General features: G+C 70.9%; 45 protein-coding genes (2 of these 45 cut by a window edge). 32 read left to right on the top strand and 13 right to left on the bottom strand.

Features of this window, described 5'->3' with window-relative positions:
- The 8 genes from dxs to ngcE all read right to left on the bottom strand — a co-directional run.
- Positions 1–1,786: the 5' portion of a 1-deoxy-D-xylulose-5-phosphate synthase gene (gene dxs / locus AB0J57_RS21615; RefSeq protein ID WP_366129871.1), read on the bottom strand. 128 nt of this gene lie to the left of the window's left edge; 1,786 of the gene's 1,914 nt are visible here — the first part of the coding sequence; the start codon lies at positions 1,784–1,786; the stop codon falls past the left edge of the window.
- 174 nt (positions 1,787–1,960) lie between these two features.
- A complete protein-coding gene (locus AB0J57_RS21610; RefSeq protein ID WP_366129870.1) occupies positions 1,961–3,241 on the bottom strand; it encodes a sugar ABC transporter permease in 1,281 nt (426 codons plus the stop codon).
- Entirely contained in the window at positions 3,238–4,032 is a 795-nt protein-coding gene (locus tag AB0J57_RS21605) for an ATP-binding cassette domain-containing protein (RefSeq protein ID WP_366129869.1), read from the bottom strand. The genes AB0J57_RS21610 and AB0J57_RS21605 overlap by 4 nt, the downstream gene beginning before the upstream one ends.
- 633 nt (positions 4,033–4,665) lie before the next feature.
- Positions 4,666–5,757 (bottom strand): substrate-binding domain-containing protein, encoded by a 1,092-nt coding sequence (locus AB0J57_RS21600; protein WP_366129919.1) that lies wholly within the window; start codon positions 5,755–5,757, stop codon positions 4,666–4,668.
- A 131-nt stretch (positions 5,758–5,888) separates the two neighbouring features.
- Positions 5,889–7,088 (bottom strand): ROK family transcriptional regulator, encoded by a 1,200-nt coding sequence (locus AB0J57_RS21595; RefSeq protein ID WP_366129868.1) that lies wholly within the window; start codon positions 7,086–7,088, stop codon positions 5,889–5,891.
- Between the two features lie 231 nt (positions 7,089–7,319).
- Entirely contained in the window at positions 7,320–8,258 is a 939-nt protein-coding gene (locus tag AB0J57_RS21590; protein ID WP_366129867.1) for a carbohydrate ABC transporter permease, read from the bottom strand.
- A gap of 10 nt (positions 8,259–8,268) precedes the next feature.
- Positions 8,269–9,192, bottom strand: a complete 924-nt coding sequence (locus AB0J57_RS21585) for a sugar ABC transporter permease (RefSeq protein ID WP_366129866.1) — start codon at positions 9,190–9,192, stop codon at positions 8,269–8,271.
- A gap of 76 nt (positions 9,193–9,268) precedes the next feature.
- On the bottom strand, positions 9,269–10,720 hold the full coding sequence (gene ngcE, locus AB0J57_RS21580; protein ID WP_366129865.1) for an N-acetylglucosamine/diacetylchitobiose ABC transporter substrate-binding protein: 1,452 nt from the start codon (positions 10,718–10,720) through the stop codon (positions 9,269–9,271).
- A 489-nt stretch (positions 10,721–11,209) separates the two neighbouring features.
- On the opposite strand from ngcE, the gene AB0J57_RS21575 reads away from it, so the two are divergent.
- Positions 11,210–14,983 (top strand): GH92 family glycosyl hydrolase, encoded by a 3,774-nt coding sequence (locus AB0J57_RS21575; protein WP_366129864.1) that lies wholly within the window; start codon positions 11,210–11,212, stop codon positions 14,981–14,983.
- Positions 14,984–15,137: 154 nt separating this feature from the next.
- Complete coding sequence (locus tag AB0J57_RS21570; RefSeq protein ID WP_366129863.1) at positions 15,138–16,142, top strand: hypothetical protein; 1,005 nt, start codon at positions 15,138–15,140, stop codon at positions 16,140–16,142.
- A 64-nt stretch (positions 16,143–16,206) separates the two neighbouring features.
- On the opposite strand, the gene acnA is transcribed toward AB0J57_RS21570, so the two are convergent.
- A complete protein-coding gene (acnA, locus tag AB0J57_RS21565; protein WP_366129918.1) occupies positions 16,207–18,924 on the bottom strand; it encodes an aconitate hydratase AcnA in 2,718 nt (905 codons plus the stop codon).
- A 211-nt stretch (positions 18,925–19,135) separates the two neighbouring features.
- Here acnA and AB0J57_RS21560 point away from each other — a divergent pair, with 211 nt between their 5' ends.
- The 3 genes from AB0J57_RS21560 (at position 19,136) to AB0J57_RS21550 (ending at position 22,561) form a co-directional block, all read left to right on the top strand.
- On the top strand, positions 19,136–19,591 hold the full coding sequence (locus AB0J57_RS21560) for a helix-turn-helix transcriptional regulator (RefSeq protein ID WP_366129862.1): 456 nt from the start codon (positions 19,136–19,138) through the stop codon (positions 19,589–19,591).
- A gap of 10 nt (positions 19,592–19,601) precedes the next feature.
- Positions 19,602–20,018, top strand: a complete 417-nt coding sequence (locus tag AB0J57_RS21555; protein WP_366129861.1) for a VOC family protein — start codon at positions 19,602–19,604, stop codon at positions 20,016–20,018.
- 149 nt (positions 20,019–20,167) lie between these two features.
- Complete coding sequence (locus AB0J57_RS21550) at positions 20,168–22,561, top strand: excinuclease ABC subunit UvrA (RefSeq protein ID WP_366129860.1); 2,394 nt, start codon at positions 20,168–20,170, stop codon at positions 22,559–22,561.
- Positions 22,562–22,570: 9 nt separating this feature from the next.
- Here AB0J57_RS21550 and AB0J57_RS21545 read toward each other — a convergent pair whose 3' ends face one another.
- Positions 22,571–23,002: a protein-tyrosine phosphatase family protein gene (locus AB0J57_RS21545; RefSeq protein WP_366129859.1), complete on the bottom strand. Its 432-nt coding sequence runs from the start codon at positions 23,000–23,002 to the stop codon at positions 22,571–22,573.
- Between the two features lie 160 nt (positions 23,003–23,162).
- Between AB0J57_RS21545 and AB0J57_RS21540 the strand changes: the two genes are divergently transcribed.
- From AB0J57_RS21540 to AB0J57_RS21530, 3 genes are all read left to right on the top strand, one after another.
- On the top strand, positions 23,163–23,519 hold the full coding sequence (locus AB0J57_RS21540; RefSeq protein ID WP_366129858.1) for a VOC family protein: 357 nt from the start codon (positions 23,163–23,165) through the stop codon (positions 23,517–23,519).
- Between the two features lie 50 nt (positions 23,520–23,569).
- Positions 23,570–25,099, top strand: coding sequence for a UDP-N-acetylglucosamine 1-carboxyvinyltransferase (locus AB0J57_RS21535; RefSeq protein WP_366129857.1), 1,530 nt, complete (start codon positions 23,570–23,572; stop codon positions 25,097–25,099).
- 74 nt (positions 25,100–25,173) lie between these two features.
- Positions 25,174–26,139 (top strand): DMT family transporter, encoded by a 966-nt coding sequence (locus tag AB0J57_RS21530; RefSeq protein WP_366129856.1) that lies wholly within the window; start codon positions 25,174–25,176, stop codon positions 26,137–26,139.
- 71 nt (positions 26,140–26,210) lie between these two features.
- On the opposite strand, the gene AB0J57_RS21525 is transcribed toward AB0J57_RS21530, so the two are convergent.
- Complete coding sequence (locus tag AB0J57_RS21525; protein ID WP_366129855.1) at positions 26,211–27,050, bottom strand: LuxR C-terminal-related transcriptional regulator; 840 nt, start codon at positions 27,048–27,050, stop codon at positions 26,211–26,213.
- A 275-nt stretch (positions 27,051–27,325) separates the two neighbouring features.
- On the opposite strand from AB0J57_RS21525, the gene AB0J57_RS21520 reads away from it, so the two are divergent.
- From AB0J57_RS21520 to AB0J57_RS21405, 24 genes are all read left to right on the top strand, one after another.
- Complete coding sequence (locus AB0J57_RS21520) at positions 27,326–27,514, top strand: hypothetical protein (RefSeq protein WP_366129854.1); 189 nt, start codon at positions 27,326–27,328, stop codon at positions 27,512–27,514.
- A 53-nt stretch (positions 27,515–27,567) separates the two neighbouring features.
- Positions 27,568–28,473, top strand: coding sequence for an alpha/beta fold hydrolase (locus AB0J57_RS21515; protein WP_366129853.1), 906 nt, complete (start codon positions 27,568–27,570; stop codon positions 28,471–28,473).
- Positions 28,474–28,513: 40 nt separating this feature from the next.
- Positions 28,514–29,350, top strand: a complete 837-nt coding sequence (locus AB0J57_RS21510; RefSeq protein WP_366129852.1) for an isocitrate lyase/phosphoenolpyruvate mutase family protein — start codon at positions 28,514–28,516, stop codon at positions 29,348–29,350.
- Positions 29,351–29,359: 9 nt separating this feature from the next.
- Positions 29,360–30,346 (top strand): 3-oxoacyl-ACP synthase, encoded by a 987-nt coding sequence (locus AB0J57_RS21505; protein ID WP_366129851.1) that lies wholly within the window; start codon positions 29,360–29,362, stop codon positions 30,344–30,346.
- Positions 30,343–32,616 carry an iron-containing redox enzyme family protein gene (locus AB0J57_RS21500; protein ID WP_366129850.1) on the top strand — a complete coding sequence of 758 codons (2,274 nt, stop codon included), beginning with the start codon at positions 30,343–30,345 and terminating at the stop codon, positions 32,614–32,616. Before AB0J57_RS21505 ends, AB0J57_RS21500 begins: the two co-directional genes overlap by 4 nt.
- Positions 32,617–32,654: 38 nt before the next feature.
- On the top strand, positions 32,655–33,857 hold the full coding sequence (locus AB0J57_RS21495) for an acyl-CoA dehydrogenase family protein (RefSeq protein WP_366129849.1): 1,203 nt from the start codon (positions 32,655–32,657) through the stop codon (positions 33,855–33,857).
- 27 nt (positions 33,858–33,884) lie between these two features.
- The gene (locus AB0J57_RS21490; RefSeq protein WP_366129848.1) at positions 33,885–35,027 is read left to right on the top strand and encodes a cytochrome P450; all 1,143 of its coding nucleotides are present in this window, start codon (positions 33,885–33,887) and stop codon (positions 35,025–35,027) included.
- A gap of 86 nt (positions 35,028–35,113) precedes the next feature.
- Positions 35,114–36,211 (top strand): saccharopine dehydrogenase, encoded by a 1,098-nt coding sequence (locus tag AB0J57_RS21485; protein ID WP_366129917.1) that lies wholly within the window; start codon positions 35,114–35,116, stop codon positions 36,209–36,211.
- Positions 36,208–37,389, top strand: a complete 1,182-nt coding sequence (locus AB0J57_RS21480) for a saccharopine dehydrogenase family protein (RefSeq protein WP_366129847.1) — start codon at positions 36,208–36,210, stop codon at positions 37,387–37,389. The genes AB0J57_RS21485 and AB0J57_RS21480 overlap by 4 nt, the downstream gene beginning before the upstream one ends.
- Positions 37,386–38,774 carry an ATP-grasp domain-containing protein gene (locus tag AB0J57_RS21475; protein ID WP_366129846.1) on the top strand — a complete coding sequence of 463 codons (1,389 nt, stop codon included), beginning with the start codon at positions 37,386–37,388 and terminating at the stop codon, positions 38,772–38,774. Before AB0J57_RS21480 ends, AB0J57_RS21475 begins: the two co-directional genes overlap by 4 nt.
- Complete coding sequence (locus AB0J57_RS21470; RefSeq protein WP_366129845.1) at positions 38,764–40,110, top strand: MFS transporter; 1,347 nt, start codon at positions 38,764–38,766, stop codon at positions 40,108–40,110. The genes AB0J57_RS21475 and AB0J57_RS21470 overlap by 11 nt, the downstream gene beginning before the upstream one ends.
- 191 nt (positions 40,111–40,301) lie before the next feature.
- Positions 40,302–41,633 (top strand): SidA/IucD/PvdA family monooxygenase, encoded by a 1,332-nt coding sequence (locus AB0J57_RS21465; RefSeq protein WP_366129844.1) that lies wholly within the window; start codon positions 40,302–40,304, stop codon positions 41,631–41,633.
- Positions 41,633–42,724, top strand: a complete 1,092-nt coding sequence (locus tag AB0J57_RS21460; RefSeq protein ID WP_366129843.1) for an FAD-dependent oxidoreductase — start codon at positions 41,633–41,635, stop codon at positions 42,722–42,724. The genes AB0J57_RS21465 and AB0J57_RS21460 overlap by 1 nt, the downstream gene beginning before the upstream one ends.
- Position 42,725: 1 nt before the next feature.
- Positions 42,726–44,999: a class I tRNA ligase family protein gene (locus AB0J57_RS21455; protein ID WP_366129842.1), complete on the top strand. Its 2,274-nt coding sequence runs from the start codon at positions 42,726–42,728 to the stop codon at positions 44,997–44,999.
- Entirely contained in the window at positions 44,996–48,325 is a 3,330-nt protein-coding gene (locus tag AB0J57_RS21450) for an amino acid adenylation domain-containing protein (RefSeq protein ID WP_366129841.1), read from the top strand. The genes AB0J57_RS21455 and AB0J57_RS21450 overlap by 4 nt, the downstream gene beginning before the upstream one ends.
- Positions 48,325–49,875, top strand: a complete 1,551-nt coding sequence (locus AB0J57_RS21445) for an AMP-binding protein (RefSeq protein ID WP_366129840.1) — start codon at positions 48,325–48,327, stop codon at positions 49,873–49,875. Before AB0J57_RS21450 ends, AB0J57_RS21445 begins: the two co-directional genes overlap by 1 nt.
- Positions 49,865–50,200 (top strand): acyl carrier protein, encoded by a 336-nt coding sequence (locus AB0J57_RS21440; protein WP_366129839.1) that lies wholly within the window; start codon positions 49,865–49,867, stop codon positions 50,198–50,200. Before AB0J57_RS21445 ends, AB0J57_RS21440 begins: the two co-directional genes overlap by 11 nt.
- A gap of 5 nt (positions 50,201–50,205) precedes the next feature.
- Positions 50,206–50,832, top strand: a complete 627-nt coding sequence (locus AB0J57_RS21435; RefSeq protein ID WP_366129838.1) for a GNAT family N-acetyltransferase — start codon at positions 50,206–50,208, stop codon at positions 50,830–50,832.
- Positions 50,829–51,881 (top strand): C45 family peptidase, encoded by a 1,053-nt coding sequence (locus AB0J57_RS21430; RefSeq protein ID WP_366129837.1) that lies wholly within the window; start codon positions 50,829–50,831, stop codon positions 51,879–51,881. The genes AB0J57_RS21435 and AB0J57_RS21430 overlap by 4 nt, the downstream gene beginning before the upstream one ends.
- Entirely contained in the window at positions 51,878–52,594 is a 717-nt protein-coding gene (locus tag AB0J57_RS21425) for a 4'-phosphopantetheinyl transferase superfamily protein (protein ID WP_366129836.1), read from the top strand. Before AB0J57_RS21430 ends, AB0J57_RS21425 begins: the two co-directional genes overlap by 4 nt.
- Before the next feature lie 72 nt (positions 52,595–52,666).
- Complete coding sequence (locus AB0J57_RS21420; RefSeq protein ID WP_366129835.1) at positions 52,667–53,107, top strand: protein kilB; 441 nt, start codon at positions 52,667–52,669, stop codon at positions 53,105–53,107.
- A 109-nt stretch (positions 53,108–53,216) separates the two neighbouring features.
- Complete coding sequence (locus tag AB0J57_RS21415) at positions 53,217–53,624, top strand: hypothetical protein (RefSeq protein ID WP_366129834.1); 408 nt, start codon at positions 53,217–53,219, stop codon at positions 53,622–53,624.
- 201 nt (positions 53,625–53,825) lie between these two features.
- On the top strand, positions 53,826–54,146 hold the full coding sequence (locus AB0J57_RS21410) for an alpha-amylase (protein ID WP_366129833.1): 321 nt from the start codon (positions 53,826–53,828) through the stop codon (positions 54,144–54,146).
- Between the two features lie 5 nt (positions 54,147–54,151).
- A complete protein-coding gene (locus tag AB0J57_RS21405) occupies positions 54,152–54,685 on the top strand; it encodes a quercetin 2,3-dioxygenase (RefSeq protein ID WP_366129832.1) in 534 nt (177 codons plus the stop codon).
- 15 nt (positions 54,686–54,700) lie between these two features.
- Here the strand turns inward: AB0J57_RS21405 and AB0J57_RS21400 are convergent, their stop codons facing one another.
- Both AB0J57_RS21400 and AB0J57_RS21395 read right to left on the bottom strand, forming a co-directional pair.
- A complete protein-coding gene (locus AB0J57_RS21400) occupies positions 54,701–56,107 on the bottom strand; it encodes an FAD-binding oxidoreductase (RefSeq protein WP_366129831.1) in 1,407 nt (468 codons plus the stop codon).
- A 920-nt stretch (positions 56,108–57,027) separates the two neighbouring features.
- Positions 57,028–57,671 carry the 3' portion of a GntR family transcriptional regulator gene (locus AB0J57_RS21395; protein ID WP_366129830.1) on the bottom strand. It continues 25 nt past the right edge of the window, so only the last 644 of its 669 coding nucleotides appear in the window; its start codon lies beyond the right edge, outside the window; the stop codon is at positions 57,028–57,030.

Below are 57,671 nucleotides of genomic sequence, written 5' to 3'. Positions count from 1 at the left end.
CGTGGTCCAGGAAGCGCGGCGGGATGCCGAAGTCGCGCAGCGGTACGTCGACGCCGGCGTCGCGCAGCGCCTGGGCGACCGCGCAGCCGACACCGCCGACGCGGCCGTTGTCCTCGACGGTGACGACGACGCGGTGGCGGTCGGCGAGCGGCGCCATGGCCTCGTCGACCGGCTTGACCCAGCGCGGGTCGACGACGGTGGTGGAGATGCCCTGCTTGTCGAGGAGGTCGGCGATCTCCAGGCACATGGGCGCGAGCGCGCCGACGGAGACCAGCAGCACGTCCGGCCGGTCCGTGCCGGCCTCGCGCAGCACGTCCATGCCGCCGACGCGGCCCACGGCCTCGACGGCCGGGCCGACCGCGCCCTTGGAGTAGCGCACGACGGTCGGCGCGTCGTCGACCTCGACGGCCTCGCGGAGCTGGGCGCGGACCTGGTCGGCGTCGCGCGGGGCGGCGATCCGCAGGCCGGGGACGACCTGGAGGATCGACATGTCCCACATGCCGTTGTGGGAGGCACCGTCGGTGCCGGTGATGCCGGCCCGGTCGAGGACGAACGTCACGCCGCAGTTGTGCAGGGCGACGTCCATCAGGACCTGGTCGAAGGCGCGGTTGAGGAAGGTGGCGTACACCGCGAAGACCGGGTGGAGACCGCCGGTGGCGAGGCCGGCCGCGGAGACGGCGCCGTGCTGCTCGGCGATGCCGACGTCGTACACGCGGTCCGGGAAGGCCTTGGCGAACTTGTCGAGGCCGACCGGCTGGAGCATGGCGGCGGTGATCGCGACGATGTCCTCGCGCTCGTGGCCGAGCTTGACCATCTCGTCGGCGAAGACGCCGGTCCAGTCGGCGCCGGAGGAGGAGATCGGCAGGCCGGTGTCCGGGTGGATCTTGCCGACGGCGTGGAAGCGGTCGGCCTCGTCCGCGAGGGCGGGCTGGTAGCCGCGGCCCTTCTCGGTGAGGCAGTGCACGATGACCGGGCCGCCGAACCGCTTGGCGCGGGCCAGCGCGGACTCCAGCGCCTCGATGTCGTGGCCGTCGATGGGGCCGACGTACTTCAGGCCGAGGTCCTCGAACATGCCCTGCGGGGCGATGAAGTCCTTCAGGCCCTTCTTGGCTCCGTGCAGCGTCTCGTACAGCGGCTTTCCGACGACCGGGGTGCGGTCGAGGATCTCCTTCGTACGGGCGAGGAAGCGCTCGTAGCCGTCGGTGGTGCGGAGCGTGGCGAGGTGGTTGGCGAGGCCGCCGATGGTGGGGGCGTAGGAGCGCTCGTTGTCGTTCACGACGATGACGAGCGGACGGTCCTTGGCCTCGGCGATGTTGTTGAGCGCCTCCCAGGCCATACCGCCGGTGAGGGCCCCGTCGCCGATGACGGCGACGACGTGGTCGTCGCGCTCCAGGACCTCGTTGGCCTTGGCGAGGCCGTCGGCCCAGCCGAGGACGGTGGAGGCGTGGCTGTTCTCGATGATGTCGTGCTCGGACTCGGCCCGCGCGGGGTAGCCGGACAGGCCGCCCTTCATCTTCAGCTTGGAGAAGTCCTGGCGCCCGGTGAGCAGCTTGTGGACGTAGGACTGGTGGCCGGTGTCCCAGAGGATCTTGTCCTTGGGGGACTCGAAGACGCGGTGCAGGGCGATGGTCAGCTCGACCACGCCGAGGTTGGGGCCGAGGTGGCCGCCGGTCTTCGAGACGGCGTCCACCAGGAAGGACCGGATCTCCGCCGCCAACTGTTCCAGCTCCTCCGGGGAGAGCCGGTCGAGATCGCGCGGGCCCGTGATACGGGTCAGCAGAGCCACCCGTGCCTCCTTGCGTGTTGAGCTGGTCGAGCTGCCGATTTTGTCGAGTCTAATGTTCCGCCTCCGACGATGGTCATCGGGCGGTGCGTAACGCGTCAGCCATTGGCTCAGACGCAGCAATGCCCGGCGCCGGTTGTCGGCGCCGGGCATTGCGGTCGTCACATGGGGTTCACCCTATGCGCGACCTGCGGTCTTCTGCGTGCGGCGGGAGACCGAGTCGATCACGACGGCGGCGAGGAGCACCGCGCCGGTGATCATGTACTGGATCTCGGACGCCATGCCGAGCATGTTGAGGCCCTGCTGGATCGACTGGATCACGATCATGCCGAGCAGCGCGGACCAGACCTTGCCGCGGCCGCCGAAGAGGCTGGTGCCGCCGATGACGGCCGCCGCGATGACGAGCATCAGCGTGTTGCCGCCGCCGAGGCTCTTGGTGGCGCCGCCGGAGAGGCTGGCCACGAAGAGGCCGCCGAAGGCGGCGAGCAGGCCGGAGAGGCCGAAGACCAGGATGCGGACCCGGTCGACGTTGATGCCGGCGCGGCGGGCCGCCTCGGCGTTGCCGCCGACCGCGAAGACCTGGCGGCCGAAGGTGGTGCGGCGGGCGACGAAGTCGGCGACGACCAGGACGCCGAGGAAGAGCACCAGGGCGAGCGGCAGGCCGCGGGCGCCGGAGGGCTCGTTCAGGACGTAGGCGACGGCGAAGCATAGGACGGCGACGACGCCGGCGCGCAGCACGATCTCGCTGGTGGGGCGGGCCGGCAGGGCGGCGGCCTTGCGGCGCTTGCTGTCCAGCAGGAGGGAGGCGGCGTAGGCGAGGACGGCGACCAGGGCGAGGCCGTACGCGGCGGCCTTGTCCTCGAAGTAGTAGCCGGTCAGGTGCTCGACGACGCTCCCCGTCGGGGCGTTGATGGAGCCTTCCTGGCCCATGAGCCAGATCTGGAGGCCGCTCCAGCCGAGGAAGCCGGCGAGGGTGACGACGAACGCCGGTACGCCGATCTTGGCGAAGAAGAAGCCGTGGAGCAGGCCGAGCGCGAGGCCGGAGAGGACGGCGATGGCGACGGCGAGCCAGTCGTTCATGCCGTTGCTCACATTGAGCACGGCCCAGACGGCGGCGCCGACCCCCGCGACGGAGCCGACCGAGAGGTCGATCTCGCCGAGGATCAGGACGAAGACGATGCCGACCGCCATGATGCCGAGGCCGGAGGTGTAGACGGCGATGTTGGCGACGGAGCTGGCGGAGAGGAAGTTGCTGTTCTGCGACTGGAAGACGATCGCGATGACGATCAGGCCGATGAACACGGGCAGGGAGCCCAGCTCACCGCCGCGGACCTTGCGCTTGAACTCCGTCCAGTAGCCCTTGAGGCCCTCTTCGCGTACGAGGAGCCGCGGGTCGACGGCGGGGACGGGGGCCGCCGACTCCTCGGGGGCTGCGTGGGTCTTGGTGAGGTCGCTCACTTCGCGTCCTCCTTCGTGGCCGTACGCGCCTGCCGGCGGGTCACGGCGTTGTCCGTGGCACCGGTGATCGCGGCGATGATCGTTTCGTGCGTGGTGTCCTTGACGTCGAAGACACCGTTGTTGCGGCCCAGGCGCAGCACGGCCACCTTGTCCGCGACGGCGCGGACGTCGGCCATGTTGTGGCTGATGAGGATGACCCCGTGGCCGCGCTCGCGCAGCCGCTCGACCAGGTCGAGGACCTGGGCGGTCTGCTCGACGCCGAGGGCGGCGGTCGGCTCGTCCAGGATGACGATCTTGGGGTCGCCGATCAGGGCGCGGGCGATGGCCACGACCTGGCGCTGACCGCCGGAGAGGGAGGCGACGGGGATGCGGACGCTGGGGATGCGGATGGACAGGGTGTCCAGCAGTTCCTTGGCGCGCTTCTCCATCGCGATCTCGTCGAGGACGGAGAGGCTCTTCAGCTCGCTGCCGAGGAAGAGGTTGGCGACGACGTCGAGGTTGTCGCAGAGGGCCAGGTCCTGGTAGACGGTGGCGACCCCGAGTTCCTGGGCGTCGTTCGGCCGGTTGATCCGGACCGCGTTGCCCTCCCATTCGATGGCGCCTTCATCGATGGGGTGGACTCCCGAGATGGTCTTGACGAGCGTCGACTTGCCGGCGCCGTTGTCGCCGACCAGGGCGACGACCTCACCGGCATGGATCTCCAGGTCTACGTCGGTGAGCGCCTGGACGGCGCCGAACCGCTTGGAGACTCCGCGCAACGCCAGCACTGGCGTAGCGAACACGTGAATCATCTCCTTCGCCGCCTGTCCGGCGGGGATGGTGGTACGTGGAGCACAGGGGTGGTGTGCGGTACCCGCCGGGCGGGGGGCCGGGCGGGTCATGGGTCTTGTGGGTGGCTGGGACGACCCGGGCGTTGGCCGAGGCCGGTGGCCGAGGCCGGGTGGCCCGGAGGCCGTGGCCCGGAGGCCGGTGGCCGTGGCCGGTGGCCGTGGCCTGGAGGCCGGTGGCCGAGGCCGGTGGCCGTGGCCGGGTGGCCGGAGACCGTGGCCTGGAGGCCGGTGGCCCTGGCCGGTGGCCGAGGCATGGAGGCCGTGGCCAGGTGGGCCGGGCCCGGGAGGCCAAGGCCCCGAAACCGGTGGCCGTGGCCCGAAGGCCGGTGGCCGTGACCGCCTGGCCGGGACCGGGTCCCGGGGTCCGGCCGGGGTCACTGGCCGGTGACCGGTGGTCGGTGGTCGGTGGCTCCTGGGCTCCAGCCGTGGCCGGGGACCTGGCCGGGCCGGTGGCCAGCCGGGGCCTTGGCCTGGCGTCCGAGCCGTCGGGGCCGGGGCACCCGGGGGGGCCGGAGGCCCCGGGGGTGAGTCCGGCGCCCGCCCGTGCTTGCGGGGCGTGGAGGGCGGGCGCCGGACCGGTCCGGGAGGGGGCGGTTACTTGATGCCGGCCGCGGCGCAGGCCGCCTTGTACTCGGCCGTGCAGATGTCCGCGGCCTTGTAGACCTTGTCCGCGATGATCGTGGAGGCGATGTTCTCCTTGGTCACGATCTGCGCGTCGTACAGCTTGGCCGGGATGCCCTTGAACTCACCGGTGAGGCTGGTGACCTTGGTCGGGGTGAGGTCGTCGATCTTCTCGCCCTTCAGCAGGCGGACCGCGATCTCCGCGGTGGTCTCGGCCTCCGGCTTGATCTGCTTGTAGATCGTGAAGGCCTGGTCACCCGTCAGGATGCGCTGGAGACCGGCGAGCTCGGCGTCCTGGCCGCCGACCGGAACCTTGATGCCCTGCTTCTTCAGGGCGGTGATGATGCCGCCGGCCATGCCGTCGTTGGCGGAGTAGACGCCCTGGAAGCCGTCCTTGCCCAGGGAGTCGATGGCCGCGCCCATCTTCTTGTTGGCCTCGTCCGGGGACCAGTCCGGGATGTCCTGCTCGTAGACGACCTTCTTGACGCCGGTGTCCAGGACGCTGTGCGCGCCCTTCTTGAACAGCGGGGCGTTCGGGTCGGTCGGCGAGCCGTTGATCATGACGACGTTGCTGTCCTTGGCCTTGGCGCCGAGCGCCTTGACCAGGCCCTCGCCCTGGAGGCGGCCGATCTTCTCGTTGTCGTAGCTCACGTACGCGGAGATCGGGCCCTCGGCCAGGCGGTCGTACGCGACGACCTTGACGCCCTTCTTCTCGGCCTGCTGCACCCAGGACTTGGTGGCCTTGTAGTCGACCGAGTCGAGGATGATCACCTTGACGCCCTGCGTGACCAGCGCGTCGAACTGCTTCTTCTGGGTCTCGGTGTCCTGTGCGGCGTTGTTGTACTTGACCTCGCAGTCGCCGCACAGTTCCTGGATCTTCGCCTCGATGATCGGGCGGTCGAACGTCTCGTAACGGGTCGTCTTGTTCTCCGGCAGCAGCAGACCGATGGTCTTGCTGTCGCCTCCACTGCCGCCGGCGGTGTCGCCGTCGCCCGCCTTGCCACAAGCGGCGAGGGAAGCGGCCATGGATACCGCTGCCGTGCCTATGACGATGCGTCGCGTCATTGCGTTCATGTGGGGTTGCCTCCCTGACGAGGCCGCGACGTTGCGGCCGAGGTGGCTGGAAGTCAACTCGGCCGTAACGTCGTCGTCAAGGAGTAAATTGACAACGAGATGACAACGGTGCCATCCGTTATCTAAGTGAACGCAGGCGTAGTCGACGGCAGCGCGCTCTCCAACAGGGTCGAATCACCCATTTCGCTCAGTACGAGCGCGAGCGCGCCCAGCACCTCCGCCCGCCCGCCGAGCGCCCCGGGGGCGACCGAGAGCTGCCGGGCCGCGCTGGGGATGGCGTACCGGGAGACCGAGTCGCGGATGGGTCCCAGCACCAGTTCCCCGGCCTCCGCGAGGTCGCCGCCCAGGACGACGCGGCTGGGGTTGAGGAGATTGCAGAGGTTGGCCACGCCGCTGCCGATGTGCCGCCCGACATCGCCGATCACCCGGCGGCAGCCGGGGTCGCCCTCGCGCGCGAGCTGCACGACCCGCTCCATGGTCAGGTCGGCCCCGTGGCTGGGCTGGAGCAGCGGCAGCACGTACCGGGCTGCGGTGAACGTCTCCAGGCAGCCGCGGTTGCCGCAGCGGCACACCGGCCCCGACTCGTCGAGCGTGATGTGGCCGATCTCGCCGGCCGTGCCGCCGGGGCCCCGGTAGATCTGCCCGTCGATCACCAGGCCGGCGCCGACACCGCTGGCGACCTTGATGTACGCAAGGTCCTTCACCCCGCGCCCGCCGCCCCAGACCAGCTCGCCGAGCGCGCCGAGGTTGGCGTCGTTGTCGACGTACACCGGGACGCCGAGGCGGCGGGAGAGCTCCTCGCTGGGGTTGATGCCGGTCCAGCCCGGCAGGATCGAGGTGGAGCCGAGGGTGCCGGACGAGACGTCGATGGGCCCGGGTACGCCGAGGCCGACGCCGATCACCTTGTCCTGGCCGATCCCGGTGGCCGCGATCAGCCGCTTGACCAGCGCCTGCGCCCGGTCGAAGCCCTCCTCGGACGACGCGTCGACGTCGAGCGGTTCGGACTCCTCGGCGAGCACCTGGTGGGCCAGGTTGCCGACGGCGACGCGCAGGTGGGTGTGGCCGAAGTCGACGCCGATGACGATGCCGGCGTCCCCGCTGAGCGAGACGCTGCGGGCCCGGCGCCCGCCCGCCGAGGTGGGGGTCACCTCGACGGTGCCGCCGTCCTTGAGCTCGCGGACGATGTTGGAGACCGTGGCGGCGGACAGGCCGGTGGTCCTGGCGATCTCCGCCTGGGTGAGCGAACCCGCCATACGCACCGCGCGCACGACCCGCTCGAGATTGGCCCGATGCAGAGATGTCTGCGACCCCGGAGTCTCCATCGACTCACTCACTCCTGCCGTTTTCTCCAACATGTGAACTCTAAGCTGAGCCTTTTGGGTTGGTCCCCGTCAAGACCTTGAGCGTTGTAGACCTCCGATGAGCGAATGAGATGCGGAGGAATCGGATATTTACCCCCACGACATACGGAAACGGCCCGTCGGGAGCGAGCGCTCCACCGACGAGCCGTTTCGTTTCGTAACGCGAATCGTGATGCGAACGGGTGACGCGGACTACTTCAGGGCACCCGCCGTGAGGCCCGACTGCACCTGCCGCTGGAAGATCGAGTACACGATCAGCACCGGCAGCATGGCGATCATCATGCCCGCCATCAGCGCGCCCCAGTCGTTCTCGTAACCCTGCTGCAACGCGATCATCGCCAGCCCCTGGGTGAGGACGTATTTGTCCTCCTGCTGATTGAGCACCATCGGCAGCAGGTACTGGTTCCACTGCCCCAGGAAGTTGAAGATGCCGATGCTGATCAGGCCCGGCTTGGCCATCGGCAGCATCACCTGGAAGAACGTCCGCGTGTGCGAAGCGCCGTCGATCATCGCCGCCTCGGCCACCGAGGTCGGCAGCGTACGGAAGAACGCCGTCATGAAGAACACGGTGAACGGCAGCGAGTACGCGATGTAGACCAGGATCAGTCCGTGGTACGTCGCCAGCAGCGAACTGCCCGGGAAGTCCCGCATCACGAAGAAGAGCGGAATGACCAGCATGAAGACCGGGAAGGACATGCCGGCCACGAACAGGTAGTAGATGAGCCGGTTGCCGGGGAAGGTGAAGCGGGCCAGGACGTACGCCGCCATCGACCCGAGCACCATCGTGCCGATGACCGACCCGCCCACCACGATCGCCGTGTTGATGAAGTACTGGCCCATGTTCGCGTCGTTCCACGCGTTGGACCAGTTCTCCCAGTGCAGGACCGTCGGCAGGCCCCACGGGTCGGTCAGGATGCCGTTGCTGTCCTTGAAGGCGCTCCACAGCACCCACAGCAGCGGCACGCCCACCATCAGCGCCCACAGCACGAGGATGCCGTGGGAGAAGACGTTGAGCACCCCGCCCTCGGAGGTGCGGCCGCTCGTCGGGCCGAGCTGCCGGGTGACCTTGGCGGGCGCCGGGGACTCCCGCTTGGTCACCGCTTGGATCTCTTCGATCTCGTCGGTCGTCATCCCCGTACCCCTAGTACTCGATCCGCTCACGGCGCGCGAAGCGCATCGTGAGCACTGCGAACGTCATGGTGACGATGAGCATCGCGACGCCCATGGCGGAGGCGTAGCCGAACTGGCTGTCCCGGAACGCCGTCAGGTACAGCCGCAGCGGCATGACGTCGGTCGCGCCGTCGGGACCGCCCATGTTCACCGACATGATCTGGACCAGCGCGAAGGCGTCCAGGGCGATGATGCCCATGTACACCCAGCCGGTCTGGACCGTGTCCCACAGCAGCGGGAGGGTGATCCTGAAGAAGGTGTGGAAGCGGCTGGCTCCGTCCAGCAGGGCCGCCTCGTAGATGTCCCGGGGGATGGAGGCCATCGCGGCGGAGAAGAGCACCACGTAGAAGCCGACGTGACCCCAGACCATGACCGCGCTGATGCACCACAGCGCGAGGCTCTTCTCCCCCAGCCAGGAGTTCTGGAGGCTGTCCAGCCCGACCGCGCCCAGCAGGGAGTTGAGCATGCCGTCGTTCGGATCGGGGTTGTAGATGTTGAACCAGATGACGGCGATGATCGTGATGGAGATGACCTGCGGGAAGAAGAAGACGAACTTGTAGAACTTCGAGCCGGCGACACCGGTGACGACTTCGTTCTTCCGGCGGCGGCCGCCCACATTGAGCATGAAGGCGAAGAAGAGGCCGAGCGCGAGCGTGACCACGGGGACGAGCGCCAGCATGTAGACGTTGTGGCGCAGCGCGTTCCAGAAATCGTCGCTTTCCCACAGCTTGCTGAAGTTGTCCAGGCCCACGAATTTCGCGGTGCCCACCAGTCCGGACCAGTCGGTCATCGAGATCTGGAACGCCTGGACGAACGGCGAGATGACGAAAACGCCGTAAATGAGCAGAGGCAGGGCCAGGAAGCCCACGATGAATCGGTATTTGCCGTGTTGCATGGTGCTCCCCGGCCCTTCCCCTCGTTTTGTCGAACTGTCAGGTCAGGCGATTGAAGACCGTCATGCCGTCATGCCATCACGCCGTGCGCTTGAACTTGGTGACCGAGTCGTCCTTGGCGACCTTGTCGCACTCCGCCTGGGTCTTCTTGATCCAGTCGGCGGCCTTCAGCTCACCGGCGAGGAGCTGGCCGGTCAGGCCGCCGATCTTCTCGTCGGTGAGCGCCGGGTACCACTCCTGGAGCTGAAGGCTGATCAGGTTGTCCCCGGCCTCCTTGAAGACCTTGCTGGCGGAGGCGAGCCCGGGTGAGAGGGTCATGCCCTCGGTGGCGTTCATGACACAGGTCAGGGACTTCACCTTCGTCGCGAAGTTCTGCGCGTGCTTCTTGGAGAGCATGATGCGCAGCAGCTCCATGCCGCCGGCCGGGTTCTTGCCCTTGCTGGCGACGATGTACGGCTCGCTCGGCTCGGCGCGCAGGGTGCCGTGCGGCATCTTGTCGCCGGTGCCGTCGAAGAGCGCGCCGACGGCCATGCCGAAGTCGGCGGGCGTGGTGGGGGCGGCCTCGTTCTCGACCCAGGAGCCGTTGGGGATGAAGACGGCCTTGCCCTTGTTCCAGGCGGTCTGGGACTGGATGTGGGTCAGGCCCTGGCTGCCTTCGAGGAAGTACTTCTTGGCGGCGAGTTCCTCGTAGTGCTCGACGACCTCCTTGACCGCGTCGTTGGAGGTCCAGGCGTTCGGCTCCAGGTTGTCGATGGCGATCCACTTCTCCATGCCGCCGATCTTGGCGATCTGGGCGAAGAGGTTGAAGTGGACGTAGTAGGGGAATTTGCCCGCGTAGGTCCAGGGGGCGATGCCGGCCTTCTTGATCTCGCCGCAGAGGGTGACCATCTCGGAGAGGGTCTTGGGGTACGTCCAGCCCTTGTCGGCCAGCAGCTTCTGCGAGTACCAGGTGCCGTAGATGGTGAAGGCGTAGTAGAGCACGTCGAAGGTGTCGCCGTGCTTGCCCTTTTCGACGGTGCTCGGGTGGATCGTGTCGCGGACCTTCTTGGCCGGGTCGTCGATGGAGGGCGCGTCGAGCAGTGCGGCGAGGTCCTGGAGCTGGCCCTGGGTGGACAGCTTGTTCATGTCGAGGTGGTCGGCGCCGGAGTTGTCGATGACGTCCGGCGGGTTGCCGCCCGCGAAGCGCGGGGTGAGCTTGGGGCCGACCTGCTGGGTGCCGGTGTGCTTGACCTCGGCGCCGTAGGTGGCCTTGTAGTCGGCCTCGGCGTCCTTGGCGTACTGGTCGCCGAGGCCGCCCTTGAAGATGAAGGCCTCCAGCGGGGCGCCCTTGGCGACGCCGAGCGGGTTCTTCTCGGACTTGGCGCCGCCGGGCGCCTTCGTCTGCGTGTCGTTGCCGCCGCCACCGCCGGTGGCGCAGGCGGACAGGACGCTCATGGTCGGCACGGTGATCAGGCCGAGCGCGGCGGACCGCTTGATCAGGTCGCGACGGCCGAGGCCGTCACCGTCGTTGCGGGCGGACGTGGATCCCATGCTCAAGTCCTCGCCTTCTCCAGGACTCAGGCGGTGTACCGGTCGCCCGTCCTGCTCGCCTGAGGCGAAGGGCCCCGCCACCGCGGTCATTTGCTGGGTCGTGCAGGTGCTGGGTACTCGTACTGTGCTGGCCGACAGGTATAGTCCACTTCGCGTCACATGAGCAAGATCGAAAGCAACTTTGGACAGCAGTCTTTCCCGAGTTGAGACCTCGGGGAAATACCGAAGCGCCGGGTCCGCATACGTCGGCCATATGGTTCGACAGAACGGCTGAATCGGATCTTGCCGCGCCGTCAACACCCTTGACACCGCACGCCACTTACCTCCCTACTGGTTCTTGCCCAGTTGGCCTGACAACGTTGTCCAACGCGCTTTCGGCAGGAGGCAGGACGCGGGATGCAGCCCAGACAGCCCAGCACGTCCGCACCGAGAACCCGTTACCGACACACCCGTGCACACCCCCGTGGATACCCCCGTACGGCCGCCCTCGTGGCGGCCGCTTCGCTGATCGCGGCGGCCGTCCCGTCGGCGACCGCCCTCGCCCTCCCCGGCCGGCCCGCTCAACCGGCCGCGACCGAGCGGGAATTCCACTCGTCCTTCGAGGCGGACGAACGCCCACCCGACTGGCGCAACACGGTCGACGTGGGCGCCGACGGCCGCAAGCGGGCGTCCGGCGTCGACGGCGCCTACTCGGCGGGCATACCCGGCAACGTCACCGACAAGGTCACCGCGCTGCGCGCCAGCGGCGAGAACGGCGGCGCCGGCGAGACCAAGGAGAACCTGGTCGACCTCCAGCCGAGCACCAAGTGGCTCACCTTCACGCCCACCGCCTGGGTCGAATTCGACCTGGACGAACCCGTCAAGGTGGTGACATACGCGCTCACTTCCGCGAACGACCACGCCCCGCGCGACCCGAAGAACTGGACGCTTCTGGGCTCGGCCGACGGCACGGAGTGGAAGGTCCTGGACACCCGCGAGGGCGAGACCTTCGCCAAGCGCTTCGAGACCAGGACGTACGACTTCGACAATTCAACGGAGTACGCGCACTACCGGCTGGAAATCACGGCGAACAACGGCGCCTCCGGCATCACCCAGCTCGCCGACGTCCAGTTCTCGAACGGTGACGCCTCCACGCCCGTCCCGCCCGACATGCGCAGCCACGTCGACCGCGGCCCGGGCGGCTCCCCCACCGCCAAGGCGAACGCCGGGTTCACCGGGGTGCGGGCCCTGCGGTACGCGGGCACGCACAAACCGGGCGGGCGGGCCTACTCGTACAACAAGGTCTTCGACGTGAACACGGCCGTGCGGCGCGACACCGAGCTGTCGTACCGGATCTTCCCCTCCATGCCGGAGACGGACCTGAACTACCCGGCCACGAACGTCGCCGTGGACCTGGCCTTCACCGACGGCACGTACCTGAGCGACCTGCGGGCCGTCGACAGCCACGGCGGGGCGCTCACCCCGCAGGGCCAGGGCGCCGCCAAGCGGCTCTACGTCAACCAGTGGAACCAGGTGACGTCCGGGATCGGGACGGTGGCGGCCGGCCGGACCGTGGACCGGATCCTGGTGGCGTACGACTCCCCCAAGGGCCCGGCGAAGTTCCAGGGCTGGATCGACGACATCACCATCAGGCGCGCGGCCCCCGCCGACCACCGGTCCCGCCCCTCCGACCTCGCCTCGACCGTACGCGGCACCAACTCCAGCGGCTCGTACTCCCGCGGCAACACGTTCCCCGCGACAGCGGTGCCCCATGGCTTCAACTTCTGGACGCCCGTGACCAACGCGGCGTCCAAGAGCTGGCTCTACGAGTACGCGCGCGGGAACAACGCCGACAACCTGCCCACGGTGCAGGCGTTCAGCGCCAGCCATGAGCCGAGCCCCTGGATGGGCGACCGGCAGACCTTCCAACTGCTGCCCTCGGCCGCCGCCGGGACCCCGGAGACCGACCGCGTCCGCCGCGCCCTGCCGTTCCGCCACGAGAACGAGACGGCCAGGCCCCACTACTACGGCGTGACGTTCGAGAACGGCATCCGGGCCGAGATCACCCCGACCGACCACGCGGCGATGATGCGGTTCACCTACCCGGGCGCGGACGCGTCGGTCGTCTTCGACAACGTCACCGACGAGGGCGGCCTCACGCTCGACCCGGCGACCCGCTCCTTCACCGGCTTCTCGGACGTCAAGAGCGGCCTGTCGACCGGCGCGACCCGGATGTTCGTGTACGGCGTCTTCGACGCGCCGGTCACCGGCTCCGCGTCGGCGGGCGTCAAGGGCCACCTGCGCTTCGACGCGGGGGCGGACCGGACGGTGACGCTGCGCATGGCGACGTCGCTGATCAGCGTCGAGCAGGCGAAGCGGAACCTGGCCGCCGAAGTCCCGGCGGGCACAGGCTTCGAACGCGTACGGGCACGGGCACAGGCCGCGTGGGACCGGATCCTCGGCCGGGTGACCGTCGAGGGCGCGACCCGTGACCAGCTCGTCACCCTGTACTCCAGCCTCTACCGGCTGTACCTGTACCCCAACTCCGGCTTCGAGAAGGTCGACGGCGAGGACCGGTACGCGAGCCCCTTCTCGCCGCAGACCGGTCCGGACACGCCGACCCACACGGGCGCGAAGATCGTCGATGGCAAGGTGTACGTCAACAACGGCTTCTGGGACACGTACCGGACGACCTGGCCCGCGTACTCCTTCCTCACCCCCCGCAAGGCGGGTGAGCTGGTGGACGGCTTCGTCCAGCAGTACAAGGACGGCGGCTGGATCTCCCGCTGGTCGTCGCCCGGATACGCGGACCTGATGACCGGTACGTCGTCCGACGTGGCGTTCGCCGACGCGTACGTCAAGGGCGTGGACTTCGACGCGGAGGCGGCGTACGAGGCGGCGCTGAAGAACGCGACGGTGGTGCCGCCCGCGTCGGGCGTCGGCCGCAAGGGCATGGACACCTCCCCCTTCCTCGGCTACGCCTCCACCGCGACGCACGAGGGCCTGTCCTGGTCCCTTGAGGGCTACCTCAACGACTACGGCCTGTCCAAGATGGCCGACGCGCTGTTCCAGAAGACCAAGAAGCCCCGCTACAAGGAGGAGTCGGCGTACTTCCTCAACCGCGCCCGCAATTACGTCACGCTCTTCGACAAGGAGGCCGGCTTCTTCCAGGGCCGGGACCTCAAGGGCGCGTGGCGGGTGCCGTCGGCCTCGTACGACCCGCGGGTGTGGGGCTACGACTACACGGAGACGAACGGCTGGGGCTATGCCTTCACCGCCCCGCAGGACAGCCGGGGCCTGGCCAATCTGTACGGTGGACGTGCGGGCCTGGCGAAGAAGCTCGACACCTACTTCTCGACGCCCGAGACCGCCTCGCCCGAGTTCGTCGGCTCGTACGGCAGTGTCATCCATGAGATGACGGAGGCGCGGGACGTGCGGATGGGGATGTACGGGCACTCCAACCAGGTCGCCCACCACGTCACGTACATGTACAACGCGGCCTCGCAGCCGTGGAAGACGCAGGAGAAGGTGCGCGAGGTGCTGTCCCGTCTCTACACGGGCAGCGAGATCGGGCAGGGCTACCACGGCGACGAGGACAACGGCGAACAGTCCGCCTGGTGGCTGTTCTCGGCGCTCGGCTTCTACCCGCTGGTGATGGGCAGCGGCGAGTACGCGATCGGCTCGCCGCTGTTCACCAAGGCGACCGTGCGGATGGACAACGGGCGCACGCTGGTGGTCAAGGCCCCGGAGAACAGCGCGCGGAACGTCTATGTGCAGGGACTGAAGGTCAACGGTAAGCGCTGGACGTCGACGGCGCTGCCGCACGCGCTGGTCGCGCGCGGCGGGACGCTGGAGTTCGACATGGGGCCGGAGCCGTCGGCGTGGGGCACGGGCCGGCACGCGGCGCCCGTCTCCATCACCCGGGACGATTCCGTGCCTTCACCTCGCCGGGACGTGCTGGCGGGCGCGGGCGAGCTGTTCGACGACACGTCGGCGACGGCGGCCTCGGTGGAGGCCGTGGAGCTGCCGGTACCGGCGGGCGGCACGCGGGCGGTCCAGTACACGCTGACGTCGGCGGCGCGGGGGTCCGCCCCTTCGGGGTGGGTGCTCCAGGGCTCACGGGACGGCACGGCGTGGACGGACCTCGACCGGCGGTCGGGTGAGTCGTTCGCCTGGGACCGGCAGACCCGGGTGTTCTCGGTGGCGCGGCCCGGTACGTACGAGAGGTACCGGCTGGTGCCGAGCGCCGTCTCGACGCTGGCGGAGGTGGAGCTGCTGCGCTGAGCGGGCGGATGTCCGGCCCGGCGCGCGGGCGGAGGCGCGTGCGCCGGGTCGCCATCCATGTCCGGACGTGCGCTCTCCGCGCCGGATGTCGGTGGCGTGAACGCGGCATTAGGTTGCGGAATTGGCGGGGACATGCCCAGCGAAAGGCAGCCTGATGACGCACGCTCCGGAGAGGTCCACTTCCGCGAACACCCCGACTTCCCCGAATTCCCCTCCTGCCCCGGCATCGCCGGCGACGTCGCTGTTCGTCAACGGCCACTTCCCGCGCCGGCGGGCCCTGATCATCCTCATCAGCGCCCTGTTCGGGTTCGCGCTGACGGTGGTGTGGTCGGCGGAGTTCGTCGACCGGACGATCGGTGACAACGTGGCCAGTGGTCTGCTCGGGCACGAAGTGCGGGACGCGCCGATCGGCGGCGCCCTGGCCGGGATCGCCTTCGCGCTGGCCACCGGGGTGGCGGGCACGTTCACCGCGTGCAACGTGGCCGCGTTCAGCGCGATCGCCCCGCTGGCGGGCAGCGTCCGCACCCGGCGCGGGCGGCTGGCGCAGGTGCTCAGGCCGCTGGGGCCGCTGGCCGCCGGGGCGGTGCTGGTGTCGGCGCTCTACGGCGTGGTCGTCGCGCTCGTCGGGACGGGAATGCCGCAGTTCCAGGAGAGCGCGGGCGGGGCGTCGTCCGGCCTCTCACCACGGCTGGTCCAGGCGATGGTGGTGTACGGGATCATCGGGCTGGTCATGCTGTATCTCGGCCTGGCGTCCATGGGCCTGGTGCCCGATCCGCTGGCGCGCGTCTCGGCGCGGTACCCCGGCGCGCCGATGTTCGTGATGGGTGCGCTCATCGGGGCGTTCCTCATCGGGCGCCCGTTCGCCCTGTTCCGGCAGTTGTTCCGGGACGCGGCGGAGAGCCACAACGTGCTGTACGGGGCGGTGGCGTTCAGCCTTCAGGCGCTCGGGAACGTGACCATCATGGCGGTGCTGTTCGTCCTGGTGGCGCTGCTGTTCGGTGACCGGCTGGGCGGTTGGTTCGCGGCGGACCCGCGCCGGGCGTCGGCCGTGATGGCGGCGGCGTTCATCGCCGCGGGCGTGTTCATGATCCTGTACTGGGACGTCCGCATCCTGGCCCGCCGGGAGATCATCTGGTACCCGATGGCCCCGTGGGCGTGAAGAACGCGGGAAGGGCCGCACCCCCGTCACCGGGAGTGCGGCCCTTCTGCTGTGCGCCTGACGCCTAGTTGCGGATCAGGTTGCGCAGCACGTACTGCATGATGCCGCCGTTGCGGTAGTAGTCCGCCTCACCGGGGGTGTCGATGCGGACGACCGCGTCGAACTCGACGCCCGTGTCGGTGGTGACCTTCACCGTGCGGGGCGTGGTGCCCTCGTTGAGCTCGGTGACGCCGGAGATGGAGAAGGTCTCCTCGCCGGTCAGGCCGAGGGAGCCCGCGGACGCGCCCTCCGGGAACTGGAGCGGCAGGACGCCCATGCCGATGAGGTTCGAGCGGTGGATGCGCTCGTACGACTCGGCGATGACGGCCTTGACGCCGAGGAGCGCGGTGCCCTTGGCGGCCCAGTCACGGGACGAACCGGAGCCGTACTCCTTGCCCGCGAGGACGACGAGCGGGATGCCCCGCTCGATGTAGTTGCGGGAGGCGTCGTAGATGAACGACACCGGGCCGTCGGGCTGGGTGAAGTCGCGGGTGTAGCCGCCCTCGGTGCCCGGCGCGATCTGGTTGCGCAGGCGGATGTTGGCGAACGTACCGCGGATCATGACCTCGTGGTTGCCTCGGCGCGAGCCGTAGCTGTTGAAGTCGCGGCGCTCGACGCCGTGCTCCGTGAGGTACTTGCCGGCCGGGGTGTCGGCCTTGATGGCACCGGCCGGGGAGATGTGGTCGGTGGTGACCGAGTCGCCCAGCTTGGCGAGCACCCGGGCGCCGGTGATGTCGGAGACCGGCGTGGTCTCCATCGTCATGCCCTCGAAGTACGGGGGCTTGCGGACGTAGGTGGACTGCGGGTCCCACTCGAAGGTGTTGCCGGTCGGGATCGGCAGCGCCTGCCACTGGGCGTCGCCCGCGAAGACGTCCTGGTAGGACTTGTTGAACATGTCCTCGCCGATGGCGTTGGCGACGACGTCGTTCACCTCGGCCTCGGAGGGCCAGATGTCCTTGAGGTAGACCGGGTTGCCGTCCTGGTCGATGCCCAGGGCGTCCTTGGTGATGTCCACCTTCATGGAACCCGCGAGGGCGTACGCGACGACCAGCGGCGGGGACGCCAGGTAGTTCATCTTGACGTCGGGGTTGATCCGGCCCTCGAAGTTGCGGTTGCCGGAGAGCACCGACGTGACGGCGAGGTCGTGGTCGTTGACGGCCTTGGAGACCTCCTCCGGCAGCGGGCCGGAGTTGCCGATGCAGGTGGTGCAGCCGTAGCCGACGAGGTTGAAGCCGACCTTGTCGAGGTACGGGGTCAGGCCCGCCTTGTCGAAGTAGTCGGTGACGACCTTCGAACCCGGGGCGAGGGTGGTCTTGACCCACGGCTTGCGGGTCAGGCCCTTCTCGACCGCCTTCTTGGCCACCAGGGCGGCGGCGACCATGACGTACGGGTTGGAGGTGTTGGTGCAGGAGGTGATCGCGGCGACGGTGACGGCGCCGTGGTCGATCTCGTACGTCGAGCCGTCGGGGGCGGTCACGGTGACCGGCTTCGACGGGGCGCCGTTGGGGGTGTTCGCGGGGGCGTCGGAGGCCGGGAAGGACTCCTTGCCCGCCTCGTCGACGTCGTCCACGTAGTTGCGGACGTCCTGCGCGAACTGCTGGGCGGCGTTGGCGAGGACGATGCGGTCCTGCGGGCGCTTCGGGCCGGCGATGGAGGGGACGACCGTGGAGAGGTCCAGCTCCAGCTTCTCGGAGAAGTCCGGCTCGGCGGCCGGGTCCAGCCAGAGGCCCTGCTCCTTGGCGTACGCCTCGACGAGCGCGACCTGCTGCTCGGAGCGGCCGGTCAGCTTGAGGTAGTTCAGGGTCTCGCCGTCGATCGGGAAGATCGCGGCGGTGGAGCCGAACTCGGGCGACATGTTGCCGATGGTGGCGCGGTTCGCGAGGGAGGTGGCGGCGACGCCCTCACCGTAGAACTCGACGAACTTGCCGACGACGCCGTGCTTGCGCAGCATCTCGGTGATGGTGAGCACCAGGTCGGTGGCGGTGGTGCCGGTGGGCAGCTCGCCCGTCAGCTTGAAGCCGACGACGCGCGGGATCAGCATGGAGACCGGCTGGCCGAGCATCGCGGCCTCGGCCTCGATGCCGCCGACGCCCCAGCCGAGCACACCGAGGCCGTTGACCATGGTGGTGTGCGAGTCGGTGCCGACGAGGGTGTCGGGGTACGCCTGGCCGCCCCGGACCATGACGGTACGGGCCAGGTGCTCGATGTTGACCTGGTGGACGATGCCGGTGCCGGGCGGGACGACCTTGAACTCGTCGAAGGCGGTCTGGCCCCAGCGCAGGAACTGGTAGCGCTCCTTGTTGCGGCCGTACTCCAGCTCGACGTTCTGGCCGAAGGCGTCCGGCGTGCCGAACTTGTCGGCGATGACGGAGTGGTCGATGACCAGCTCGGCCGGGGCGAGCGGGTTGATCTTCGCCGGGTCGCCGCCGAGCTCCTTGACGGCCTCGCGCATGGTGGCGAGGTCGACGACACACGGCACACCGGTGAAGTCCTGCATGATCACGCGGGCCGGCGTGAACTGGATCTCCTGGCTCGGCTGGGCCTGCGAGTCCCAGTTGCCGAGGGCCCGGATGTGGTCGGCGGTGATGTTCGCGCCGTCCTCGGTGCGGAGCAGGTTCTCCAGGAGGACCTTGAGGCTGTAGGGGAGGCGCGCGGAGCCCTCGACCTTGTCCAGCCTGAAGATCTCGTACGACTCGTCGCCCACGCGCAGCGTGCTGCGGGCGTCGAAGCTGTTCGCCGACACGACAGTCTCCTTCATCAATGTGCGCGTTCTTACCGCATCCTGCCGTGATGGCTCCTCGCCGATCCGCTAAGGTAAGACTTAGTTAGGTAACCCTTACCGGCTGGCGCGGCTGCGGTGCGTCTTTCGGCAGATATCTCGATGTCGAGATAACTCTAGTACATGACCGGCCGTGCGACGAGGCGTGCCCGGCGTGCCGTGGGATGCTGGGCTCATGGACCTGGAGGATCTGCGGCGGCTCCGCCGTGCCCGGGACACGATGGACCGCGATTACGCGCAGCCTCTGGACGTTCCGGCGCTGGCGAGGGTCGCCCTCATGTCGCCCGGACACTTCTCCCGCAGCTTCCGCGCCGCCTTCGGCGAGACGCCCTACAGCTATCTGATGACCCGCCGTGTCGAGCGGGCCAAGGCGCTGCTGCGGCGGGGCGACATGAGCGTGACCGAGGTCTGCTTCGCGGTCGGCTGCACCTCGCTGGGGTCGTTCAGCTCGCGCTTCACCGAGCTGGTCGGGGAGACCCCCAGCGCCTACCGGGCCCGGTGCCACGAGTCCGGCGCCGCGATCCCGCCGTGCGTCGCCAAGGTCTTCACGCGACCGGTGCGGAACGGGGAGCCGGTCGCCGGCGGCGAACCGGTCAGGAATGGAGAAGCGGAATCGCCGGCCGCCTCGTAGCGTCGACGGCATGGACATCAAGCTCTCACAGTGCTTCATCGCAGTCGACGACCATGACAAGGCGCTCGCCTTCTACCGCGACGTCCTCGGCCTGGAGGTACGCAACGACGTCGGGTTCGAGGGGATGCGCTGGGTGACCGTCGGCTCGCCCTCGCAGCCGGACGTGGAGATCGTCCTCGAACCGCCGCTCGCCGACCCCAACGCCCCGCAGGCCGACCGCCAGGCGATGGCGGAGCTGCTGGCCAAGGGCATGCTGCGCGGCGTGATCTTCTCGACCGACGACGTCGACGCCACCTTCGAACGCATCCGGGCCGCCGGTGGCGAGGTGCTCCAGGAGCCCATCGACCAGCCGTACGGCGTCCGCGACTGCGCCTTCCGCGACCCGGCGGGCAACATGCTCCGCTTCAACCAGCCCCGTAAGCGGTAGGTCTGCCGCCCACAGAATCGATCCAATTCGGCGGAGCCGTAAGGGGAGCGGCCGTTACGCTCGACGCCGGTCGGATCGAGCCGCCGACGACCACGGGGACCGCGGCGGGGACCGCGACGGCGGTCCCCGCCCAACCAGATGGAGACAGGATGACCAGGGGCACGAGGACGGACACGCAGTCGCCTGAGCAGCACGTCGCCGACAGCCACGATCTGATCCGCGTGCACGGCGCGCGCGAGAACAACCTCAAGGACGTCAGCATCGAGATCCCGAAGCGCCGGCTGACGGTGTTCACCGGCGTGTCCGGCTCGGGCAAGAGCTCGCTCGTCTTCGACACCATCGCCGCCGAGTCGCAGCGGATGATCAACGAGACCTACAGCGCCTTCATCCAGGGCTTCATGCCGACGCTGGCGCGGCCCGAGGTCGACGTACTCGACGGGCTCACCACCGCCATCACCGTCGACCAGCAGCGGATGGGCGCCGACCCCCGCTCCACGGTCGGCACCGCCACCGACGCCAACGCGATGCTCCGCATCCTCTTCAGCCGGCTCGGGCAGCCGCACATCGGCCCGCCCAGCGCGTTCGCCTTCAACGTCGCCTCGGTGAGTGCGAGCGGTGGGCTCACGGTCGACCGGGGTGCCGACAAGACGAAGACCGAGAAGGTGACCTTCAGCCGCACCGGCGGCATGTGCACGCGCTGCGAAGGCCGGGGCACGGTCTCGGACATCGACCTCACCCAGCTCTACGACGACTCCAAGTCGCTGGCCGAGGACCCGTTCACCATCCCCGGGTACACCGGGGGCGGCTGGGTGGTGCGGGTCATCACCGAGTCGGGCTTCTTCGACCCGGACAAGTCGATCCGCGAGTACACCAAGAAGGAGCGGCACGACTTCCTCCACCGCGAGCCGACCAAGGTGAAGATCAACGGGGTCAACCTCACCTACGAGGGGCTGATCCCGAAGATCCAGAAGTCGTTCCTCGCCAAGGACCGGGAGGCGATGCAGCCGCACATCCGGGCGTTCGTGGACCGGGCGGTCACCTTCACCACGTGTCCCGAGTGCGACGGAAGCCGGCTCAGCGAGGCGGCCCGCTCGTCGCGGATCGGCGGGATCAGCATCGCCGACGCGTGCGCGATGCAGATCAGCGACCTGGCCGCCTGGGTGCGCGGCCTCGACGAGCCGTCGGTGGCGCCGCTGCTGGCGAAGCTGGGACACACCCTGGACTCGTTCGTGGAGATCGGGCTCGGCTACCTCTCGCTGGAGAGGCCGTCGGGCACCCTGTCGGGCGGCGAGGCACAGCGGGTCAAGATGATCCGCCACCTCGGCTCCTCGCTCACCGACGTCACCTACGTGTTCGACGAGCCCACCGTCGGACTGCACCCGCACGACATCCAGCGGATGAACGGCCTGCTGCTGCGGCTGCGGGACAAGGGCAACACGGTGCTCGTCGTGGAGCACAAGCCGGAGGCGATCGCCATCGCCGACCACGTCGTCGACCTGGGCCCCGGCGCCGGCACGGCGGGCGGCAGCGTCTGCTTCGAGGGCACCGTCGAGGGCCTGCGCTCCAGCGGCACGGTCACCGGCCGGCATCTCGACGACCGGGCCACGCTCAAGGAGACGGTGCGCAAGCCCACGGGGAGGCTGGAGATCCGCGGGGCGACGGCGAACAACCTGCGTGACGTGGACGTCGACATCCCGCTCGGTGTGCTGTGCGTGGTCACCGGCGTGGCCGGCTCCGGCAAGAGCTCGCTCATCCACGGATCGATCCCCGCCGCCGAGGGTGTGGTGTCCGTGGACCAGACACCGATCCGCGGCTCGCGGCGGAGCAACCCGGCGACGTACACCGGACTGCTCGACCCGATCCGCAAGGCGTTCGCGAAGGCCAACGGCGTGAAGCCGGCGCTGTTCAGCGCGAACTCCGAGGGCGCCTGCCCCACCTGCAACGGCGCCGGTGTCATCTACACCGACCTGGCGATCATGCAGAGCGTCGCCACCACCTGCGAGGACTGCGAGGGGAAGCGGTTCGACGCGTCGGTGCTGGAGTACCACCTCGGCGGCCGCGACATCAGCGAGGTGCTCGCGATGCCGGTGACCGAGGCCGAGGAGTTCTTCGGCGCCGGTGAGGCGCGGACACCGGCGGCCCACAAGATCCTCCAGCGGCTCGCCGACGTCGGCCTCGGCTACCTCACGCTGGGGCAGCCGCTCACCACGCTGTCCGGCGGCGAGCGGCAGCGGCTCAAGCTGGCCACGCACATGGCCGACAAGGGCGGCGTCTACGTCCTGGACGAGCCGACCACCGGCCTCCACCTGGCCGACGTCGAGCAGTTGCTCGGCCTGCTCGACCGGCTCGTCGACTCCGGCAAGTCGGTCATCGTCATCGAGCACCACCAGGCGGTCATGGCGCACGCCGACTGGATCGTCGACCTCGGTCCGGGCGCAGGTCACGACGGCGGCCGGGTCGTCTTCGAGGGCACACCCGCCGACCTGGTCGCCGCCCGCTCCACCCTGACCGGCGAGCACCTGGCGGACTACGTCGGCGCCTGACCGACGCCCTCAGCCGGTGAAGCGGCGGACGAAACGTCTCTGCCAGGGGGTTTCGACGGCGTGGCGGTCGTAGTCGCGGCGGACGAACTCCACCGCTTCGCCGGCCGGCACGCCGTCGAGGACGGCGAGGCAGGCCAGGGCCGTACCGGTGCGGCCGCGGCCGCCGCCGCAGGCGACCTCGACGCGTTCGGCGGCGGCGCGCTCCCATGCCTCCCGGAGCACGGCCCGGGCGTCCGCCGGGTCGCTGGGCAGCCGGAAGTCGGGCCAGCGCAGCCACCGGGCCTCCCAGGGGACCTCGGGCGGCCGCTTGCCGAGCAGGTACACGGCGTAGTCGGGCGACGGCCCGGCGGGAAGCGGACGGCGCAGCGCGCGGCCCCGGACCAGCCGCCCGGAGGGCAGCCGGAGGACACCAGGATCGGTGGCGTTCCAGGTCTCGGTCATCGGGCCACGGTAATCGGTCACGGTGCCGCCGGGGGGTGGTTCCCGGCTGGTTCGGGGACGGTTCCGGGCCGGTTCGGGGAAGGGCCACCTGGCGGACATTCAGGACAAACTGACCGGTTCTCGGGTTGCGGGGGCGAGCGGGCACGTCGAGCATCGGAGCATGTTCAGTGGCGCGCACGTCATCCTCTACACCAAGGACGCCGACGCCGACCGGGCGTTCCTCCGGGACGTCCTCGGGTTCGGCAACGTCGACGCCGGGCGCGGCTGGCTCATCTTCAAACTGCCGCCGGCCGAGGTCGCCGTACACCCGACGCCGGGCGAGCCCCGGCACGAGTTCTACTTGATGTGCGACGACATCGAGGGCACCCTGCGCAAGTTGGCGGAGCGCGGGGCCGAGGTGTCGCGGCCGGTCAGCGACCAGGGCTGGGGGCTGCTCGCGGCGGTGCGGCTGCCGAGCGGTGGTGAACTGCCGCTCTACGAGCCACGGCACCCCACGGCGCACAGCCTGTCACCCTGACGGCGGACCCTGTCGCCAGGGTCATCTCATATGTGAGATAACCTTCCCCCATGGCAGACGACTACCTCGTACGCATCGGCAAGCTCATCCGTGACGCCCGGCAGCACCGCGGCTGGACGCAGACGCAGCTCGCCGAGGCGCTGGCCACAAGTCAGAGCGCCGTCAACCGCATTGAGCGCGGTAACCAGAACATCAGCCTTGAGATGATCGCCCGGATCGGCGAGGCGCTCGACAGTGAAATCGTGTCACTCGGGTACGCGGGTCCCATGCACCTCCGCGTAGTGGGCGGGCGCCGGCTGTCCGGCTCCATCGACGTCAAGACGAGCAAGAACGCGTGTGTGGCGCTGCTGTGCGCCTCGCTCCTCAACAAGGGCCGTACGACGCTGCGGCGGGTCGCCCGGATCGAGGAGGTCTACCGGCTGCTGGAGGTCCTCAACTCCATCGGCGTACGGACCCGTTGGATCAACGACGGGATGGACCTGGAGATCGTCCCGCCCGCGCACCTCGACATGGCCGCCATCGACGCGGACGCCGCTCGCCGCACCCGGTCCATCATCATGTTCCTCGGCCCGCTGCTGCACCGGCTGCGGCAGTTCAAACTCCCGTACGCGGGCGGCTGTGACCTCGGTACGCGCACGATCGAGCCGCACATGATCGCGCTGCGCCGCTTCGGCCTGGACATCACGGCCACCGAGGGCCTGTACCACGCGGAGGTCGACCGCCAGGTCACCCCGGACCGCCCGATCGTGCTCACCGAGCGCGGCGACACCGTGACCGAGAACGCGCTGCTGGCCGCCGCCCGCCACGACGGCGTCACCGTCATCCGCAACGCCTCCTCCAACTACATGGTCCAGGACCTGTGCTTCTTCCTGGAGGCCCTGGGCGTACGGGTCGAGGGCATCGGCACCACCACCCTGACCGTGCACGGCATCCCCTCCATCGACGTGGACGTCGACTACTCCCCCTCCGAGGACCCGGTCGAGGCGATGAGCCTGCTGGCGGCGGCGGTCGTCACGGAGTCGGAGCTGACGATCCGTCGCGTACCGATCGAGTTCCTGGAGATCGAGCTCGCGGTCCTGGAGGAGATGGGCCTCGACCACGACCGTACGGCGGAGTACGCCGCCGACAACGGCCGCACGCGGCTGGTGGACCTGACGGTGCGGCCCTCCAAGCTGGAGGCGCCGATCGACAAGATCCACCCCATGCCGTTCCCCGGCCTGAACATCGACAACGTGCCGTTCTTCGCGGCCATCGCGGCCTCCGCCCAGGGCCAGACCCTCATCCACGACTGGGTCTACGACAACCGCGCCATCTACCTCACCGACCTCAACCGCCTGGGCGGCCGCCTCCAGCTCCTCGATCCCCACCGCGTCCTGGTCGAAGGCCCCACCCGCTGGCGCGCCGCCGAAATGATGTGCCCGCCCGCCCTGCGCCCCGCCGTGGTCGTCCTGCTCGCCATGATGGCCGCCGAGGGCACGTCCGTCCTGCGCAACGTCTACGTCATCAACCGCGGTTACGAGGACCTGGCGGAACGCCTCAACTCGGTGGGCGCGCAGATCGAGATCTTCCGGGACATCTGAGGGGCCGCACCGCCTTTGCCAAGCCAAGGTGCCTTTGTCATGCCAAGGTCACAGCCGCTCGCTACCATGCCAGGATGGATCACACAACCGGCGGTTCCCGAACCGATCGTCGTGCCCTGTTAGCAGCCTCCGTGACGGTGGTTCTGTGGGCGTCGGCGTTCGTCTCCATTCGTGCGTCAGCGGAACACTTCCATCCAGGAGTGCTGGCGCTGGGGCGGCTGCTGACCGCGTCGGTCGCCCTCGGCGTCGTCTTCCTGCTCAAGGGCGGCACCCTGCCCGACCGGCGGGCGTGGCCCGGCATCCTGGCGTCGGGTGTGCTGTGGTTCGGCGTCTACATGGTCGCCCTGAACTGGGGTGAGCAGCAGGTGGACGCGGGGACGGCCGCGATGGTCGTCAACATCGGGCCCGTGGTGATCGCGCTGCTCAGTGGCTGGCTGCTGAAGGAGGGCTTCCCCCGGCTGCTGCTCGCGGGCATGGGCGTGTCGTTCCTGGGCGCGGTCGTGGTGGGCTGGTCCATGTCGGGGCACGGGTCGTCGTCCGTGACGGGCGTGCTGCTGTGTCTGCTCGCGGCGGTCACGTACGGGGGCGGGGTCGTGGCGCAGAAACCGGCGCTGCGGTACGCGAGTCCGTTGCAGGTGACGACGTTCGGCTGTTTCGCGGGCACCGTCGCGTGTCTGCCGTTCAGCGGTCTGATGCTGGAGGAACTGCCGAAGGCCCCGTGGCCGGCGACGCTGAACCTGGTGTACCTGGGCCTGTTCCCGACGGCGCTGGCGTTCAGCACCTGGGCGTACGCGCTCGCCCGGACGAGTGCGGGAAAGCTGGGCGCGACGACGTACGCGGTACCGGCCGTGGTGGTGCTGATCTCCTGGGTGTGGCTGGCCGAGGTGCCGGGCTCGCTGACGCTGCTCGGCGGTGCCATCTGCCTGGCGGGCGTGGCGGTTTCCCGGCTCCCGGGGCGGCGCAAGCCCGCACCGGACGGCGCCCCGGAACCTCGGCCTTCGAACAAGGAACGGACGCCGTCGGGCACCACGACGGACTGAGCACAGATTCGGACCCCAAGGGCCGGCCGTCTCATGACGGCCGGCCCTCCCGTTTTCGTGCGCCGGTTCGCTCAGAGGATGTACGTGGTTTCGTTCCGCCCGAGCAGATAGCCGAGCTGGAGGCGGTTGTGTGCGCCCAGTTCCTGCTTCATGGCGGCGATGTGGGCCTGTAGTGACCGCTCGCTGATGCCCATGCGGCGGGCGATCCGTTTGTCGGAGTAGCCCTCGACCAGGAGCCGGCTGATCGACTCCCGTATCGCGGGCATGACCTCGTCGGCCGCCTTGGCCGCGTGGATGGGCACGAAAGGGAAGGGGCTCGCACGGTCCCAGGCCCGTTCGAAGGTGTCCTTGAGAAATCGGACGATGGCGGGTTCGGTTATCGCGACCGCCGTCGTGCGGTCCTCATTGGCGGAAATGAACGCAACCGATGCGTCAATGATGATGAGCCGGTCGAAGAATTCCTCCAAGGTGCGGACTTTCGCTCCGTATTCGGTGACGGCCCGTACGTATGCCTTGGTCGCTTCATCGAACCGCGTGGTGTGCTGGTAGAGCGTGCGCATCGCGACATCGGCCGCGATATGCCGGCGCACGGCTTCCAGCGCGTCTTTGAGTACGGCGGTGGGGCGGGGGCCGTCGGGCTGCGCGGTGAGGATCTCCCGCCGGGCACCGTCGAGCATCTCGTCGATGGCCTCGGAGATCGCGGTCAATCCGTGGATGTAGCGAACCCCGGAACGGTCGGGACTCGCCTCCTCAAAACAATCGGCCCGTCCGGCTTGTTTCTCGGTCAGCCGGGCCAGCTCGTCGAAGTGCCCTGCCATCCACCGCAGAAACTGCGCGGGAGGCCCCGACGACACCGGAAGCTCCATCGTTTCGCGGCACTTGTCCCCATTTTCACGCGGTAAACCGTTCATCAGCCCTCCCAAGTCACCCCGTATGACCGTTTTGGCTCGTTATGGACCCCGTAGCTTGCCGCAGTGCGGAAACCCGAGCCACAGAGATCATTGTCCCCCCAAGTCCGCGTACGCAAGATTGGAACTCGTCAGGAGGTCTCCGGCCAATCCGAGCGACAACCGACTTCCCCGGAACAGGAATTCGGAATCCGTCGTTACGCTCATCGGATCGGTTCGTTCAAAACCCGGAGGCCCTCACGTTTCCTTATGTTTCCCAGAAGGGCTCGGGGATCCAAATGAAGAAGGACATCGCTGTTCTCTCTCTCCGCATCCGCGTGGCGGCCTGCGCGGTCGTCACCGGCCTCGGACTGGTCGCCGTCGGTCTCGCCCACTCCGCCGGCCCGGTCACGTCCCCGGCCGAGCGGACCGCCCTGGCCGACGGGGACGTCGGCTGGAACGTGGCCAAGCCGTCCGTCGCCGCCTGAGCGACCGAACCACTGACTCGTACCGGGTAATGAAGAAGCGTGGTGGATCTTCCGTGACCGACTCGCCCTGGCTCGTCACCGCCACCGGACCGGGCACCGCTTCAGCCGGATCCGGCGGTGGCGGCGAACCTCCCGTCCGCGTCTACTGCTTCCCGCACGCCGGCGGCAACCCCCGCTCGTTCCTGGCCTGGCAGCAGGACCTGGGGACCACCGCCCGGATCGTCGCCGTCTGCCCGCCGGGCCGGGCGCACCGCTTCCGCGAGCCGGTCGCGGCGTCCGTCGCCGAGCTCGCCGACGGGGCGGCCGAGGCCATCATCGGAGCAGAGGGGCCGGGGAGACCGGCAGGGCCGGGAAGGCCGGGAGGACCAGAAGGTCCTGGAGGGCCGTTCCTGCTCTTCGGGCACAGCTTCGGCGCCATCGTGGCGTTCGAGGTGGCCCGCAGACTGCGCGGCGTGCCGGGGCTGCGTCATCTGGTCGCCTCCGGGTGCTCCGCACCCTCGCTGCTGCCGACCCGGCGCGTGGTCGAGACCGCACGTCTCGAAGGCAGGGCGTTCACGGAGGCCGTCGGGTTCTTCGGCGGTCTGCCGCCCGAGGTGGTCGCCGACGAGGCCCTGGCCGAGCTGCTGCTGCCGAACCTGCGCGCCGACTTCCGCATGGTCGCCCACTACCGGTACCGCGAGGACGCTCCCCTCACCGTGCCGGTCACCCTCATCAACGGCGTCGACGACCCGCACGTCAAGGAGGCGGGCCTGGAGCCCTGGGAACGCGAATGCGTCGGCGAGCCCGACCAGCGCTGGGTCAGCGGCGGCCACTTCTACTTCCAGGACGACCCGGGCGCCCTGACGGGGCTTCTCCGATCGCTCGCCCGCGGGGGTCCCCCCTGCTCGAACGAAGCCGAGAACTCGGGGGCGGCGTGTGACCGCGACCTCGACACGGCCGACCACGTTGAACTTATCTGAGCCGGTCAGGCCACCGTCACCCGACCACGAGGGGACCACCATGTCCAACGCCACCGCCGACCAGCGCCGCAAGGCGGAGGAGTTCCGCGCACTGCACGCCGCCGACCGGCCGTTCGTCGTCGCCAACCCCTGGGACGCGGGCACCGCCCGCGTGCTCACCGGGCTCGGCTTCGCCGCGCTCGCCACCACGGGTGCCGGGTTCGCGCACAGCCTCGGCAGGCCGGACGGCCAGGTGACCCGCGAGGAGATCCTGGACAACGCGGCGGCGATCGTCGAGGCCACGCATCTGCCGGTCTCCGCCGACCTGGAGAGCGGCTTCGGCGAGACGCCCGACGACGTGGCCGAGACCATCCGGCTGGCCGCCCGGGCGGGTCTGGTCGGCGGATCGGTCGAGGACTCCACGGGCCGGGCCGACGATCCGGTCCGCCCGCTGGAGGAGGCCGCCGAGCGGGTCGCCGCCGCCGTCGCCGCCGCGCGCGAACTGGACTTCCCCTTCACGGTGACCGCGCGCGCCGAGAACTTCTTCCAGGGCCGGCCCGACCTGCCCGACACCATCCGCCGCCTTCAGGCGTACGAGGAGGCGGGCGCCGACGTCCTGTACGCGCCGGCGCTGCCCGACGCCGACGCCGTGCGTGCCGTGTGCACGTCGGTCGGCCGCCCGGTCAACGTCCTCATGGGCGGCGCGCTGCCACTGTCCGTCCCGGAACTCGGACGACTGGGCGTGCGCCGCGTCAGCGTCGGCTCGGCGATGTCCCGGGCCGCGTACGGCGCCCTGGTGCGCGCCGCCGAGGAGATCCGTGACCACGGCACCTTCACGTTCGGGGCGGACGCGCTGCCCTACGCCGATCTCAACAGGATTCTCGACACCGGAAAGTGACCCCACACCGTGACGCCGTCCACCGCCCGACCGACCACCGCCCACACACACCATCCGAGCCCCGATGGCACCGTCCACCTGTGCGGTCCCGCATACGTCCTCGGTGAGCAGGACTCCGACCACACCACCGTCACAGGACTCGCCGAACGCGCCCGGAAGTTCGGCATGCCCGCCAAGGCGTCCCTGTGGGGCTGGGGGCGGGTCCGCCGCACCGCGAAGGACCTGGAGACCCTGGCCGTGGAGAGCGGCACCGCCACCCTGCGCGGCTGCGGCGCGGAACCGGAGTCCGTGGACGCGCTGATCCTCTGCTCGACGCGGTTCCCCGGCGGTCCCGTGACGCACGGCAAGTTCGTGGGGCACGTCCTCGGCGGCCTCGGCATCGGGGACGCGGCGTTCACCGGCATCACGCTCAACCGCTGTACCAACCTGCTGGTCGGCATCCGTACCGCGCAGGCGCTCGTCGCCGCCGGTCACCATCGCCGGGTGCTCGTCATCACGACCGACCGGGTCACCGACGAGTCGGTCCGCATGGAGAGTTTCGCGCTGTTCAGCGACGGAGCGGCGAGCTGTCTCGTGAGCGACGAGCCGCTCGGCCCGGACGCGTACGAGATCGTGGGCGGCGCGTCCGCGCAGGACCCGGGCGCGCTGGACTGGTCGCACGAGATCAGCGCCGACCTCTCCCGGGTGGTGAACGAGCGGATACTCGGCACCGCCGGCATGAAGGCGGGTGACGTCGACGCGGTCCTGCACCCCAATCTGTACCGCCCGGTCGTCGTCCTGAAGGAGCGTCAGGCCGGGTTCGCACAGGAGCAGTTGTTCCTGGACAACATCTCGCGGACCGGGCACTGCTTCGCCGCCGACCCCCTGATCAACCTGGTGGACCGCGCCGCCGCCCACGGTACCCGGCCCGACGGGCACTACCTGCTGGTCTCCAGCGTGCCCGGCGTACGGGTCGGTGTCCTCCTCCACACATCACCCCTCGGGAGCCCCGCATGAGCACGCGTTCCACGATCCCGCCGAGGGACCTGACCACGTCCTTGCCGACCGGTGCCTTACGGGCCGGACGCGCGGCGGTCGACGAGGCCGCGGCGGTCCTGGCCGGCGACCCCGCGGACCTCTTCCGCAGGCTGCTGACCGACCAGGAGAGCGAGGCCGGCCTGCTGGCGGCCCGCCAGGTGGTGAACGGCTTCCTCGCGGAAGGCGGTAGTGACACGGGCCCGGCCCCGGATGCCGCTCCCGGCACGGCCGCCGGCCGCGACGCCGACGCCATCGCCGCGTACGTCCTCGCCGCCCGTACCCGTATCGCCTCCGCCGTCGCCGCGCTGACCGGCGCGGACGCCGACCCCGAGGTGCGTGACGCCGTGCTGCGTCAACGGGCACCGCTCGCGCTGCTCGGTGCGTGCTGGCTGGACACCGTCTCGCAGGCGGCCACACAGCCCGCACTGATCGTCAACGAGCTGTTCGGCCACCACTTCCTGCTCACGGGTGAGGGCACCTGGGACAAGGGCGCGCCCGCCCGGCACCGGCGGGCGCTCGCCGAACAGGGCGTCCATCTCCCGGACGTGGCGGCCGTGGCGTTCCTGGACGGCGCGGCGGCGAGGCCGCTGACCGCGCTGCACGGCGCGTTCCGCCTCGCGCTGTCCCGGCTGCCCGCGTCGTTCCTGCCGGAGGTCGTCGGCGTCCACTACGCCGTCCACGCGCTCGGCGTCGATGACCTCCTCATCGGCACGGAGCCGATGCTGCCGGAAGAAGCCGTACGGGACCTGCTCGCCTCGTATCTCCGGCTCCTGGCGGACAGCCCGACCGGCGAGGACGACCTGCGGCGGTTGCTGGCCGCGGTCCGGCTCATGGTCCGGCTGGAGGAGGAGCACACCGCACTCCTCACCGAGCTGGCCGCCTGGCAGTCCGGCCTGTCCCTGGACGCGAAGGTCGCGGCGATCGTGGTGAAGCACGCGCCACTCGCCGGCCGGCAGCACCGGGCCGTACGCCTCGGGGACCGTCGTCTCTCGGAGTGGCTGGACGACGAAAAGCTGGACGTCGCCGCGTTCATGGCGGAGTTCCGCGCGTCCCGGCAGATGCGGCCGTCACGGGACGGCGGCTGCCGGTTCCTGAAGGCCATCAAGTTCGGCGGCCCCATGTTCGGCATCTTCGACGAGCGCGAGGCGGCGACGTTCACGGCGTGGGCCGAGGCGATCGCGGCGGGTGAGCCCGCCGGCCCCGACTTCCCGCCGAACACGGCGGGCGACGCGGCCGCCGGACGCTGGGCCGGCGCCCTGGTACGGGCGCGGGCCGCCGACGAGGTCGTCGAGCAGGGCGAACTGATCGCGGAGGGCACGGCGCTCGGCCACCGGGAGCTGCTGTACCGCCTGGTGAACTTCGAGCGCTTCCCCGGCATCCTGCCGGTGGCCCGCGCTCATGCCGAGGACCGGCTCGCCGACGCCGAGCTGCTGTTCACGCACGGCGCGGGCGGCAAACTGACCGACGCCTCGTACTTCGACTACACGCCCGACGCGCTGATGGGCCGCGTGGAGCGGATCTACTGGGACAAGCTGGTGAACCCGTACCGGCCGCTGACCGAGATCCCCGACCGCGACGAGGTCGTCTTCGGCCAGTCGACGTTCGCGCTGGGCAGCCTCATCGACGGCACGTGGGCGCACCGCATCGGCAACGTCGGGCGCCGCCACCGGCCCGGCGACGGCATGCTGTTCGCGATCTACGCGGACGAGATGGGCCGCGGGGACATCGCCAAGAACCACATCACGCTGATCAACCAGGTCCTCGCGAGCATGGACATCCACCTGCCGCACATCAGGGACGAGGAATTCCTGGACCAGCGGGATCTGCCGGACGAGCTGTACGGGTTCTCGCTGCACCAGCTCAGCCTGTCCCTCTTCCCGGACACCCTGTACGAGGAGATCCTCGGCTACAACCTCGGCATCGAGATGTTCGGCCTCGGCGAGATGCGGCTGCACGAGATACAGAAGCTGCGCCGCCACGGCCTCGACATCGCCTACGAGGAAGCGCACCTGTCGATCGACAACTTCTCGGCCGGGCACGCCCGCCAGTCGGCCGACATCATCGTCGCCCACCTCGACGGGGTGCGCCGTGACGGGGGCGAGGAGGCCGTACAGCGGGCCTGGCGCCGCGTCTGGCGCGGCTACGCCTCGTTCGCGTACTTCGTGGAGCACGCGCTGGTCAAGCAGGCACGGGAGGCCGAGGCGGCCGCCGCGCAGGTGCCCGGCGACTTCGTCGACGTCGTTCTCTGAAAGCCCTTTTCGTCCGACTCACCGCACGGAGTGACCCTGTGGAAACCACCACCAGCTTCGACCGCGAGATCCTGCACCTGCCCTTCCACGACGCGGGCCACCGGCGCCTCGCCGAGGAGATCGGCGCCTGGTGCGACGCCGGTACGGCGCTGTGGGAGAAGGTGCGCGCCATGGACCCGGACGACGCGGGGCGCACGCTCGCACGGCAGTTGGGCGAGGCGGGCTGGTTCGCCGCACTCGACCCGGCCGGTGCGCCGGAGGAGGCCCCCGGTGACGCCCGCGCGCTGTGCCTCATGCGGGAGGCGCTCGCGTACGCGGAGGATCTGGCGGACTTCGCTTTCTCCATCCAGGCGCTGGCGGCGACGCCGGTGATCCGGTTCGGGAGCGACGAGCAGCGCGGACGCTGGCTGCCCGCGCTGGCGCGGGGGGAGGCGATCGGAGCGTTCGCCGTGTCCGAGAAGGAGGCCGGCTCGGATCTCGCCGCCGTCGCCCTCGCCGCCGAACGCACCGGGGACGGCGGATACGTGCTGAACGGGCGCAAGGCGTGGATCGCCAACGGCACCATCGCGGACGTCGTGGTCGTGATCGCCCGTACCGGAGAGGGCCCGGGTCCGCTGGGGCTCACGGCCTTCCTGGTGCCGGTGGACACACCGGGGGTGGCCGCCGAACGGATCGACGCGGTCGCGCCCCGCTCGTTCGCGCACCTGTCGTTCACGGACGTCCGGCTGCCGGCGGGCGCCGTGCTCGGCCGGCCGGGCAAGGGCTTCGTCGTCGCGGTCGACCTGCTGGAGCGGTTCCGGATGACGGTGGGGGCGGCGGCGCTCGGGTTCGCGCGCCGGGCCGCCGACACGGCGCTCGCGCACACCCGGTCCCGGTCGGCGTACGGCGGCACGCTGTTCGACCTGCAGTTGGTCAAGGCGTCGCTCGCGGACATGGAGGTGAAGCTCAACGCGGCCGCCCTGCTCGTGGCGCGTGCCGCCTGGGAGTGCGACCGGGGCAACCGCGGCTACGCACGGCACTCCAACATCGCCAAGGTCCACGCCACGGAGTCGGCACAGGAGGTCGTCGACGCGGCGGTGCAGTTGCTCGGTGCCGCGGGGGTCGTACGCGACGGGGTCACGGAACGCCTCTACCGGCAGATCCGTTCCCTGCGGATCTACGAGGGCTCGACGGATGTGCTGCGGCTCGCGATAGCGGGCGCGCTGGACATGCGCCGCGCCGCACGCCCCACCACTCCCTGAACGACCGCCGGACACCGAGGAGTTCCGTTGACCACCCCGATCGAGGCAGTGCGACTGCCCGACCCCCGTCCCGTCTACGCGTCGCTGTTGCGCGAGCGTCCCTTCGCCTTCGACGAACGTGTCGGCGCGTGGGTGGCGGCCGACGCGGCGGCCGTGCGGACCGTGCTCGGCTCCCCCGCGCTGCGGGTACGGCCCCCGGCCGAACCGGTACCCGCCGGCATCACCGGGACCGCCGCCGGCGAGGTCTTCGGCGACCTGGTACGCATGACGGACGGCGATCTCCAGCGGCGGCTCAAGGCCGTGGTGACCGACGCGCTCGGGACCGTGGACGCCGGACGCACCCGCGCCCTGGCCGCCGGCCACACCCGCGACGCCCTGACCGTGCGTCAGGACCGTCCGGACCTGTTCCAGGACCTGATGTTCGGGGTGCCCGCGCGGACCGTCGCCTCGCTGTGCGGGCTCGACCGGGACGCGGGCGCGGAGGCTGCCCGGGCCATCGGGGACTTCGTCCAGTGCATCCCCGCGTCGGCGACACCCGAGCAGCAGCGGGCGGCCGCGGTGGCGGCGGCCGGGCTGCGGGAGCTCCTCGGCCCGGGCATCGAGGCTGGCGAGAGCGGTACGGGCCTGCTGGGCGACCTGGTACGAGCGGCGACCCGGGCCTCGTGGAGCGGCACCGCACCACTGCTCGCCAACGCCGTCGGCTTCCTGTCGCAGACGTACGACGCCACGGCCGGCCTCATCGGCAACACCCTCGTCGCCCTGGCGCGCGGCACCGCGAAGGTGCCGGGGACACCGGAGGAGACCGAGGCGCTGGTGCGGGAGATCGTGCGGTACGACGCGCCCGTGCAGAACACGCGCCGGTTCGCCGCCGAGCCCTTCGCGTACGCCGGGTCCACGGTGGAGCCGGGCGGTCAGGTCCTGGTCGTCCTCGCCGCCGCCAACCTCGACCCGGCCGTCAACCCGGACCCGCACGAACTGCGGCCCGGCCGGGCGGACCCGGTGGTGTTCACGTTCGGGGCCGGGGCGCACCGCTGCCCGGGCGAGGAGATCGCGGTGTCCATCGCCACGGCCGTGGCCGGTGAGCTGATCGCCGCCGGTCTCGCCCCCGGTGACCTGCCGCCGGAGCCGGAGTACCGGCCGCTCGCCAACGCCCGTATCCCGCTGCTCTGACGCCTCCGCACCCGCGTCACCGCCTGCCCCGCCCCTTCTCTCCCTGCCCCTCATCACGGACGAAAAGACACTCACCCATGCCGGACATGACCCACCTGTGGATGCGGCACGAATCCCGCGCGAGCGAACGCCGTGCGCCGCTCGTGCCCGAGGACGCCGCGAAGCTCGTCGCCCAGGGTGTGACGATCACCGTCGAGGAGTCGCCACAGCGCGCCTTCCCGCTCACCGACTACACCGCCGCCGGCTGCCGCACCGCTCCGGCGGGGAGCTGGGCCGACGCCCCCGACGACGTCTTCGTCGTCGGCCTGAAGGAGTTGCCCGCCGAGCCGAAGGAGCTGCGCCACCGGCACGTCTACTTCGGCCACGCCTACAAGGGCCAGTCGGGCGCCCGTGAGCTGCTCGGCCGCTTCACCGCGGGCGGCGGGGCGCTGCTGGACCTGGAGTACCTGACGGACGGCGCCGGGCGGCGGCTCGCCGCGTTCGGCTACTGGGCCGGGTACGTGGGTGCCGCACTCGCCGTGCTGCACCGGCGCGGGGCGCTGACTACACCGCTCACGCCCCTGGACAAGGCGCGATTGGACGCCCTCCTCGCCGCCGGCCCTGGCGGCCACGCCCACGCCGACGCCACCCGGGCCGTCGACGCCCTCGTCATCGGCGCGCTCGGCCGCAGTGGCCGGGGCGCGTGCGACGCGCTGGAGGCCGCCGGGATCAGCCCGGTGCGGTGGGACCTGGCGGAGACCCGGGACCTGGACCGCGCGGCCCTGCTCGACCAGGACATCCTCGTCAACACGGTCCTCGTGACCCGTCCCGTGCCGCCGTTCCTGCGGGCCGAGGACCTGGACGACCCGCGCCGCCGCGTCTCCGTCGTCGTGGACGTGACGTGCGACGTCACGTCGGAGTGCAACGTCCTGCCCGTCTACGACGAGATCACCGACTGGGAGCACCCGGCGCGCGCGCTGCGGGGCGGCGAACGGCCCCTCGACGTGATCGCGATCGACAACCTGCCGTCGCTGCTGCCGGTCGAGGCGAGCCGGGCGTTCTCGGCCGAGCTCGCGCCGCACCTGGCCGGGCTGGGCACGGGCGACCCGGTGTGGGAGCGCTGCCTGGACTTCTTCGAGACGGCCGTGCACGAGGACGGCATGGTCCGCGACCACGAGTTCGAGACCGAGGAGACCCACCCGTGACCACAACCCCTCCCGCCGCCGCGAGCGGCACCGTCCACTGGATCGGCACCGGCCTGTCCGTCGGCCGCTCGGGGCTCGGCCTGCTGTGTGAACGCGCCGCCCGCGTGGTGCTGTGGGACCGCACCGCGGACCGGGCCGCCGAACGCCTGGCGGCCCTCGGCCTCGCGGGCCGCGCCGAAGTGCGCGCCCTCGGGCCGGGCGCCCTGGAGAGCGAGGTGGGCGCCGGGGACGTGGTCGTGTCGATGCTGCCCGCCGCCGAGCACCCCCGCCTCCTGCGGCTCGCGATCGCCGCGCGGGCCCACTTCGCCTGCACGAGCTACGTGTCCGACGAACTGCGCCAGGAGGCCGCGCGGGCCGCCGGCATGGGCCTGGTGGCCCTCACGGAGGCCGGTCTCGACCCCGGCATCGATCACCTGATGGCCCATCAGCTCATCGAGCGGGCCCGCGAGGAGGCCGGTGACACCGCCGGGTCCGTGACCTTCACCTCGTACTGCGGCGGCGTGCCCGCCGTGCCGAACGACTTCCGCTACCGGTTCAGTTGGGCCCCGTACGGCGTGCTGGCCGCACTCGGCTCGCCCGCGCGCTACATCGCCGGCGGCGCCGAGCGCACGGCCCCGCACCCGTGGGAGGACACGCGGGAGCTGGTGGTCGGCGGGGAGACCTTCGAGGCCTACCCGAACCGCGACAGCGTGCCCTTCGTCGGCCAGTACGGCATTCCGGACGGCTGGCGCCTCGACACCTTCGTACGCGGCACGCTGCGCAACGCGGGCTGGCGGGCCGCCTGGACCGATGTGTTCGCGACCGTGCGCACCGGTGACGAGGCCCGGCTGCGGGCCCTCGCCAAGGAGCTCGCCCAGCGCCATCCGACGGGCGAGAACGACCGGGACCGGGTCGTGCTGTCGGTCGCGCTGGACGTGCGCGGAGCCGCGGGCGGCCGTGACTGGCGCGGGGCACGGCTGCTCGACCTCACGGGCGACGAGTCGGAGAGCTCGATGGCCCGCTGCGTCTCGCTGCCGCTCGCGTACGGCGTGACGCGCCTGCTGGCCGGTGCCCTGCCGGCGGGCCTCAACCGGGCGGCGGAATCCGTGGCCGAGGCCGGCCGCTGGCTCGACTTCCTGGCGGAGCACGGCGTGCGCACCGCCATCGACGACACCTTCTCACCAGGAGCACCCCAATGATCACGGACGCGACGACAGGCACCAGCATGGACACGAGCACCGGCATATCCGCCGGCCCGGGCGGCACGAGGCCGCGGGCCTTCGTCCTCACCGGGGCGTTCTGGGTCGTCTGCCGCAACCCCCGCTATCTGGAGGAACTCGCCGCACGCGGGCTGAAGGTCCTGCTCGTCACCCCGGAGAGCTACCGGGAGCACGCGCAGACCTGCCGCAAGGACCCGGAGCACCCGGCGTCCCTGATCGACGACATCGTGTACGTCGACGGGGCGCTCGACCAGGAGGGCTCGTTCACGCCGAGCTTCGTCGCGGGCGTACGCGCCTGGCGGGAGCGGTACGAGATCACCGGCGCGTACGCGGTCGGCGAGACGCTGGTGGAGCAGACGGGTCTGCTCTGCGACGCGCTGGGGCTGCGCGGACCGGGTCTGCGGGCCACGCGGGCCTGCCGCAGCAAGTACCTCCAGCGCTGGTACCTCGACGAGTTCAGCCCGGCGTCCCTGGTGATCCCGCCGGGGCGGCGCGAGGACGCGGACCTGACGGCGCTGCCGTACCCGGTGGTGGTCAAGCCCGCGACCCGGCACTCCAGTTCGGGCGTGGTGGCGGTCTCCGGCGCGGGCGCGCTGCGGTCGCTGCTGGCCACGTACCCCGAGTACGAGACGGTCCTCGTCGAACAGCAGGTGACGGGCCAGGAGTTCTCGGTGGAGAGCCTGGTGCAGGACGGCGAGGTGATCTTCGCGTCGGTGACCCGCAAGGAGACCACCGAGTCCCACGCCCGTACGTTCGTGGAGCTGTCCCACTCCGTGCCGAGCGCCGACGCGGACGCCGAGGGGCCGCTGCTGGAGGCGAACGGACGGATGCTCGCCGCGCTCGGCTTCCGCGACGGGATCGCGCACGCCGAGTGGCGTACCGGCGCGGACGGCAGGCCGTACCTGATGGAGGTCGCGGCCCGCACACCCGGCGACGGGCTGCTCGCCCTGTACCACCTGGCGACGGGCCGCCCGCTCGAACCGGAGATCGTGCGTATCGCACTCGGTGAGCCGGCCGCGTACCCGGCACCGCGCCGCTGGACCCGCCAGGTGTACCTGGAGCACGGCACCGGCACGCTGGAGGACGTCTCCGTCGACTGGCCGGGCGTCCGTCCGGTGTGGGTCGGCGACGGCGGGATGTGGCCGGAGCTCGTCCCGGGCCCGGCCGGTGACCCGGCGGCGCTGCGCGGGGTGCTGGTCCTCAAGGACCGGGGCGCGCCGCTCGCCCCGCTCGCCAGCTCGGACGACCGTGCCGTGACCTTCCTGCTCGACGCCCCGTCACCGCACGAACTGGACGCGCTGGAGCAGCGGGTGCGCGCGGCGGTGACCGTGACGACGGGTCCGGAGGCCGACGGTGTCCACTGAGGCGGAGCCGCGGAGCCGGGCCGGGGAGGAGTCCTTCACCGAGGCCGGGAACGGGCCCGGGACCGAGGCCGGGAAGGGCGTCGACGGGGGCGGCGCGGGCGAAGGAGCGCGGGAGCGGGTCCGGGTGTGGGCGACCTTCCGGGACGCGCCGCTCGCGGTCAGGACCGTGCTCGCGGGCGTGCTCGTCAACCGGCTCAGCGGCTTCCTCCACGTCTTCCTGGTGCTGTTCCTGACCGCGAAGGGCTTCTCCAAGGAGGACACGGTCGTCGCCCTCGGCGTGTACGGCGGCGGCGCGGTCGTCGGCTCCCTCGTCGGCGGCACGCTCGCGGACCGGATGGGTGTGCGCAACGCGACCGTGCTGTCGATGGGCAGCACCGCGGTGCTGACCGCCGCGCTGCTGTACCTGCCGAGCTTCGCGCTGGTGCTCGTCACCGTCGCCCTCGTCAGCCTGGGCGCGCAGTTGTTCCGGCCCGCGTCGGCGACGCTGATCGCCGATCTGACGGACGACGACCGGCAGATCATGGTCTTCGCGATGTACCGGTTCGGTCTGAACGTCGGCGCCACGGCCGCGCCGCTGCTCGGCTACGCCCTCTACCACGCGGGTGACCGCAGCTACACCCTGCTGTTCTGGGGCGAGGCCGTGATCGCCCTGGTGTACGCGGGCTTCGCCTGGGCGACCCTGCCCGGCGGGACGCGCACGGCGGCGGCCGGCGGCGCGGGCGAGGACCGGTCCCGTGCCGGGAAGGGCGGCCCGGCGGGGTACGCGGCGGTGCTCCGGGACCGCCGGTACGTGCTGTACCTGCTGGCCGCGCTGTGCCACGCGGCGGTCTACATGCAGTACCTGTCGACGCTGCCGCTGTACATGACGTCCGTCGGCATGGCGCTGTTCTGGTACACCTTCGCGGTCTCCCTCAACGGTGTCATCGTCATCGCCTTCGAACTGCTCGTCACCAAGCTCTCCCAGGACTGGTCCCTGAAGATCACGATCGGGCTCGGCTTCGCGCTGGTCGGCGCCGGGGTCGCCTTCTACGGGCTGCCGATCGGACCGGCCGCGATCGTGGTGGGCACCCTGATCTGGTCGCTCGGCGAGATCCTGGGCGGTCCGGCCGTGTTCGCCTACCCGGCGAAGGCGGGGCCGGAGCACCTGAGGTCCCGTTACATCGGCAGCTTCCAGTTCATGTTCGGCCTCGGTACGGCCCTGGGCCCGATGGCCGGCGGCTGGCTGTTCCTGCGGCTCGACGGGCTCGTCTGGCCGGTCATCGCGGTCGGGTCCCTGCTGGCCACGGTCCTCGGACTGATCGCGGTACGGCCCCGGCCCGAGGCCCGCACCGCTTAGGAACCGCGCCCGGCGCGCAGAGGGAAGCGCGAACGGCGCCCGCTCGGGCGGCGCTCCCGACACGGTGACACCACCCTCACCACCCCCGAACGCCCTCCCCTGCCCCCTCACGCGCCTTCGCCACCCTATTCCTCCTGATTCCTCCTGAATCCCCCCTGCTTGATCCCACCGCACTAAGGAGAGGTACGACCATGGGGCACGACCACATCCGGTCCGTACCGGCGCACTACCGATGCGTCGGCGTCGGCGTGGGCCCGGCCAACCTGAGCCTGGCCTCACTGCTGCACGGCCTGCCCGACATGCCGAATCTGTTCATCGACCGCAAGGAGTCCTTCACCTGGCACGACGGCCAGCAGATGCCCGGCAGCACCCTCCAGGTCTCCATGTTCAAGGACCTGGTGAGTCTCGCCGACCCGCGCAGTCCCTTCTCGTTCCTGAACTACCTGCACGAGCAGGGCCGCGTGTACCACTTCCTGAACGCCCAGTTCGACGACGTACCCAGGATGGAGTTCCGCAACTACCTGGCCTGGGCGAGCCGCCGCAACGAGAACCTCGCCTTCGGCGAGAGCGTCCTGGAGGTGGACTTCCACGACGACGTGTTCAGGGTGCGCACGGACCGCCGTACCGTCACGGCGGACAACGTGGTCCTCGGTGTGGGCAGCGAGCCGTGGCTGCCGGAGCAGGTGCGCGACAAGCTCGGCCCGACGCAGTTCCACATCGGCCAGTACATGGACATGGCCCAGGACCTCGCGGGCAAGCGGGTCGTCGTCGTGGGCGGCGGCCAGTCCGGCGCCGAGGCGGTCCTCGATCTGATCTCGCGGCCGGCGGCCGACCTGCCGCGCCGGGTGTCGTGGATATCGCGGCGCCGCAACTACTTCCCCATCGACGACTCGCCGTTCACCAACGACTACTACATGCCCTCCCACGCCGACTACTTCTACGGTCTGCGGCGCGAGGCCCGTGAGGCGTTCAACGCCCAGCACATCCTCACCAGCGACGGTGTCTCCGAGTCGACCCTGCGGGACATCTACCAGAGCATCTACGTGCACCGGTTCATCGAGGGCAGGCCGGACCTCGTGGGTCTGCACCCCAACCGTGAGGTCACCTCGGTCACCGCCGCGCCGTACGGCGGGTGGGAGGTCGCCGCGCGGCACAACGACGAGCCGGACGCCGCCGAGCTGTACGAGGCGGACACGGTGATCTGGGCGACCGGTTTCCGCCCGGCCCGCACGGACTTCCTCGCGCCGATCGCCGACCGGCTGGAGCGTGACGGCGACGAGCTGCGCATCGACGAGGACTACGCGGTGCTGTGGGACGGGCCGAGCAACCGGCGGATCTTCGTGCAGAACGCGGCACGGGGCCAGCGCGGCCTCGCCGACCCCAACCTCAGCCTCAACGCCTGGCGCAGCAGGCGCATCGCCGACCGGCTGTGCGGGGTGCGGAGCGACGAGCAGCTCGCCTCGTTCATCGAGTGGTCCAGCAAGGCCGTCGCCCCCGGTGCGCAGTCCCGGTGGAGCGCGTGATGGGGCGCGCCACGGACACGGATGTGGCGGTGGTCGGGGCCGGGGTGCTCGGCTGCCTGATCGCGCGCCGGATCCTCGACTCGGCGCCGCGGACGCGGGTGACCGTGCTCGACCGGGACCTGATCGCCAGTGGTGCGACCCGCAGGTCGGCCGGGCTGCACTTCCCGCGCGGCGCGTCGGCCCGGGTGCGGGCCATGGCGTCCGAGAGCCAGCGGTACTACGCGGCGCTCAAGGCCGAGCGGCCCGGTCTGCCCATCCACGCGGTCGGCATGACGGTCGTGGCCCGGGAGTCGGCGCGGGACGAGCTCGCGGAGGTGTACCTGCCGGAGGCGCGGCTGCGCCGGGTCGAGGCGGTGCCGGGCGGCATCGCCCGGGTGCCGGACGGCCACGCTGCCTGGGACGGTGACGGCTGCCAGTACGCGGACGTAGCCGCTCTGACGCAGGCGCTCGCCGTGGAGCTCCGGCCCCGGGCCGACTTCCGCGAGGCCACCCCGGTGACCGGCGTCGAGCCCGGCGCGGACGAGGTCCGGCTGACGCTCGGCACCGGCGACATCCTGACCGCGCGTCAGGTCGTCCTCGCCCCCGGGCCGTGGCTGGACGAGCCGGCCTGGGCGGACCTCGTACGGCCGCTCGGGGCGCGCGTGAAGAAGATCGTCGCCCTGCACATCGAACGGACGCCCCGGCCGGACGACCGGGTCGTGGTCTTCCACGACCAGGACGCCTTCCTGCTGCCGCTGCACCACCGGGGCCACTGGCTGTTCAGCTACACCTGCCAGGAGTGGGACGTCACCCCGGAGACCGCGGGCCCCGGCCTGTCGCCCGCGCACCGCGCCGAGGCGCTGGAGCTGCTGCGCCGCTACGCGCCGGCGCTCGCCGGCGACCGCGTGTCGGGCCGGGTCTTCTGCGACGCGTACGGGCCGGATTCCGCCCCGCTGGTCCAGCCGGTCACCGACGACGGACGTGTGGTGTTCGCGGGCGCCGCCAGCGGCTCCGGATACCGCCTGGCACCGGCCGTCGCGGGCGACGTCCTCGCCGCGCTCGCGCTCCCCTCCCGCGCGCCCGCCTCCCTCGCGCCTTCGAAAGGACATTGACGTGATCATCAATACCTACGACCCCGGAGTCCTCCACGAGGCGTTCGGGATCGACATGAGCTCCATCGACGGCATCGGGGTCGGCGCCGGCTGGGGTCGTGTCGCCCCGGGCCGTTCCTCCGACAGCCACCACCACGACGAGACCGAGTTCTTCGTGATCGTCGCCGGTCGCGGCGAGTTCGAGGTGGACGGCGAGCGGCATCCGGCCGAGCCCGGCACCGTCGTCCTGTTCGAGCCATTCGAGTCGCACGTGCTGACGAACACCGGCGACACGGATCTCGTGTTCCTCACGCAGTACTGGCGCGACGCCGGGCGTGCCCTCGCCGCCGCCGGGGACGGAGAACGCGCCGCGTTCGGCGAGCGGCCCGTGTTCGTGTTCTCCACTCCCCCGACGCCCAACGGGGATCTGCACCTCGGGCACCTGTCGGGCCCGTACCTCGGCGCGGACGCGTTCGTGCGGTTCCAGCGCATGAACGGCACCCGGGCCTGGCACCTGACCGGCAGCGACGACTACCAGAGCTATGTGGTGGCCGCCGCCCGCCGCGACGGCCGCACCCCCGCCGAGACCGCCGCGCACTACAGCGCGGAGATCGAGCGGACGCTGGAGCTGATGGACATCACCCTCGACCAGTACACGGTGACGGACACCGCCGAGGGTTACCGCGACGGCCTGCGCGACTTCTTCTCGCGTGTCGTCGCATCCGGTGAGGTGAAGGTCGAGGAGCACGACAGCCTGTTCGACGCGACGACCGGCCAGTACCTGTACGAGGTCGACGTCAAGGGTCTGTGCCCGGGCTGCGGTTCGGGCACGGGCGGCAACATCTGCGAGGAGTGCGGGGAGCCCAACACGGTCGTCGACCTCGGCCAGCCGGTCTCCGGTGTGTCGGACGCGGCGCCGCGCCGGGCGCCCGCGGCCCGCTGGTCGCTGCCGCTGCACGCGTTCCGCGACCGGGTCGCGGCGCACCACCGGCTCGGCCGGGTCCCCGCGCGGGTGCGGGAGCTGGCCGACCGGCTGTTCCGCCGTGACCGCCTCGACATCCCGGTCAGCCACCCCTCGGACTGGGGTGTGCCGCCCGCCGAGGGCGATGTCGACGGTCAGGTCATCTGGGTGTGGCCCGAGATGTCCTACGGGTTCCTGCACGGCATCCAGTCGCTCGGCGCGCGGCTCGGCGAGGACTGGCGGGCCGCCGAACCGCACCAGGACTGGAAGATCGTCCACTTCTTCGGCTACGACAACAGCTTCTACCACGGTGTGCTGTATCCGACGCTGTACCAACTGGCGTTCCCCGGCTGGAACCCCGACATCGACTACCACGTCAACGAGTTCTACACACTGGAGGGCGCCAAGTTCTCCACCAGCAGGCGGCACGCGATCTGGGGCAAGGAGATCCTCGGCCCGGACTCCGTGGACGCGGTGCGCTACTTCCTCTCGCGCACCCGTCCCGAGGGCCGCCGCACCGACTTCACGCGCGCCGCGTACGAGTCGGTGCTGGACGAGACCCTGATCGGTACCTGGCAGAGCTGGCTGACCGACCTGGGCGCCCGGGTCGCCAAGCACTACGACGGTACGGCGCCCGACGCCGGGAACTGGACGCCTGAGCACACGGCGTTCCTCGCCCGGCTCGGCGCCCGGCTCGACGCGGTCACGGGCGCGCTGCGCTCCGACGGTTTCTCGCTGAACCAGGCGGCGGCCGAGCTCGACGGGATCGTCGAGGACACCGTTCGCTTCTCCCACCAGGAGGGCCGGCTCGCGGAGGTGGCGGGCTGGGAGTCGGAGACCCGTACCGCGATCGCGCTGGAACTGGCGGCGGCGCGGCTGCTCGCACACGCGGCGGCACCGGTGATGCCGCGCTTCGCGGGCCGGCTCGCGGCCGCGCTCGGCATGCCGGAGCCCACCGCGTGGCCCCGGGCCGTGGAACTCGTCGCGCCGGGCTCCGCGATCACCCTCGACGACGCCGTGTTCTTCCGTCCGGCCGGTGCCACCCAGGCGCCCGCGCCCGGTGCGTCCCCGGTGCTGCCGTGGCTCGCCGGCGTCGTGCGCGGCGCGCTGCAACTCCCCGACGACGAGGCGATCGAGGGCCGGCCGCCGGCCGACCTCGCGATGAGTTCCCTCCAGGCGGTGACCGTGCAGTACCGCATCCTCGACGAGCTGGACGTCGACGTCGCCGTGGACGAGCTGCTGGGCGCCACCGGGCTGGCCGCACTGGCCACCCTGATCGAGGAGCGCGCCGAGCCGGCCGCCATCGCCGCGCTGCGCGAGGCGGACGCGTCATGACGTACACGGATGTGCTGCGCGAGATCGCCGAACGGGGCCTCACCTGCGGGCTCGCCGGAGACGACCTGCGGCTGCACGGCGACCGCGCCCGGATGGACGCCGAGTTCATCGCCCGGGTGAAGAGCGTCAAGGCGGAGCTGATCGCGCACCTGGCCAAGGAGCAGCTCACGGCCGGTTTCCCGCTGTCCCCGCTCCAGCGCAGCTACCTGCTGGGCCGCAGCGGCATCTTCGAGATCGGGGACGTGGCGAGCCACGTGTACCACGAGATCGAGGGCGCGTGGGACGTCGGCCGGCTGCAGACGGCGCTGGAGGCGGTCGTCGACGCGCACAGCGCGCTGCGGTCGCGGTTCGTGTCCGACGAGCGTCAGGTCACCGAGTACACGCCGTACGGGCCGCGCATCGAGCGGCTGGACCTGCGCCGGGAGAGTCCCGAGGCCCAGGAGCGGATCCTGGCGGAGCTGCGCGAGAAGCGCTCGCACCGCATCCTCCCGGCGGACCGGGTCCCCCTGATCGCCGCCGAGGTGACGATCCTCGCGGACGACCGGATGGTGCTCCACGTCAGCCACGACGGGCTCGTCATGGACGGCTTGAGCATGTTCCTGTTCTTCCGCGCCTGGTGGCAGGCGTACGACACGGGCCGCGCGCCCGCTACCGACGAACTGCCGTACGAGGAGTACATCGCGGCCGTCGAGGCACACCGGGGCAAGGCCGTCGCCCGGCGCTCGCGCGACTACTGGCTCGCCCGTGTCGACGACCTCGCCCCGCACCCGGACCTGCCGCTCGCCACGAGCCCGTCGGCCCTGACGTCCTCCAGGTTCACGCAGCGCGCGGTGCGGCTCGACGCGTCCGCGTGGTCGGCGCTGAAGAAGCGTGCCGGGCAGGCCGGACTGACCCCATCGGCCGTCGTGTTCGCCGCGTACGCGGAAGCCCTGTCCACGTGGGGCGCGGGCCGGCGGTTCACGGTGACGACGACGGTCGCGAACCGGCCGCCGGTCCACCCGCAGATGCCGTACGCGATCGGGCAGTTCTCCGACACGATGCTCGTCGAGGCGGACGTGGACCGCTCGGTGACGTTCGAGGAGCGGGCCCGCGCGCTCCAGAGCAGGCTGCGCAGCGATCTGGACCACCGCCACTTCTCCGGTATCGAGGTGATGCAGGAGCTGGCACGGCGGCGCGGGGGCGTGGCGGGTGCCCGGATGCCGTTCACGTTCAACAGCGCCATCGGGCACGGGGATGCCGACGGGTCGGCGCTGGAGCTGTTCGGCACCGAGGTCTTCACGGTCAGCCAGACCCCGCAAGTGTGGCTGAACGCCTTCGCGATGGAACAGCACGGCGGGCTCGTCGTGCAGTTGGACGGGATCGACGAGCTGTTCCCCGAGGGCCTGCTCGACGCCCTCGCGCACGGCTTCGGCACCCTCCTCGAAGCGCTCACGGAGGACGAGGCATGGGCCCGGCGCTCCTTCGTCCTGCTGCCCCCCGAGCAGCGGGAGCGGCGCGCGGCGGCCAACGACACGGCCGGGCCGCTGCCGCGGACGATGCTCGGCGACGACTTCGTCGCCCGGGCCCGCAGCGCGCCGGACGCGGCCGCGATCCTCACGTCGTCGGGCACGGTGACGTACGGGGAACTCCTCGACCGGGCGGCGCGTGCCGCGGCCTGGCTGCGGGAGCGGGGGGTGGCGCGGGACGAACTGGTGGGTCTGGTCATGCACCGGGGCCCGGAGCAGATCGTCGGCATCCTGGCGACGGTTCTCGCGGGCGGGGCGTACCTGCCCGTGGACGCGAGCCTTCCGGCCGCGCGGCAGGAGTACATGCTGCGCGACGGGCGGGTGCGCCACGTGCTGACGAACGCCGGGTGGACGGACCCGGACGGCGAGCGCGAGGTGCTGCCGCTCGACGTGACCGCCCCGCCGGCCGGTGACCCGGTCCAGGTGCCGGATCGGCTGCCGGACTCCGGGCCGGAGGACCTGGCGTACGTGCTGTACACCTCGGGTACGACCGGTGCGCCCAAGGGCGTGATGGTCAGTCACCTGAACGTGGCCAATGTCGTCGCCGACTGCCACGAGCGGTTCGGCATCGCCGCATCGGACCGGTTCTTCGCGATCAGCGCGTTCAACTTCGACCTGTCGGTGTGGGACGTGTTCGGCGCGCTGTCCGCGGGGGCGGCGCTGGTCATGCCGGACCGGGACAAGGCCGTCGACCCCGCCCACTGGCTGGAGCTGTGCCGCCGGTTCGGGGTCAGCGTGTGGAACTCGGTGCCCGCGATCGTCAACCTGCTGCACGACCAGGCCGTCGCCCAGGCCGAGGTGCCCCCCGCCCTGCGGCTCGTGATGATGAGCGGCGACCGCATCCCGCCCGCGCTGCCCGCCGCGCTGCGGCGCCTGAAGCCGGCGCTGGACGTGGTCTCGCTGGGCGGACCGACCGAGACGACGATCTGGAACATCCTGCACCCGGTGGGCGCCGACGAGGACGGCAGCGAGTCCATCCCGTACGGGAGGCCCAACGCCAACAACCGGGCGTACGTCCTGGACGCCGACGGGCTCGACGCACCGGACTGGGTGACCGGCGAGATCTGCGCGGCGGGCACGGGTCTCGCGCGCGGCTACTGGCGCGACGAGGAGCGCACCGCCGAGCGGTTCTTCCTCGACGAGGCGCGCGGCGAGCGGATGTACCGCACGGGCGACCTGGGCCGTTACCTCCCGAACGGTGAGATCGCGATCCTGGGCCGAGGCGACTTCCAGATCAAGGTCAACGGCTACCGCATCGAGGCGGGCGAGGTCGAGACCCGGCTCGTCGCCGTCGACGGGGTCGGGAAGGCGGTGGTCGCCGGGGTACCGGGGGCCCGTGGCGACCGGCTCGTGGCGCACCTGGTGCCCAGCGGTTCCGGCCGGCCGCCGGCGGCGGAGCTGCGCACGGAGCTGCGCGCCGATCTGCCGGACTACATGGTGCCGTCGGTCTTCGTGTGGCACGACGAGCTGCCGCTGACCCGTAACGGCAAGGTCGACCGGTCGAAGCTCGCGCAGCTCCCCGTGGACGAGGAGGAGCCGGCCGCCACCGGGGCTCCGGGCGCGGACAACGGGCCCGCCGACGACACCGAGCGGGCGCTGGTGGAGATCTGGGCGTCGGTGCTGCGCCGGGAGAGCGTCGGTGTGAACAGCGGCCTGTCCGCACTCGGCGGTGACTCCATCGCGGCGGCGCGGATTCTGACGGCCGTCCGCAAGAAGTTCGGTGTGTCGCTGACCCTGGACGAGTTCGCGGAGCTGGAGACGGTCCGTGCCATGGCGCCCGTGGTGGCGAAGGGCACGCGGGCACCGGAGGGCACACAGTGATGACGGAGAACCTGCTGGACCGCGTGATCGGGTCGCCCCCGCTCGCCGGCCGGATCACCTTCGCCCGGCTGGTCGGCTCGGAGAGCCTGCCGCTTGGTGAACTGTACGAGCGGGCGGGCCGGGTGGCCCGGTGGCTGCGCGGCCGCGGCATCGGCCCGGGCGACCGGATCGGCATCCTCGCGGCGAACTGCCTGGAGTGGGTGCTGCTCGATCTCGCGGCACTGCGGCTGAAGGCGGAGACGGCCGGGTTCGAGCCCGGCAAGTTCGAGCCGACGGCCGAGCTGATGAGGCGTTACGGGATCACGCTGCTGTTCACGGACCGCACGGCGGACATGGCGGACACGCCGGGCACGGTGTCGATGGAGGGGGTGCGGGCCGCGTCGGAGGGCGGGGCCGCCTCCGAGGGGCAGGCGGCCGACGACGCTCCGCTGCCGCCCGTGTCGTGGGGGCCGCGTGAGGTGACCACCATCAAGTTCACCTCCGGGAGCACCGGTGAGCCGAAGGGGCTCGGTGCGACGGCGGGCAGCATCAACAGCTCGCTCGCCGCCGTGCAGGAGATCTTCGCGCACAAGCCGGACGACGACCTGTTCGTGTTCCTGCCGCTGTCCCTGCTCCAGCAGCGCTACTGGGTCTACTCGGCGCTGCTGCACGGCCACGACGTCACGATCACCACCTACGAGGCGGCCTTCGCGGCGCTGCGCCGGGTGCGGCCCACCGTGGTGATGGGGGTGCCCGCCCTCTACGAGACGGCGAAACGGCAGATCGAGGCCCGGCTCGCGCGAGGAAAGGACGGCAACCGGCCGGAAGAGGCCGCGCGGGCCGTGTTCGGCGACCGGATCCGCTACCTGTGGACCGGCTCCGCACCCGCGAACCCGGACACGCTGCGCTTCTTCACCGAGGCGGGCCTGCCCATCTACGAGGGGTACGGGCTCAACGAGACGTGCATCGTCGCCAAGAACCACCCGGGCGCGAGCCGGGAGGGCAGCGTCGGCCGGGTGCTGCCCGGCAAGCAGGTGCTGATCGGCGACGACGGACTCGTCCGGGTGCGCAGCGAGTACCCCGTCAACACCCATTACGCGTACGCCAGGCCGGGCGACTCGGAGCGGATCTTCGAACCCGACGGCACGGTGAGGACCGGGGACCTCGGCCGGCTCGACGAGGACGGGTTCCTGTACATCCTCGGCCGGGCCGACGACGTGATCGTCCTCGACAACGGCAAGAAGGTCGTCGTCCGGCCGATCGAGGAGCGGATGAAGGCGGACCCGGCGATCGCCGAGTGCGTCGTGTTCTGCCCCGCCCAGACCGAACTGGTCGCCGTCGTCTCGCCGGCGTCGGTGCCCGCCGACAGGGACGCCATCGCGGCCCGGCTCGCCCTGGCCAACGCCTCGCTGTCCGCGGACGAGCGGATCAGCCGGGTCGTCGTCGCGGACACCCCGTTCAGCATCGAGAACGGGCTGCTCACCTCCCAGTACAAGCCGAAGCGGCGACAGATCCTCGCCGCCCACCACACCGCCGTACACGACAGCACGGAAGGCATCCATGCGCACTGACACGCGAACCGAAGAGATCCGTACCGAAGACGCCCGTACCGAAGACGCCCGCACCGAGGACGTCCGCACCGCCATCGAGGCGGCCGCCCGCGAGCAGCTCTCGGCCGTGCTCACCCCCGAGGTGGCTCCCGAAGCACTCGACCCGGACGCCGACATGGTCGCCGCCTACGGGCTGACCTCGCTCAACAAGGTGCTCTTCCTGACCGAGGTGTGCGAGGCCACCGACGTGGACCTCGCCCACTTCACCGAGCACGACCTCGCGGCGATGAAGACGCTGCGCGACGTCACCGACGCACTGACCCGTCACACCGGCAAGGGAGTCTGACCACCATGGGCATCGAGACGAACTGGGCGGCGGACGCCCCCGCCGTTCTGGAGAACGACCGGGTGCGGCTGGCCCCGGTCACCGAGGCCGACCGTGAGCCGGTCCGGGCCGTGGCCATGGACCCGGACATCTGGCGGTACTTCGTCGCCGCCGTGACGGACGAGACCGACTTCAAGGAGTTCTTCGACACCGGCCTCGCCGACCAGGCGGAGGGGCGGCGCGTGGTGTTCGTCATCACGGACAAGGAGTCGGGCCGGGTGGCGGGCAGCATGAGCTACGGCAACATGGCCGAGGCCGACCGCCGGCTGGAGATCGGGTGGTCCTGGCTCGGCCGTGACTTCCGCGGCCAGGGCATCAACCGATGGGCGAAGTACCTGCTTCTGGAACACGCCTTCGAACGGTTGGGTGCCGAGCGCGTGGAGTTCAAGACCGACGTGCTGAACATCCAGGCGCGGCGCGGGCTGTCCAACATCGGTGCCGTGGAGGAGGGCACGCTGCGCAGCTTCAACTACATGCCGGGCGGCCGGCGCAGGGACGCCGTCTTCTACAGCGTCCTGCGCGCCGAGTGGCCGCGGGTGAAGCAGGAGCTGGCGACGCGGCCGAAGGTCACCCCGAAGGCGCCGGAGGCATGAGCGGGCACACGGCCGTCCCGTTCGTCAGGGCCGCCGGTGACCCGTACACCGTCGGCCGGACGCACGGCGCGGCACTCGCGACAACCCTCCGGGCCTTCCTCGGGGACTCGCTCGCCCGGCTGAACAAGGTGCTGCCGGAGCCGGTGACCCTCGACGGCCTGCGTCCCACGATCGCCGCACACCGGGCGGAGATCACGGCGGCGCTGCCCGGCGTCGCGGAGGAGGTCGCTGGCCTCGCGGCGGGGGCGGGCATCACCGAGGACGAGGCATGGCTCCTGCAGTTGCGGCGGGAGATCATGGGCTACCGGAAGGTGCCCACCGCCGGTGACTGCACGACCTGGGCGCTCGCGGGGTCCGACCCCGCGGGCCCCGCCCTCGCCCAGACCGTCGATCTGAACGGCGACCTGGACGACGTGATCAGCGTCCTGGAAGTGTCGCCCGCCCACTCGCCGCGCCGCTCCCTCGTCCTCAGCTTCGGCGGCCTGCTCGGCTATCTGGGCATCAACAGCGACGGCCTGGCCGTGGGTCTCAACCTCGTGCTGGGCGGCGACTGGAAACCGGGCGTGCCCCCGTACCTGGCGATCCGTCATCTCCTGGACACGGCGGGCGGTGTGGAGGAGGCCCTGAAGGTCCTCGCCGGTCTGCCCCTCGCCAGTTCCCGCTCCCTGACCCTGTGCGACCGGGAGCGGGCCCTGTGGATCGAAGTCCTCGACGACGACCTGCGCGTCCACGAGGCGGAACGGACGGTCCACACGAACCACTTCCTGCACCCGGACTTCGTGACGGCCGACGAGATCAACGTGTTCGCGCGCAACTCGTCCGCACGACGCCTGCGCGCGGCGACCGACGGCCTGGCCGGACTGGGCGCGGGCGCCGGCCCGGAGGAGCACTTCGCCCTGCTCTCCCGGCCGCCGATCCGCGTCCCCGACCGGGGCGACATCCGGGCCGAACGCACCGTGGCCGCGGCGGTGCTGCTGCCCGCCGAGGGCCGGCTGCACCTCCGGCCCGGCGACCCGGCCCTGTCCCGGACGCAGGTCTTCACCCTGTGACCGGCGCGGCACGGATGGACGCCTGGCTGGTGGACCTCGACGCGGCCGACGCGGCGCGGCTGCTCGACCACCGGCCGGGCGGCCTCACCGAGGAGGAGGCGCGCCGCTTCGAGTCCTTCGAGAACGAGGAGGCGGCGCGCCGCTTCCTGCGTACCAGGCGGACGGTACGGCACCTCGTGGCGGACTGGCTGGGGCTGGCGCCGTCCGAGGTCCGCATCGCCCACGGGCCCACCGGGAAGCCCTACCTGCCGGACCATCCGGGGCGTCACATCAGTTGGTCGCGCTCGGACGGACTGCTCCTGCTGTGCGCGGCGGCCTACGGGCCCATCGGCGTGGACGTGGAGGTGATCCGCCCGGTCCCCTCGGCGCTCGACGTCCTGTCGTTCGTCGTCCCCGACCTCCCGCCGGAGGCCGCCCCGGAGTCCTTCTTCCCGGCCTGGACCCTCCTGGAGGCGGCGGTCAAAGCCACGGGCCAGGGCCTCGCCCAAGGCGCGAAGTCGGTGAACCTGACCTTCACGGCCGGCGGCACGGTCGAGTTCCGTGGCATAGCGGGCCACGCCCCGGGCACCTGGCACGCCCGCACCACCATCCTCCCGACGGCTCGCACCCCCACCACGGCCATGGCCTCCTTCGTCGCACCGATGGCCCTGGAGTCGGTGGGGGTCCGCCGCTGGCCCGGGGACTGTGGGCGTCCTCCCGACAACGGACCATGATGGTCGCGACCCGACGCCGGAGGGCCGCTGAGACTGCCGGCGTCACCGCCGCTTCCCGAGGAGGACTTTCCGATGTGGTCCAGCATCATCGCCGTGGCCGGCACGCTTCTGGGCGGCGCGCTCACCGGGCTGCTCCAGTACCGGGGAGAGCGGGCCGCCCGTGCCGAACGGAGGGCGGAGGCGCTGCGCGTGGCGCTGGGCGAGCTGGTGGCGGCCCTGGGGGACCACCGGCGGGCCATGTGGCACCGGGAGGACCTTCGCCTGAACGGCGCGGGCCGGGAGGCCCTGGAGGCGGCCCGGTCGGCCTCCCATGCGACCCGCTCCGCCGTCACGTCGCCCCTGGTCGCGGTCTCCGTCCTCGAACCGTCCCTCGCCGAACCGGCCCGCAAGGCGGCCGTGGCCGCGTTCGACATACGTGGCGCCGCCGACCACGCCGCCCTGGCGGCCCGCCGGGAGGCCGCCATCGCGGCGACCGACGAGCTGGTCGCCGCGGCGGGGCGCGCGATGGCCTGAGGACAGGCCCTGACGACAGGCGCTGGAGTGGCAGCCGACCACCGGGGGATGGAGAATTTTTCTTGTCCTGAACGGTCCGTGGAAGGCCCGGTTCCCCACCGGAGGTGGCATGACGGATCCGCGAGAGATCCTCTGGCAGGCGCGCCAAGGCCCCGTACCGGCGAATTGGCGGGTCTTCACGAAGAGGCGGGGGAAGCTGTCCGGCTTCCTGCGCGGGACATCCGACGATCCGGACCCGCTGCTGGTCATCACGCCTGACGGCGCCATTGAGTACACGAGCGAACGCAAGCCGCTGACGATCGTCGATTTCTACGATCTGGCCGGAATAACGCTACGAGTTTCCGGCTCCAGCTTCTCCGACAGTTCCATGGTGAGTCTTTCCGTATGGGTCGACCTCACCTACCGGGACGGCCGGAAGGGCAAGTGGCGATCCGCGTCCTTCGGGGACGTAGAAACGGTTCAGAGCTTCATCGAAGCGTACGGCGCCCACCAGGCGCTGCAGGGGTACTGGCGCTGAGTTCCCCGGCGGTTGTTTCCGAGCGTTCTGGGAGCCGGCGCCACGCGCGCAGTTGCATACAACCGGCGGCTGCGCACCGGAAAGCGGCTCCCGGGGAAACAGTCCCGACATGCGCGGCGGTGGCCGGATCCGTTCGGGCGGCTGACATCCCTTCCCTATGCTCGCACCCGCAGTGTTCGAGAAGTGAAGGGAAGATCCGCGATGCACCCGCTTTTTCGTTCAACTATCCGCGTCACTACGGTCAGCCTGACGGCCCTGGCCGCGTGTCTCGCCCAGGCGCCGGGGGCCGGCGCGGCGACCAGCGGCGGGGAAGCGGCGCCGTCGTGCGTGCAGTACTCGACGAGCTGGCGCTACACGTTCGTCACCAACACCTGTGACTCGACCCAGCACGTCACCGTCGAGTACCGCGACGGCACCACCGTCCCGTGCCGCACGGCGAACCCCGGCGACACGGTGACCTTCCCGGGGTACGGCACCGGGGACAACGCCGTGCTGGGCGTGGCCCTATGTCAGGTACCCTGACATTCATGTCACAGATACCCGCCGAGCCCGGCAGGCCGTACTTCATCGAGAAGGGCATGGGCGACCGCGCCCACCTGTTCACCGACCTGGTCACCGTCTACGCGGGCGGCGAGCAGACCGAGAACACCTTCAACTTCTTCACGGTCGAGGGCCCCAAGGGAGACGTCATCCCGGCGCACCTCCACTCCGACACCTACGAGGTCTTCTACATCACCGACGGCGCGGTGCGGCTGTTCGTGGAGGACTTGGCGGGCGAGCAGTACGAAAAGCTGCTGACCGCCGGTGACTTCGGCTTCGTACCGAAGAACTGCCCGCACGCGTACCGCATCGAGCGCCACCACAGCCGCGTCGTCGGCGTCGCCGCCGGCCCCGGCGGCACCTTCGAGCGGTTCTTCGAGAACCTCGGCACACCCACCGACGCCCTCGGCCTCCCCCGGGAGCCATACGTGCCGGAGCCGCACAAGTTCGGCGCCGTGCCACAGCGGTACGACGTCCGCTTCCTGCCCGACCACCAATGGCGCACCGGGAGCGCGACCTGAGGTGATGGCAAGCCGTCAGATGGCCACGGCCGGGAGGATGTTGGCGTTGCGGTGGAAGACGTTCTCCGGGTCGTACGTGGCCTTGACGCGGGCCAGCCGGTCGTACTTCTCGGGCCCGTACGACCGGCGTACCCGGTCCTCCTCGAACTCGGCCATGAAGTTCACATAGCCGCCGACGTTCGCGGCGTGGGGCGTCAGCTCCGTCCACAGGGCCCGCGCCCAGGCGATGTCGGCGACCAGGGTGTCGGGATCCGGGCTCATGGCGGAGCAGCTCATGACGTACATGGGCTCGCGCAGCCCGCCGAAGGCGGTGGCGTCCTCGTCCGGGTCGGTGTACGCCCCGCTCACGTGCAACGTGGGGCAGAACGACATCGGCGAGGTCTTGCGCGGCAGGTACTCGTCCAGCAGGGCGATCACGTCCTCGTTCAGCTCGGAGTACGTCAGCCCCTTGTCGTAGGAGAGGATGCCGACCGGGGCGGATTCGTCCAGCATGCGCTGGAGTCCGGTGAACGGCATGGGGCTGCGCAGTTCGAAGAGCGGCGGGATCCCGTCGGCGAGCGGGGCGAGCGCCTCGGCGTGCTCCTCGGCGGTGCCGAAACCGGCGACGATCAGCGCGTGGCCCTGCTTGCCCTGGTGCTCCTGCGGGACGAAGGGCTCGGGCGGCGCGTTCATGCCGACACCCATCAACACACCGGTGGCGCGCGGCAGTCCGGGCACCACGTGGCCGATCAGGCGCAGCGCGTCGGCGCTCACGCCCATGTCCCAGAAGAACAGCCCGACATGGACCTCGGGACCGACCGGGTGCGCCCGGAAGGTGAAGGTGGTGACGACGCCGAAGTTGCCGCCTCCGCCGCGCAGCCCCCAGAACAGGTCCGGGTTCTCGTCCTCGCTCGCGCGGACGAAGCTTCCGTTGGCGAGGACCACGTCGGCGGCGAGCAGACTGTCGAGGGTCAGGCCGTGCCGGCGGGTCAGCCACCCCATCCCGCCGCCGAGGGTCAGGCCGGCGACGCCGGTGTGGCTGACCGTGCCGCCGGGCACGGCGAGCCCGTACGCCTGGGTGGCGGCGTCCAGTTCGCCCAGGTTCGCCCCGGCGCCGCAGCGGACGGTGCGCGCCTCCGGGTCGACCTCGACGCGGTTCATGTCGCCGAGGTCGACGACCAGCCCGTCGGGGCAGACCGACGCCCCGGAGAAGCTGTGCCCTCCGCCGCGTACGGAGATCTCCAGGTGCTCCTCACGGGCGAACGCCAGCGCGGTGGCGACGTCCTCGGGACCCGCGCACCGGGCGACCAGGGCGGGGCGGTGGTCGATGGCCCCGTTCCAGAGGGAGCGGACCTGGTCGTAGTCGGCGTCGTCGGGGGTGACGAGCCGCCCTTCGAGCCGGTTACGGAACGAGCCGACGGCCTGTTCGGCGAGAGTGGTCATGACAGTCTCCGCGGGATTCCGGGCGCACCTCGCGGGGATCCCGGCGCATGGGGCGGTCCGGGCGCGGAGGGGCGGATCGGCACGTCGGCGAGCGAGGCGAGGGCGCGCTGGCTTGTTGTGGCCCGGCCGCCGGGCGGGCGGGCAGCGGGTGGACCATGTGGCCCGTGGTCATGGGCCGCGGTGCGCCGGGGACGTGGGGCCCCAGGCTTGCGGGGGACGATCCGACCGGCGCTTCGTCTCGCCCGGTCCGATCCGGCCCGGTCGGCAGGGTCAGGCGTACGTCACCGGTGCGGCGCCGCTTCTGCCGGGGCAGGCGTCCGCCGGTGGCCGGTTTCCCGCGGCAGCCGGAGCGGCGAGGGTGGCTCGTCATGACGGCCTGCCCGGACATGCGTCACGCCCTGCCCGGCGCTCGGCCGGGACGGGGCGTGAAGGGGAGGGGCTGGCCTGCTGGGACCGCGGGTCCGGGCGGTCTGGGCCGCCCGGAGGGTCGTCCGTGCGGCGGCCGCCGGGCCTGCGGAGCGTGGCCGACCGTGACCGCCGACGGCGCCGTGCGGCGGCCGGGCGGTGGATGACTGTGACGCGGCGTACCGGGGGCCGGGCGGCCGTCAGGCGGTCGGAGGCGCGCCGTGCCGGGTGGGAGTGGGCGGTGTGCCCGTGCCCGTCACCAGGGCGGCGGGGCGCGTGCGACGCGGGCCAGTCCGTCTCGCGCCGCAGCGGATGCGGCGGCAGGGGCTCTGACGCCCGGCTGGTGCGGAAGGCCATCGCGATCCCTTTCCCGATCGCCCCGGGTCAGAGCCGCGCTTCTCGCCGGCGGCCTCACGACCCGAGTCGCTCTGGTCTCCACACTCAGCACTGACCCGCGGGACAGTCAAGCGATAAGGGGTAATTTGCGGCTATTTTGGGTTTCCTTTACGGGCGGCTCAGTCGCTCGACTCGGCCCACAACGTGCGCACATGCCCCAGGTGGCGGGCCATGCACGCCTCCGCCGCGGTCGCGTCGCCGGAGAGCATCAGGTCGAGCAGTTCGTGGTGCTCCTGGGCGGAGGCGGCGAGCATGCCGCGCTCGGCGAGGGCAGTCAGGCCGTAGAGGCGGGCGCGCTTGCGGAGGTCGCCGACCGTTTCGACGAGGCGGTCGTTGCCGGAGAGGGAGAGCAGGGAGAGGTGGAAGCGCCGGTCGGCGTCGAGGTAGCCGATGAGGTCGTGGTCGCGGGCGCTGGTCACGATCTCTTCGGCGAGCGGGCGGAGCTCCTCCAGTCGCCGGCGGTCGGCGGAGCGGGTGATGGCGCCGATGGTCGGCACCTCGATCAGCGCCCGCAGTTCCGTGTACTGGTCGAGGTCCCGCTCGCTGACCTCGGTGATCCGGAAGCCCTTGTTGCGTACGGGTTCGACCAGGCCCTCGCGCGCCAGGTCGAGCATCGCCTCGCGCACGGGCGTGGCGGAGATGCCGAAGTCGGCGGCGAGGGCGGGGGCGGAGTAGACCGCGCCGGGTTGCAGCTCACCGGCGATCAGGGCGGCGCGCAGGGCGTGCGCCACCTGGTCGCGCAGGCGTTCCTGGCTGGTGATCA

Source organism: Streptomyces sp. NPDC049837 (assembly GCF_040674455.1).
Lineage (GTDB): Bacteria > Actinomycetota > Actinomycetes > Streptomycetales > Streptomycetaceae > Streptomyces.
Note: the sequence above shows the minus strand (reverse complement) of the source record. Positions and strands in the feature narration are given on the sequence as shown.

Excerpts from the sequence above, each read along its gene's own strand:
- AB0J57_RS21500 (WP_366129850.1), top strand. The coding sequence starts at position 30,343 with ATGAGCACGCGTTCCACGATCCCGCCGAGGGACCTGACCACGTCCTTG.
- AB0J57_RS21415 (WP_366129834.1), top strand. The coding sequence starts at position 53,217 with ATGACGGATCCGCGAGAGATCCTCTGGCAGGCGCGCCAAGGCCCCGTA.
- AB0J57_RS21460 (WP_366129843.1), top strand. The coding sequence starts at position 41,633 with ATGGGGCGCGCCACGGACACGGATGTGGCGGTGGTCGGGGCCGGGGTG.
- AB0J57_RS21570 (WP_366129863.1), top strand. The coding sequence starts at position 15,138 with ATGACGCACGCTCCGGAGAGGTCCACTTCCGCGAACACCCCGACTTCC.
- AB0J57_RS21450 (WP_366129841.1), top strand. The coding sequence starts at position 44,996 with ATGACGTACACGGATGTGCTGCGCGAGATCGCCGAACGGGGCCTCACC.
- AB0J57_RS21590 (WP_366129867.1), bottom strand. The coding sequence starts at position 8,258 with ATGACGACCGACGAGATCGAAGAGATCCAAGCGGTGACCAAGCGGGAG.
- AB0J57_RS21440 (WP_366129839.1), top strand. The coding sequence starts at position 49,865 with ATGCGCACTGACACGCGAACCGAAGAGATCCGTACCGAAGACGCCCGT.
- AB0J57_RS21535 (WP_366129857.1), top strand. The coding sequence starts at position 23,570 with ATGGCAGACGACTACCTCGTACGCATCGGCAAGCTCATCCGTGACGCC.
- AB0J57_RS21400 (WP_366129831.1), bottom strand. The coding sequence starts at position 56,107 with ATGACCACTCTCGCCGAACAGGCCGTCGGCTCGTTCCGTAACCGGCTC.
- AB0J57_RS21430 (WP_366129837.1), top strand. The coding sequence starts at position 50,829 with ATGAGCGGGCACACGGCCGTCCCGTTCGTCAGGGCCGCCGGTGACCCG.
- AB0J57_RS21435 (WP_366129838.1), top strand. The coding sequence starts at position 50,206 with ATGGGCATCGAGACGAACTGGGCGGCGGACGCCCCCGCCGTTCTGGAG.
- AB0J57_RS21520 (WP_366129854.1), top strand. The coding sequence starts at position 27,326 with ATGAAGAAGGACATCGCTGTTCTCTCTCTCCGCATCCGCGTGGCGGCC.
- AB0J57_RS21445 (WP_366129840.1), top strand. The coding sequence starts at position 48,325 with ATGACGGAGAACCTGCTGGACCGCGTGATCGGGTCGCCCCCGCTCGCC.
- AB0J57_RS21485 (WP_366129917.1), top strand. The coding sequence starts at position 35,114 with ATGACCCACCTGTGGATGCGGCACGAATCCCGCGCGAGCGAACGCCGT.
- AB0J57_RS21605 (WP_366129869.1), bottom strand. The coding sequence starts at position 4,032 with ATGATTCACGTGTTCGCTACGCCAGTGCTGGCGTTGCGCGGAGTCTCC.
- AB0J57_RS21555 (WP_366129861.1), top strand. The coding sequence starts at position 19,602 with ATGGACATCAAGCTCTCACAGTGCTTCATCGCAGTCGACGACCATGAC.
- AB0J57_RS21510 (WP_366129852.1), top strand. The coding sequence starts at position 28,514 with ATGTCCAACGCCACCGCCGACCAGCGCCGCAAGGCGGAGGAGTTCCGC.
- AB0J57_RS21410 (WP_366129833.1), top strand. The coding sequence starts at position 53,826 with ATGCACCCGCTTTTTCGTTCAACTATCCGCGTCACTACGGTCAGCCTG.
- AB0J57_RS21560 (WP_366129862.1), top strand. The coding sequence starts at position 19,136 with ATGGACCTGGAGGATCTGCGGCGGCTCCGCCGTGCCCGGGACACGATG.
- AB0J57_RS21600 (WP_366129919.1), bottom strand. The coding sequence starts at position 5,757 with ATGACGCGACGCATCGTCATAGGCACGGCAGCGGTATCCATGGCCGCT.
- AB0J57_RS21405 (WP_366129832.1), top strand. The coding sequence starts at position 54,152 with ATGTCACAGATACCCGCCGAGCCCGGCAGGCCGTACTTCATCGAGAAG.
- AB0J57_RS21585 (WP_366129866.1), bottom strand. The coding sequence starts at position 9,192 with ATGCAACACGGCAAATACCGATTCATCGTGGGCTTCCTGGCCCTGCCT.
- AB0J57_RS21530 (WP_366129856.1), top strand. The coding sequence starts at position 25,174 with ATGGATCACACAACCGGCGGTTCCCGAACCGATCGTCGTGCCCTGTTA.
- AB0J57_RS21465 (WP_366129844.1), top strand. The coding sequence starts at position 40,302 with ATGGGGCACGACCACATCCGGTCCGTACCGGCGCACTACCGATGCGTC.
- AB0J57_RS21420 (WP_366129835.1), top strand. The coding sequence starts at position 52,667 with ATGTGGTCCAGCATCATCGCCGTGGCCGGCACGCTTCTGGGCGGCGCG.
- AB0J57_RS21525 (WP_366129855.1), bottom strand. The coding sequence starts at position 27,050 with ATGAACGGTTTACCGCGTGAAAATGGGGACAAGTGCCGCGAAACGATG.
- AB0J57_RS21550 (WP_366129860.1), top strand. The coding sequence starts at position 20,168 with ATGACCAGGGGCACGAGGACGGACACGCAGTCGCCTGAGCAGCACGTC.
- AB0J57_RS21475 (WP_366129846.1), top strand. The coding sequence starts at position 37,386 with ATGATCACGGACGCGACGACAGGCACCAGCATGGACACGAGCACCGGC.
- AB0J57_RS21595 (WP_366129868.1), bottom strand. The coding sequence starts at position 7,088 with ATGGAGACTCCGGGGTCGCAGACATCTCTGCATCGGGCCAATCTCGAG.
- AB0J57_RS21545 (WP_366129859.1), bottom strand. The coding sequence starts at position 23,002 with ATGACCGAGACCTGGAACGCCACCGATCCTGGTGTCCTCCGGCTGCCC.
- AB0J57_RS21540 (WP_366129858.1), top strand. The coding sequence starts at position 23,163 with ATGTTCAGTGGCGCGCACGTCATCCTCTACACCAAGGACGCCGACGCC.
- ngcE (WP_366129865.1), bottom strand. The coding sequence starts at position 10,720 with ATGGGATCCACGTCCGCCCGCAACGACGGTGACGGCCTCGGCCGTCGC.